Genomic DNA, 56,234 nt, shown 5'->3' with positions numbered 1-56,234 from the left:
AGCCACCGACCAGCGTGGCGGTGGCGCCCAGCAGGAACTTGTCGCCGGCCGAGAAGCCGTACACGGCCTCCGGCATGAACAGGACCATCACCGACCAGATGGACCAGATCGAGAAGCCGACGTGCTCGGCGAACACCGACCAGATCAGATTCCGTCGCGCGATGTACTTGTTCCCGGCTTCCCAGGCCAGCGTGTCCTCGGGATCCCAGTTGGTGATGCGATTCGACTTCAGCAGAGTGGGCATGGCGCAAAGTTAGAAAGCGATTATTGCGGAGGTGCTCCCCGCGGTGACCCGGCCGTGAAATTCCGCTCACCTGCTCACCCACGTGGATGTGAGCCTGTGCATTCTGGTGGTTACCAGACGTCCCCGTCGCGCCAGTCGCAGGTGATCTCTGCGCTGGTGTCGAGTTCCATGCCGGCGGGCAGCTCGACCGGCAACACGAACAGGGACTGGTCGTCCTCGGGTGTGCGGGTGACGCCGGCAGGCCGCAGCACCGAGGTCGGGCCCTGCCAGGGCACCCAACCGCGGGCGAGGTAGATGTCCCTGGCGGTCTCCGACGAGCTGAGCGCGCCGAGTTGGTAGGCGCCGCGCAGCACCTGCTCGACGGCGTCCATGACGGCGGTGGCCAGGCCTTGGCCGCGCCAATCCTCGCGCACCGCCACGGCTTCCACGTAGCCGCAGCGCAGGGCGGTGTCGCGGTAGATCAGGCGTCGCTGCACCACGGCGGCGTGCGCGATCAGGGCCCCGTGGTGGCAGATGAAGGCGTGCATGCCGCCGAGCGAGTGCTCCCAGTCGGCTGCTGTGAAATCGCCTTCGAAGGCCTCGATGACCATGCGTCGGGCGCCCTCGCGGGTCTCGTGGTCGAGATCGGAGGTGTGGACCAGGCGTGCGGTGTGCAGGATCCCGCCGCGGACGGACGGCGAGCTGACATCCTGGATAGGCACACCCATGTTCTACCAGCGCTGCGCGCCGGTGTCTCTACGTTGTCGGCCGTCCAGCGCACGGGCCGAGCTCCCCGGGGCCGCCGTTTTCCACACCTGGGTCGTTGATCGCCGGGATCGCAACCCTCATGTAGAAAACGACGACCGGAACGGTCCAGATGCCTAGCCTTCGAACGGTCGGCGGGGGTGCGCCCAGTGGAGCCGGACGGTCTGCCCGGGCCGGACCTGGCCCAGCTTGTCGATGTCTTCGTCGGTCACCACACCGATCACCGGGTAGCCGCCCGTGACGGGGTGATCCGGCCCGAGGATCACCGGAAAACCGTTGGGCGGTATCTGAATTGCTCCTCGGGTGGCACCTTCGCTGGGCAGCTGGCGGTCCGGCCAGCGGTAGTCCAGCGGCATGCCGACCAGACGCATCCCGACCCGGTCGCTGTGGGTGGTCACCAGCCAGTTGGTCCGGATCAGCACATCGGGGTCGACGAACCAGTCGTCGCGCGGGCCCGGCACCACGTTCAGTTCGAGCACGTCGTCGGAGATCGAGGCGACCGGGGCCTGGTCCGTCTCGGGCAGGTCCGCGGTGTGCTCGCCGATGGGCAGGATGTCGCCGGGTTGCAGGGGTGCCGGACCGATCGCCGACATCACGTCGTAGCTGCGCGAACCCAGGACGGGCTCGACGGCGATGCCGCCGCGTACCGCCAGGTAGCTGCGCAGTCCGGAGTGTGGAGCGCCCAGTGAGATCACCTCACCCTCGTGCACATGGTGAATGCTGTTGGTGCCGAACGGGATTCCGTTCACGGCCGGGTCCGTGTCGGCGCCGGTGACCGCGACGGAGATGTCTCCGCCGACCACCCGGGCGGAGAACCCGCCGAACATCACCTCGATGGTGGCGTGTTCACCCGGATTGGCCACCAGACGGTTGGCCAGCGTGTGGGACCGACGATCGGCGGCACCCGAGCGGGTGACGCCGAGGTGGGCCATCCCGGGGCGGCCGAGGTCCTCGACCAGGGCCAGCGGTCCGGTGCGCAGTACTTCCAATGTGGTCGTCATGGTGTGCTCCTCGCCGACTAGCCGATGGCCCGGAACTGCACCCACGTACCGGGGGTGAGCAGTGCGGGTTGGTCCCGATGCACGTCGAACAGCACCGCGTCGGTGCGCCCGATCAACTGCCAGCCGCCGGGCGACTGCCGTGGGTAGATGCCGCTGAACTCGCCGGCCAGCGCCACCGCACCGGTCGGAACGCTCGTGCGGGGCTCGGCCCGGCGTGGCACCTGCAGTCGCTCGTCGCCGCCGACGAGGTAGGCGAATCCGGGAGCGAAGCCCATGAATCCCACCTGCCACGGGGTGCCGGTGTGCGCCGCGATCACCTGCGCCGGGGTCAGCCCGGTCAGCGTCGCGACCTCGTGCAGGTCGGCGCCGTCGTAGACCACGTCGATGGTGACGTCCGCCTGGCCTGCGGGCCGGACGGGTGCCGTCCCGGGCTGCAGCTGCAACTTGCTCAGCCGTTGTCGGGTCGGAGCCTGGTAGCGGGGATCGGCCAGCTTGACCAGGATCGTGCGTGACGCCGGCACGATATCGACCACTCCTAGCAATTGGGCCGCCGTGAGCGTGGCGGTCCACGCCAAAACATCGGCTGTGCTGTCGAACTCGAGCAGCAGAGCCTGATCGCCATAGTCGCGGGCGGTACCTGGGGTCAGGCTGGGTCCCGCGTCCATCACCTCTGATGTCACACTCATGACCTGAAGCTACCCGCCGGTAGCTAAGAAAGCTCCGGCTCTATGAACCTTGCCAGAGGAGCCTTATCGAAGCCTCACACGGCGAGCTGGTAGGTGGGCTCGCGGCGCTTGATGCCGGCGATCACGCGGTAGGTGATCGGCAGCATGATCACCTCGATCGCAGTCTTGTAGATCCAGCCCAGCGCGGTGTAGGTGACGAAGTCGCCGAAGGTGCTGATGCCGATCGCGCTGGCCGCGATGGCGCAGAAGACCAGGGTGTCGCCGAGCTGACCGGCGAAGGTGGATCCGATCAGGCGGGCCCACAGGTGCTTCTCTTTGGTCCGTTCCTTGATGGCGACCACGACCCAGGCGTTGATGGTCTGCCCGACGATGAAACCGGCCAGGCCCGCCACGATCAACTGGGTGTAGGCGTGGACGATGTTCTCGAAGTGTTCCTGGTTGGTGTAGAAGTCCGCCGCGGGGAGGTAGATGGTGATCCAGAAGGCCAGTGCGGCAAGGATATTCATCGAGAATCCGAGGAAGATGGCGCGGCGGGCGGCCTTGAACCCGTACACCTCGGAGAGGACGTCGCCGATCACGTAGGTGAGCGGAAAGACGATGAAACCGCCGTCGGTGATGATCGACCAGTTGCCGATGATCGGCCCGAAGGCGACTCCCTTGGTGGCGGTGACATTGGAGACGATCACCAGGGCCGTGAATACCGCGACGAGCACCGGATAATAGGCCGAGCCGACGATGGCGGTGCCGCGGTGCTCGGAGTGTTCCTGGGTGCCTGTCACCCGGTCATCTTGTCAGGTCAGTGCCCGGTTGAGCAGCGGCGGCAGTTGGTCGGCCACTACCGGGTAGGACAGCGGCGAGGCGAAGGCGATGGCACCGGCCAGGTCTTTGGGGGTGAAAACGTGCCGGTTGCGCCTCGTTGCCTTGAGTTCGGCGATCGCCGGATCGGCCAGCAGGGCGTCGCGTTCCTGATCGCTCTCGGTGGTCCAGATCAAGACATCGGCGGCGTCGAGCACCGAGGCGAAATCTGAGCGGGGGATCAGTTCGGGTGTCGGCGGCACGGCGAAGCCCATCTGGGTGAGAAACTCGCTGCGCCACCCGGTCTGGGTCTGGACACTGTCGCGGAACAGGGTGCCGGCGAGCAACATCACCTTCTTGCCTGCGAACCGCGGGTTGTTGGTGGCCACCGTCTTGAACCTGTCGTCCACGCCGGCGATCAGCCCGGCCATCGCGTCGTTCTGGAACAGCGCCTGACCGATGAGGGTGGCCTGGTCGCGCCACGGTTCGAAGAACGCGTCGGGCCCGGACTGGGCGATCGTCGGGGCGATCTCGGAGAGCTTGGCGTATGTGTCGGCGTCGAGTCCGGCGTTGGTGGCCACGATCAGGTCCGGTTTGAGTGCCTTGATCTCGTCGACCTGGATTCCGTCGTTCAGGCCGAGCACGGTGGGCTGGGCGCCCCCGAGTTTCGGCTGCGCCCAGGGCCACACCGCATACGGCTCGCCGCCGAACCATTCGGTTGTCGCGACCGGGACCACACCGAGAGCCAGGAGGTCGTCCTGTTCGGTGAATCCTGCGCTGACCACCCGTTGTGGTGGTCCGGGGATGTTGGTGTCGCCGAAGAGGTGGCGGACGGTCACCGAACCGTCTTTCGCCACTTCGCCGGGCTTTTGCGTGCTACATGCGGCGACCAGGGTCATCGCAGCGGTGACCGTGAAAAACCCTCGCCGTGACCAGGTTGTCGGCACTTAGCCAGGGTAGCGGCTACCCCGTGCCGAAGCTGCCGAACAAACCGCCGAACAGGAGGGAGGCCAATCCGAGCGCCACCACGATGTTGACCACGGTGGCCGCGGCGAACAGCACGATGGGCCGCCAGCCGGCTTCCTTGAGGCCGCGCAGCGAGAACTCCAGCCCGATCGCCACGAAAGCGAAGATCAGGAACCAGGTCCGCAGGTCGTTGACCGTGGCGATGGCCGTTTTGCCGTCGGCTGCGAACTGTAGATACAGGGTGCCGATGACCGATGCGGCGATGAAGCCGAGCACGAATTTGGGGAAGCGGTCCCAGAATTCGCGCAGCGTCGGGCGTCCCACTGCTGGGTCAGGTGTGTCGGACTTGCGCTCGATTTTCAGGGCGAAGTAGGCGGTGAGGGCGATGGCCACGATGCCGATCAGCGCGTTCTGGGTGGTCTTGACGATGGTGGCGATCTGCAACGCCTGTTCGCCTGCGATCGTGCCCGCGGCGGCCACGGCCGCGGTGGTGTCGATGTTGCCGCCGATCCAGGCTCCGGCGACGGCGTCGGACAGTCCGAATACATCGGCGAGCCACGGCAGCAGAAAGATCGAGGGCAGCGCGAACACGATGACCAGCGATGCGGCGTAGGCCAGTTGTTCTTTGCGGGCCTGAACTGCGCCCGCCGCCGCGATGGCTGCGCTCACCCCGCAGATGGAGACCGCCGAGGCCAGCAACGCACGCAGTTTGTCGTCGAGGCCGAGTCGCCCGCCCAGCCACCAGGTGAACCCGAAGACGATCGAAATCAGCAGCAGGGCTTGGATGATCGCCGGTCCCGCTGCGGTGGCGAGCACCTTGAGGTTGATCGATGCGCCCAGCAGCACCAACCCGGTCTTGATGAAGAACTCGGTCCGGAAGCCCTGGGACAGGACGTCGCGCAACGCGAACCTGGCCAGAATCGCGTTGCCGATCAGTCCGAGAGCGATTGCATAGACCGGGAATTCGACGGATTTGGCGATCTTGGCTGCAGGAGTTCCGGCTGCCCAGTGGGGGACCTCGGTCTCCAGGAATCGGGTCGCCGCGCCCAGTACGACGACCACCAGCACACCCGCGACGGCGTAGCCGATCTTCGGCGAGCGCTGATCGGCGCGTTCTTCGGTGCTGGTCACGGGATCACGCTGCCGGGGATGGCGCCGACGAGCACGAGGGCAAGTAGGGTGAGGCCGACGATCACGGCCAGCCAGTCTTCGTTCACGCGCGTCAGGCTAGGTGGAGCCGAATCTGGCAGGGACCCTTGCAATCTATGCGAACGCAACCGGTTACGAACAAGGTGCGTTCTGGCAGGGAACCGGTTATTGTCGATCCCGCATATTGGGCGTCCTCGGGATTTATTCTCGGCTCACGGGGACCTACTGAGGAGTGGTCATGCGGAGCATGTGGCGTCCAGCGTTACTCGGACTGGCCGGTTTGACGGTACCGATCGCCATCGCCACCGCACCGCCCGCCGCCGCTGAGTGTGTCGATGCCGGCGGTTCCACGGTGTGTGCGCAGGGCAGCGTGCGCGGTGGGGGACCTACCCCGCCCAAGGCCGGGCCCTACTACCCGTACTACTGCGCCAACGACTGGTACTGCGGCGACTGGGGCCTGGACATCAATATCGATCCCGGGCCGCCCAACGGCGGTGGTGGCGGTGGTGGCTGGCGCCCCGACCGTCCCGGACGTCCGTGAGCCTCAGCTCAGTTATCCGAGTCGACTTAGGAGCCACGATGTTCTCCCGTGTGATCGCCGCCGGCGCAATCAGCCTGTCGCTCTTGGCCGTTGGTGCACCTGTCGCTGCGGCAGAAGAACCGAACTGCACCGCTGCCGACCTGGCCGGGGTGATGGCCGGGGTCCGCGCGTCCACCTCGGCGTATCTGTTCACCCATCCCGATGTCAACGCGTTCTTCACCAGCCTCAAGGGCCAGTCGAACGATCAGATGGCCGATTCGGTGCGGGTCTACCTTGAGGACAAGCCGCAGATCCGTGCCGAGCTGACGGGCATCCGGCAACCGGCGATCGATTTCCGCAACCGCTGCGGATAGCCGCGATCAGCGACGTCCGGTCGCTCAGGTGCGGGTCAGCCCGCGCAGCAGTACCGCCAGTCCGTACTCGAACGCATCATCGGCGCGTGCCGGCCTGGGTGCGCCGGTGGCCAGTGCGGCGGTCAGCTCCGGACCGACCGGCTCCCCCGACTCCCACGGTTTGTCGGGGGCGGTGAGGTCGAGCGCCGAGCCCAGCACGTAGTTGTCGACCAGGGTGATGGTCCGCAGCGTGTCGGTGGGACTGAACCCGGCGCGGGTCAAGGTGACGGCCAGTGCGTTGTACATCGTGAGGGCCTGGCTGCTGTTGACGGCGTGCGCGGTGAGCAGGGGAATCAGCCGCGGATAGCGGGCGAAGCTGTTGCGGTACGACCGCATGATGTCGGCCAGGATATCGGCCCATGGCCGGTCGGCGTCGACGTCGGGCAACTCGACTTCCGACATCGCCCGTTCGCGGAGCAGCTCGACGATCTGCTCACGGCCGGAAACGTGGTTGTACAGCGACGACGGGCTGACCTTGAGCCTGCGGGCCAGTTCCGGGATGGTGAATCCGCCCGTTGTATTGACGAGATCCATTGCTGCACTGGCGATCCGGTCCATTGACAGGATCGGTATCGATGGACGCCCCATGAACTGCTCCCCCTTGATTTCGTCCTACCGCTTTACAACTTGGTGGTCTGGGTCACAGAATAAACGAATTCCATTCGCTTTAGGAGTGACATGACCACGCTCACTGCGGCCGCCCGCGCACCGCTGTCGTGCGGTGCTGCCTCGTGGCGACTGCCTGTGTTGGCGGGGCCGGCATGCCGCTCCTGGCGCTCTGACCTCGATGAACTCGCCGCCGGAGGCGGTGCGACCACGGTGTTTCGACCCGAGAAATAGGACCAGTTTGTGACTTCGTTCTCCGTGCCCGAAAAGGCTGCGACGCTCTTTTACGGCGGTGCGATCTGGACACCCACCATGACCACCGATGCACTCCTCGTCGCCGACGGGGTGGTGCAGGCAGTGGGGGACGACGCTTTGGCATCGGCAGCCGATCAGAAGGTCGACCTGGAGGATGGCTTCCTGATGCCGTCGTTCGGTGACGGCCACGCACACCCGTTGTTCGGCGGTCTGGAGTCGGCAGGTCCTGCCGTCCGGCCCTGCCGATCGGTCGACGAGATCGTGTCGGCGGTAAAGGAATACGCGGATTTGCATCCTGAGCAGGAGTGGATCGTCGGCGCGTCGTACGACGGCAGTCTCGCCCCCGGGGGATTGTTCGACGCCCGGTGGCTGGATGCGGCGGTCCCGGATCGGCCCGTGGCGTTGCGGGCCTGGGACTATCACACCTTCTGGGTCAATTCGGTTGCCCTGCAACGCGCCGGCATCACCGCGGACACTCCCGAGCCGGTGCTCGGTGAGATCCCGCGGCGTGAGGACGGCTCACCGCTGGGCACGTTGCGCGAGTGGGGTGCCACCGACCTGGTCACCGCGGTCATGCCCGCCCTCGACGAGACCGTTCGGGTCGCGGCGTTGGGCACGGCCGCCGACTACTACCTGGCGCGCGGTGTGACGTGGGTTCAGGACGCCTGGGTCGAGCCGGCAGAGCTGGACACTTATCTCGCGGCCGTCCGGCAGGGCACCCTGCGGATGCGGTTCAACCTGGCGTTCTACGCCGACCCGCGCCACTTCGACACGCAGGTGACGCAATACGCCGCGGCCAGGGACCGGGTTGAGGCTGCGGGCTCACCGCTGTTGACCGCGCAGACCGTGAAGTTCTTCGCCGACGGCGTGGTCGAGAACGAGACGGGTGCGCTGCTGGAGCCGTACTGCTCGGGCCTGCACTCCCACGGCATGCAGTTGTGGGAGGGCAACGCACTGGCCGAGGCGGCCAGGAGGGTCGACGATCTGGGTCTGCAGATCCATATCCACGCCATCGGCGATGCCGCAGTCCGGCAGGCTCTGGATGCCATCGAATACGTTGCGCGCCATAACGGTCCGCGGGACCGGCGACCCGTGATCGCTCATGCGCAGCTGGTGGACGACGCCGATCTCGGCCGGTTCGCCGAGCTGGGAGTCATCCCGAACATGCAGCCGCTGTGGGCGCAGATGGATGCCCTGATGACCGTCTTGACGATTCCCCGGCTCGGAGCTCAGCGGGCAGATCGGCAGTATCGGATGCGCACGCTGGAGAGTTCCGGTGCGGCACTGGCGTTCGGATCGGACTGGCCGGTGTCTTCGGGTGCCCCACTGGACGGTATTGCCGTCGCGGTCTCGCGGTGCACACCCGAGGGAGAGCCGGCGGGCGGCTGGACCCCCGACGAGGTCCTTCCGATCGAGCATGCGTTGACGTCTTACACCACTGCAGTGGCCTATCAGGCTTTCGCGGAAGGGAATTGGGGCCGCATCGTTCCCGGTGCGAGCGCCGACCTGGTGTGGTTGGACCGTGACCCCAGGTATCTCCCACCATCGGAGCTTCCGGCGCTGACGGTGCGCGCCACCTATCTGCAAGGCGCGCAGGTCTATTCGGCCGCGGAATGAGAGGAACTGGCATGTCCGATGTGGCTGAAGTGACCGAGGGGCGGCTGCGCCGCGCCCTGGGGCTGCCGTCGCTGGTGCTATTCGGTCTGGTCTACATGGTGCCGCTGACGGTGTTCACCACGTACGGCATCGTCACCCAGACCACCGGTGGCAGGTTGTCGGTCGCCTATCTGGTGACGCTGGCGGCCATGGTTTTCACTGCCCGCTCGTACGCCATGATGGCAGTCGCCTACCCGGTGGCGGGGTCGGCATACACGTACACGCAGAAGACTTTCGGCGCCCCGGCCGGATTTCTCGCCGGATGGTCGCTGCTGCTGGATTACCTGTTCCTGCCGATGATCAACTACCTGGTGATCGGCATCTATCTGCACGCCGCGCTGCCCGCGATCCCGTCCTGGGTGTTCGTCGTACTGTCCATCGCGATCGTCACGGTGCTCAACGTCGTCGGCATCGTGTCGGTGGCCAGGGCGAACTTCGTCATCATCGCGGTGCAGGCGATCTTCATCGTGACGTTCTTGGTGCTGGCCACCTCAAAGGTGTTGAGCCTGGGCACGCTCGATCTGATGGCTCCGATCCACGGCGACGGGACCACGACCGGATTCAGCCCGGTGTTGGCCGGCGCGGCGATCCTGTGCCTGTCGTTCCTGGGATTCGACGCGGTGTCCACGTTGTCCGAGGAAGCCAAGGAGCCGAGACGATCTGTGCCGCAGGCGATCATGATCGCAACGGTGGCGTCTGGCGTGATCTTCGTCGTGCTGTCTTATCTCGGCCAACTGGTGTTCCCCTCCAACCAGTTCGCCGACGTCGAGTCCGGGTCCCTGGACCTGATGCTGACCGCGGGCGGGCAGTTCCTGCAGACCTTCTTCACCGCGGCCTACGTCGCCGGTGCGCTCGGATCCGCCATCACGTCGCAGGCTTCGGTGGCCCGGATCCTGTACGCGATGGGACGCGACGGCATCCTGCCGCGCCCGGTCTTCGGTTACGTCTTGCCGCGGTTCGCCACCCCTGTGTACGCGATCCTGGCGGTGTCGGTCGTATCGCTACTGGCGACCGTCATCTCCCTGGCCACGCTGGCCTCGCTGATCAGTTTTGGTGCGCTGGTGGCGTTCTCGGTGGTCAACCTGTCGGTCATCAAGCATTACTTCGTCGACCGTCACGAACGTCATGGCCTCCAGGTGATCAGCAAACTTGTCCTGCCACTGATCGGCTTCCTGCTGACCGTGTGGCTGTGGACCAGCCTGTCCGGGGTCACGCTGATCGTCGGGTTGTGCTGGCTGGCAGTGGGATTCGTATGGCTGGCCGGGGTCACTCGTGGATTCCAGCGGCCGACACCGGTGCTGGACATGAAGGAGTAACCCCGGCCGGGCGCAACGTGTCAGGCCACGCTGACGGTGACGTCGATGTTGCCGCGGGTCGCCTTCGAGTACGGGCAGACCTGGTGTGCGTCATCGGCGATCGCCTGGGCGGTCTCCCGATCGACGCCCGGGATGGTGACGTTGAGCCGGGCCCGCAGTGAGAACGCCCCGTCGGTGTTGAGCAGGTCTACCTCGGCGTCCACCGCGGTCTCGGCGGGCAGCTTCACGTTGTGCTTGCCCGCGGTCAGACCCATGGCACTGAGGAAGCACGCCGACCAGCCGGCTGCGAACAGTTGCTCGGGATTGGTGCCGGTGCCCTTGCCGCCCGGCGGGGTCAGCTGGATGTCGAGGTTGCCGTCGGAGCTGTAGGACTCGCCCTGGCGTCCGCCGGTGGTGTGGGTCTGTGCGGTGTAGAGGACGTTGTCGGTCTGGCTCGTGGTCACTGCGGTCTCCTTCGGGTGGATGGTCCGATGCAATTGGATGCGTTAAAGATGAACGCGGGATGCTCAGCATTCCATCCCATCCGATTGAATCGGGTCCGATATAATTTTGCCATGGCACCTGAGGCTCCGAAGCTCTCCGACTTCCTGTGCTTTGCCATCTACTCGGCCAACCTCGCCTACGGCAAGGCCTACAAGCCGATCCTTGATGCCAGGGGCATCACGTACACGCAGTACATCGCGATCGTCGCGCTCTCGGAGCAAGACCATCAGACCGTGGGTGGCCTGGGCGAAAAACTGTTCCTGGAGTCCAACACGTTGACGCCCATCCTCAAGAAGCTCGAAGCGCTGGGGTACGTCACGCGGCAACGTGATCCCGGCGACGAGCGTCAGGTGGTCGTCAGCCTCACCGACGCCGGCCGTGAACTCCGAGAGCAGGCGTTCGAGATGGATCTCGTGGCGGCAACCGGTCTGTCACTGGACGAACTCAAGATCATGCAGCGGGGGGTGTCCACGTTGCGGGACAACCTCCGGAACTACCTGCAATCTCCGGTTGATCCTGCGGCCAGGGCGTGAAAGTTCGAGTGGCTCACGCCCTGGACGCAGACTGAACGGCGCACCCCTCCGGCACGACCAAGACCGGCGTCGTGGCATGCGCGACAACGGCGCCGGCCACGCTGCCTTCCAGGTGTCCCAGCAGTCCACTGCGCCGGTGCGGGCCGACCACGATCAGGCTGGCGTTGTGTTCGTGGGCGGTCTCGACGATGCCCTTCCAGATCGGCGCGGCCTCGACGGCCAGGCCGCGGGCCCGGAAGCCGGCCCGGGTGGCCAGCGATGCCCCGTGTGCGGCCGTCTGAGCCGCCGCGTGGCGAACCTCGGTGGCCTGGTCTGCGTCGAAATGTGTCGCCTCGACGGGTGTGAATCCCACGTCGACGGGTTGCCACACGCACACCACCAGGGCGTCCCGCTCGGTCGGCAGCTCGGCTGCCGCCTGCTCGATGGCCGAGGCGGCGCGTGTCGATCCGTCGTAGGCGAACAGCACGGGCCCGGGCGACGCCGGAGCGGCGGTTTCGGGTCGCGCGACCGGACGGGCCAGGTCGGGCGTCACGGCCGGCGTGGTCAGCCCGGGACGCAGCCGAGCCAGCAGCGGCGGTGAGTACCAGGCCGGCGATTCACCGTCGAGGAACTGGTCGAGATCGGGCGTTTGCGGCCGGGCGCCGCTGAGCGCGTACACGGCCACCCCGAAGACGGCGCCGCCGACGGCCAGTCCGAATCCGATCCACAGGGCGTCGCCCGCGCCGGCCGTCAGACCGCCGGCCGCTCTGGCAGCGAAGTGCGCGAAGATCGGCGCGACCATGAAGGCGGCCACGGCTCGCAACAGTTCGATGATCGCGAACACTCGCTGCAGGCTGTTGGACTGTAGTGAGAAACCGGCGACGAACAGTGCGGGCGCCACCGTGGCGCCGAGCGCCAGCCCCGTCAGCGCCGAGGCCAGCAGTGCCAGCGGTTGATTGGCGGGAAGGGCGAACCGGAAGACCACGATGCCGGCCGCCAACAGCGCCATGCCGACCAGGGGCAGGTAGTGCATGGCCCGCCGGGAGATGACGAACCCGAAGACGAAGGCCATCACGATGGCGCCGCCGAGTTCGGGCAGGTACAGCAGGCCCACCTGCACCGGGCTGTACGTCTGCATGAAAACTTGGGCCGTGAGTGCCGTGGCCGCCACTGAGGCGGCCGCCGCGAACAACGCCAGACCGACGCCGGCGACGGGGATCGAACTGGTCAGCATGGTGCGGACGGTCAGCAATGGCCGGCGGGACCGGAACTGGTAGACGATGAGCCCCACGATCAGGGCCAGCCCGCCCAGCATCGGCACGATCGCCACCGGATCGGTGAATTCATGGCTGGTGAGTTGTGCGGCACCGATGAACGCCGCGGCGCAGCCGACCGACGCCAAGCCGATGGCCCGCAGGTCACGGGGAGCGTCGAGGTCGGCAGGCGGTGCGTCCTCGAACGTCAAGGCGGCCATGACGAGGGCGCCGACGGCGATCGCCGCGATGATCCAGAACAGTGGCCGCCACGCCAGGGCTTCGGCCTGGGCACCGCCGATGAACGGGCCGAGGGCGACGGCACCGAACACGCACATGTTCATGATCACGGCCGTATGCCGCAGCTTGTCCCTGGGGAAGCCGATGGTCAGCGGCGGCGCCGCGGCGATCAACAGCATGCTGGTGGCCAGACCTTGCAGGATGTGACCGCCGATGAACATCGCCCCGTTGACGGCCGATGCGGCGATCACTGACCCCACAACCAGGACGACCGCGTAGGCCAAAAGCATCCTGCGTTGGGGCAGGTGCTGGGCGAACTGAACGGCCAGCACCGTGCCGACCGCATAGGCGGCATTGCCGAGGCCGAAGCCGAGGCTCATGGTCTGGGCCGACAGGTTCAGCTGCTCGGAGATGATCGGCACCAGCGGATCGACCGCGGCCGAGAGCGCCAGGTAGGGAATCAGCGCCAAGGTGACCATGGTGGCCACCGCGGGATACCGGCCGGCGAGCGGACCCTGACGCATCAGCGCCGCCCGGCGAGGGTGGTAGGCAGTGCCTGGCGCTGCGGCGCCGCGTTCGGACAGTCAACTAACGAGTTCGATTGGCGCACGTGTCCGTTTAACCGCGCCCACCGGGGGTGTTATTCCGTTGGCGGCGAGTTGATTCCGGATTGTGAACCGACTCACGAAAATTTGCATAGCGTAACGATGTGTTGTAAGACCGCTGATTGTGTTGCGGTGGACACGCATTCAAGAAGTTCACAGCGAATTGACAGTGAACTCGATGGAGACGCAACGCGGCTTTCGCGAAAAGTGTTGTCAATCAATGTGACTGGACACCACGACAGCGCTACGGCTTGAGCTGAACCTTCAGGTCGTCGCCCGAGCGGGAGAACGCCCTGGCATACCCGTCTGCGGCATCGTCCAGCGACATCGTGGTGGTGAAGATCCCGTCGACGTCGAGCCGGCCGGACTGCAGCAGCGGGATCAGCTCCGGCCAGGTCTGCTGCACCGGGGCGGTGGTCAGCCGGATGGTCAGGCTGCGCAGCAGGCAGGCCAGTGCCGGCATCGGGTAGGGCTGCAGATCGTGCACGCCGACGATGGACACCGTGCCGCCGGCGCGGACGGCGTCGATGGCGTCGTTGATCGAGGCGTCCATGCCCACCGCGTCGATGACGGAGTCCACGCCGAGGCCACCGGTCGCCTCCCGGATTGCCTGCGCCGAGGGCGGGGCGAAGGTCGTCGCGCCCGAAGCTTCCGCGCGGTCACGCCTGGCTTCCACCGGGTCGACGGCGAAAACCTTTGCCGCACCGAGGGTGATGGCACTGCGCAGGGCGCACATGCCGACCGCACCCAAGCCGATCACCGCGACGGAGCCGCCGATCGGGATGTCGGCGCGTTTGGCCGCCGCCCAGCCCGTGGCCAGGTTGTCGGTCAGCAGCAGGGCCTGCTCGGTGCTGATGCCCTCCGGCATCTTCAGCAGCTGGAAGTCCGCGGCCGGCACCGCAAGCAGCTCGGCCTGGGCGCCGCCGAGGAATCCGGTGCCGAAGATCTGAGGTCCCTGTACGCAACGGATGGGGTCGTGGGTGGCGCAGCCGCCGCAGTGCCCGCAGCCGGCCACCGATGAGACGAGCACCCGGTCGCCGACGGCGAATCCGGCTACCTCCGGACCGATTTCGGCGATCGTGCCGACGGCCTCATGCCCGACGGACACCGGATCGGCGATCGGGTAATGGCCCTCCAGAAAGTGCAGGTCCGATCCGCAGATCGACGCGGCCTCGACCTTGACGATCGCCCCGTCGGGACCGGGCAGGACCGGGTCCGGCCGGGTCTCGACGTGGACCTTTCCGGCACTGTCGACGACGACTGCGCGCATGCTCAAGCCTCCTGCACTGTGAAGTCTGCCCATACGGGTTCGTTGATGGCAGAGCGGTATTCGCTCAATCGCCATGGGCTGACGGTGTGGATCTCACCGTCGGCGTTCTTGAAGTACGAGTGTTTGATCGAGGGCTGCGCCCACACGGTCTGACGGATCGCCTCCTGCGAGCGGCGGTGCCATTCCTTCGTCGGTTCGGGCAGCGGCTCCATGGTCCGCAGGCCCTCGGTGATGAGATGCTCCAGGCACTTGTTGATGTAGCGCATCTGCAGCTCCGAGTTGAGGATCAGGCTGCCGCCATGGGCGAGGTGCGTGCCGGGGCCGTAGGTCATGAAGAAGTTGGGGAAGCCGGGCACCGTGATGCCGCGGTAGGCATACGGACGCCGGCCCCAGACGTCGTGCAGGTCGACGCCGTCGCGCCCGGTGATGGTCATCGGGAACAATACGTCGGTGGCACGAAAACCCGTGGCGTACACAATGATGTCGACGTCGCAGGTCTGTCCGTCGGTCGTGACGATCCCGGTCGGGGTGATGCGCTCGATCGGGGTGCGGATCAGGTCGACGTTGTCGCGCTTGAGGGTGCCCAGCCAGCTGCCGTTGTCCTGCAGCGTGCGTTTACCGGTGGCCGGGTAGTCGGGCAGCGCCTTGGCCAGCAGCTCGGGATCGTCGCCGACCTGGGTGGTGATCCAGTCGGTGAACATGATGCGGGCGATGGCGTTGATCTCGCTGACCGCGTTGCCCTGATCGTCGTAGTCGGGGTCTACCCGGGCGGCGTCCAGGCCCTTGTCGGCCCCGGGCCACAGCAGCAGGAAGCGGTACCAGCGACCGTAATAGGGCAGGTGTTCCATCGCCCAGCGCACCCCGTCGGCGACGGGCTCGTGGTACATCGGGTTGGGGAACATCCACTGTGCGGTGCGCTGGAAGACGGTGAGGTGCTCGACTTTGTCGGCGATGGCCGGGGCGATCTGGAAGCCGCTGGCACCGGCCCCGATCAGGGCGACCCGCTTGCCGGTGACATCGACGTCGTGATCCCACGCCGCGGAGTGAAATGCCGGTCCCGCAAAGGTTTCCGCGCCGGGGAAGTCGGGGATCTGCGGCCGGTTGAGCTGGCCGACGGCGGTGATGACGGCATTGGCCCGCAGAGTCTCGGTGCCTGCGGCCGAGCGCACCGTGACGTTCCACATCTTGCCGTCCCACTCCGCCGAGACCACCTCGGTGTTCCACCGGATGTGGGGCCCCAGATTGTGGCGTTCGACCACGTCCTGGAAGTACTGGCGCAGCTCGGGTTGCTCGGCGAAGAAGTGGTCCCAGTGATTGCTGGGTTCGAAGCTGTAGCAGTAGAAGTGGTTGGCCACATCCACGCGGGCGCCGGGATAGCTGTTCTCCCACCAGGTTCCGCCCGGACCGGCGTTCTTCTCCACGATCGTGAAGTCGATGTCGGCCTGCTTGAGGCGCACCCCGGCCAGCACACCGGACTCCCCGCAGCCGATCACGACGACGCGGAAGCCGTCGGTGTCCTCCAGCGTGGTGGGCCGGCGCGGATCGACGCCCTCGAGGTCGAGTTCCTCGAGTACCAGCGGCAGGTTGTCGTCGTCGACCGTCTCGCAGGCCGCCCAGTCCAGCATCTCCCGGACCAGCTCGGCCGGCAGCGGGTCGGGAACCGGGCAGCCGCGGTCGCGGTAGTCGGCGATCACCGGCAGCGCGACCTCGCGCACCCGGGCCTTGTCCTCCTCGCTCATGAAGCCCTGGACCTCGTTGAGGAACAGTCCGGCCTGTTTGAACTCGCGGATGTAGCGCGCATCGCCGGTGATGTGCACGAGCGAGAGCAGCAGCGTCGGGATGCTGACCTGCTCCAATGCCGCCGCGATATCGGCGTCAGGCGTGGTGAACGGCTGGCCGACGTGGAAACTCCGGGTCACGCGGCGTTACGCTACTGCCCGTAGCGTTATGTGACAAGGGGTGGTTTTCGCCTTGTGTCGGTTGTATTTCTGGATGGCGGATTACATCGTGTAATGGCGGAACTTGGCGGATAGGCCCAACTAGATTGCAAAAGGATGATCGGAGAGGTTGGCAGCCTCCTGGCCGCCAGGCGTAACGACAACCCGCATCGGGTTCCTGGTTTGTCCCGACGTATGTGACGACATGCCGGGATTATTCCTCGATCGATGGCCCACCGGCTGGCACGCTTGCTCGGTGCACGTGCCCAGTGAGCCGACCCATCGCGAGGGTCGCGGACAGCTCTTAGGCCAGTCATTTGATGGATATGAGTCGAGGGACAACAAGCCGTCGAAAAGGACTGAATCGGCCAAAAACGAAGGTCGGATGTCACTTGCGGGGCTGGTGGTCATCGGAACAGTCGCCGGCACAGTTTTAGGGGGCGCCCTCTTCGGGTGGCTCGCGTGGCTTCTTAGCCGTCAACCCGCGCCGCTACGCGGAGACAGTGGATGGTGGACTTGGCTGTCGCATGCCGACGGAGCGGCGTTATTCGATGCTGCTCGCACGACCGCCACTATTGTGGCTGTAGTTGGTATCGGCGGAGCCGCGTTGGTCGCGTACCGGCGCCAAGACACTGCTGAGCGTGCCCATCGGGTCACAATTCAGGCGCAGCTCAATGCAACCGAGCAGTTGGCGCTTGATACGAAGAAATACGACTTGGATCGCAGTCGCCACCAACTCGAAGTTGACAGGCGGAAGGACGACCGTGAGAGAAATTTGCGTGAAAGTCTTTCTGTTGCAACGAATCAGCTCGGATCGCCTGACTATGGCGTGCGGACTGCTGGCGCATACGCTCTTGCATCACTCGCGGACGATTGGCATCGATTCGGCAATGACATTCAGCGGCAAGTGTGTGTGCACCTTCTGTGTGCTCAACTCCGAAGAGCCCGCTTAGGTAGTGTCATCCGCGCTGGGGAAGACCCACAGCAAGACCTCGAAGTCCGAAAGGCGATAGTCAATCTCATTCGCTCACATAGGCCTTTGCGCACCGATAGCCCAGATAGCTGGAGATCGTGTTCATTGGACTTATCTGGAGCCGATCTATCCGGCTTCAGCTTTTCCGAGACCGACTTGAGCTCAACGAGTTTCTATCGTGCAACCCTCCGTGGGACGGACTTGTTTCGGTGCGATTTGTCCCACGCGGTGATGATCAAGGCCGACTTGACGTCGGCTAATCTCTCCGAAGCTAATTTGACGGAAGCGCGGCTCCAGAACGCCCGCACCGACGCACAGACCGACGAGAAGCGACCTTCTCCGGCAGACTTCAAAGGTGCGAATCTCTATCGCGCTTCTCTCGCGAGTACGTTCTTGTCGAACGCAGCGTTTGACCGAGCTGACCTGCGAGAGACAGTTTTTCAAGCCGCTAGCCTCGAGCAGGCCAGCTTTGCGGGCGCGGACCTTACCGATGCATATTTAGATAGCGCGCACTTGTCCAGGGCGGACTTTAGCAACGCCAACCTTGGTGGGGCCGATTTTGTGCTCTCAGACGTCTCGGAGGCAACGTTCGCGGGCGCGAAACACAACACACGGACCAATTGGGCTGACGGTGCGATTCCCGCCGGTGTCGAGCCGCTTGACAAGCAAGGACCCATGTTCGGCTAGGGTCGCCCGTCCGCATTTGGATTGCGCGTCTGCGCAGCGGGAGGGTGCGGAATGGCGGCGCGGCCACCTAGCGCGGGATCACTGTGTCTTGTGCGCGGTCGGGCTCTGGGTCGACTCCCACTTGGACTCCAATGACCGCGTCACCCGCGTGCCCTTGGCCAACTCCCGCTGGAACGTCTCGCCGTCATCGGTTTCGAACGTGACGAGATAACCCGAATCCGTCCGCTCCTTGTGCACCACCTTGCAGACGGGTTCACCGGTACCGAGGGCGACAACGTCACCGGGTGCGACGTCATCGATGGGGCTGTCAGCGTTGGGTTGAGACATGCGTTGTCGATAGCCGCTTTGCGCGCGCGCCAAACGTTGGCGTGCCGAGTCTGCCGAGCGTGGTGCCCGGTGGCGAAGTGGGTTGGGGGCGCCGCCTACGACCGAGAAGAGGGCTTGGAGCACATCTCTTGACGGATGAGGCGGGCGGTGTCATTCTTTCTGAGAACGAGCGTTCGCAGAAATGGCTGGGGAGTGGTCGGTGCCCTCGTCGAGCGGCCCCGACGATTGCTTTCGTGGTGCGGTGGCTGGGATTTCACGCAGATGAGCGACGACGAAAGGTGGGGTGACGGTGGCGGATCGGACTGTGATTCGGACGACCGGTGGGATCCGACGCGGCCTACGCAAGCTGGTCGAATCTGAAGAGCTCGGCGAGTCGTTCGCTCTGGTGGCCGCGTCACACGCGCGCGAGGAGCGTCAGGAAGAAGCTTGGCGCACCATTCACGCCCTTGAGGCGCAGACCAACGAGGCCACTCGGAAGTTCCTCCAGCACAGCGGTGTTTGCGTGAAGCCGACCAACCGGCTCGCGGGCACTGCCGGCCGGTTCGCTGCGCCACCATCGGTGTACTGGCCGTGGCGCGTTCAGCTGCACTCGCTACGACTGGCGACGCGTCGCTATCTGCCGGTGTTCCAACGCCTTTCCGACGCGTTCTATGGCACGGCGCATCAGGACTTTTTTGAGTATGTGGTCGATCACGAGGTGGCCATCATCGGATTCATCGAGCGCGAATTGGCCGGCAAGCCTGCATCGCTCGATGCCATCCACCGGCTGCTCGATGCTGCGGTACCAACCGTTGATCCCGACTAGGGCAACCGGATTCAGACGTGTGGATGCACCGAAGGTGGTCGCCGCGCATCACGCGCGTATCCAGTCACCGTCGAATCGAGTGGAGGTTCCTGTGGTTCTCGGGGGGCCACGACTACAGATCGGTACGGCTGGAGGTCGACTGCCAAACCGGCTGGATACGCAGGGCTCCACAACAAAGGGATGGTGAATTGGCCGATGTGGTCAACGAGACCCGGGGGGATTGTCGTGGATCGAGCGATGGCGCAGGGATCTCTCTTGCGGAAGTACCTTGGTGATCGCCGGTTTTTGCTGATGTTGCCGCGGGCCGTCACACTGCAAGTGCTGCATCCTGGGATTGCCGCCGCGCTGGACGCCCACGCGCCAAACCAACTGTGGCACCACAAAAAGCGTGCAGTGACGCACATGATCGGCCTGGCTTACTCGGAGGCGGATCCGCGGCCGGTCATCCGGTTCGCGCACGAGCACATAACCGGGACCGATGAGACGGGACGTCGCTACCACGCGTTGCGGCCGGACCTGTTCTTCTTCCAACATGCCACATACGTGGAATCCCTTGTTACCGCGATCAACACCTTCGCAAAGCCACTAGAGCCGGCTGCATACGAGCAGCTGTACCGGGAGTGCTGTGAGTGGTACGAGCGCTACGGCATTTCCAGTCGCATGATGCCAACGACATGGGACGGTTTCACCGCTTACTTCGCCGAGGTATGCGCCAACGAACTGACAGTGACAGCCGAAGGCGCGCGGCTGCTCCCTTTGGCGCTGCGCCCGAACGCATGGATTCCTTCGCTGGTGCCAGATGCCGGGATCCGCGGTATCCAACATGCGCGGGCTCGTGAACTTCTCGGTATGGACCAAACCCCTTGGCAGAAAACAGCATTTGCGCTCTATGCCACCACGGTACGTACCTGCTGTGCCGCGAGCCCGCGTCTTGTCCGACTCATACCTGGCGCACGGCGTGTTCCAGGCTGACTTCAGAGATTGCATCCACGCTGGTCCAGCGGCACGTGTGCGCTGCGACCTCAACTTCCGTCGCAGCAGCGTCTGACCGACACAAGAAGGGCTGTGCAAATGGGCTTTTTGGGGATCCGATGGTTCGGGCTGGCGGCCCTGTGCTTTGCAGAGTTGCTGGTGTTTCTCGACAACACCATTGTGAACGTTGCTTTGCCGACGATCTCAACTGACTTGGGCGCCAGCACATCCGATCTGCAGCTGGTTGTGGACATGTACACGCTCGTGTTCGCCGGACTACTGCTCACCGGTGGTTATCTGGGCGACCGGTTCGGCCGCAAGACCATACTGATCATCGGAATCGCGGGTTTCGCGGCGGTGTCAGCCCTCGCCGCGATATCGGGGAGCCTGGGGCAACTGATCGCTGCCCGGGCCGGCCTTGGGCTGTTCGCCGCTCTGGTCTTCCCGGCCACACTTGCGATCGTGGTCATCATCTTCGACGACTTGAAAGAGCGCGCCATCGCGGTCGCGACCTGGGCCGCGGTCGCCGGAATCGCGGCTGCGATCGGTCCGGTAGTCGGCGGTTGGTTGCTCGACCACTACTCGTGGGGGTCGATCTTCTGGATCAACGTACCTGCCGGTGGCATAGCCCTGATCGGTGTCGCGGCTCTGGTTCCACAGAGTCGGAACACACATGTCGGATCCTTCGATCTCGGTGGCATGGTGCTGTCGATGATCGGTATCTCGATCTTTGTCTACAGCGTCATCGAAGCCCCCCACCATGGCTGGCTGGCACCGCGTACCGTCGGTGGGCTGGTGATCGGCGCAGCGGTGATCGCTGCGTACGTGTTGTGGGAGACCCGATTCTCATCGCCGCTGTTTGAGGTTCGGCTTTTTCGTGATCGCGGTTTCGCTGCCGCGGCGCTGCTGCTGACGTTCGGCATGTTCGCCCTCATGGGGTTCGTGTTTCTCATGACGCAGTACTTCCAGGGCATCAGAGAGTATTTGCCGTTTGAAACAGGCATCCGGACATTGCCGTTCGCGATAGCGATGGCGGTTTTCGCAGGGCCGGGGATGTGGTTGGGTGCGAAGATCGGAGCGGGTCGCACGGCGGCGATCGGATCGCTCGTGATGGCCGTGGCCTTCTGGCTCACCGTCCAATACAACGCGGCCACGCCATACTGGACCGTCATCGTTCCGGTCATGGTGACACTGGCTGCCGGGGTGACCCTCGTCTCGGGGCCCGCGACGTTCGTGGTGCTCAATGAGCTGTCGACCGGACAGGTCGGTGCCGGATCCGCCGTCAACGACACCAGCCGCGAACTCGGCGGAACGCTGGGTGTCGCAGTGCTTGGTTCAATTCTCGCGTCGGTGTACTCCGACAAGGTAACTACTGGTTTGGCCAACATTTCGTTGCCGCCCGAGGCGCGTGCCGCGGCGATGAACTCGATGTTGTCCGGGGTTCATGCGGCACGCTCGATTCCCGGCCCCTCCGGTGCTCAGCTCGGAGATATCGTGAAGGGGGCCTTCATTGATGGCTTCCACGTGACGTCCCTCGTTGCCGGTGGCGTCGCAGTAGTCGCCGCGATCGCAGGATGGATTGTGCTCAAACCCCCCGCACGCCCGCGGGAGACCGAAGACAGCGCAGTTCAGTCGCCGGTGATCCACTCCCGATAGAACGACGGCATGTCGGAAGCCCGCCCGGAGAACCGCGGTGGCCGCTTGTCGAGGAAGGCTCGCACTCCGTCGTGGCCGTCGCCGATGCTTGTGTAGAACATAGCCAGTGAGTCCACCCGGTGGGCGTCGACCGGGTGCGGTTCGGCTGCATTGCGGTAGAGCATCTGCCGCATGAGCGCGACCGAGACCGGTGAGCGGTCGCGGGTCCACGCGTCGGCCAGCGCCCGTGCCTCGGCGATGAGTGCGTCCGGTTCGTGGACGGCCTGCGCCAGCCCGATCTCGCGGGCAGCGTCCGCGGTGAGGATGTCGGAGCGGTACACCAGATCCAAAGCAGTTGGCATGCCGACGATTCGGGGAAGGAACCAGGTCGAACACGCTTCCGGGGTGATGCCGAGTTTTCCGAAGACCAGCCCGAAGCGGGCCTTCGTCGACATGAGCCGGGCGTCCATGGCCAGCGTCATCGTCGCGCCGATCCCGACCGCAGCCCCGTTGATGGCGGCGATCACCGGCTTGCGGCAGGCGTAGATGGCCAGCGTCACCCGGCCGCCGGTATCGCGGACCCGTCGCAGCTCGGGGTCATCGAGGTCGGCCATGTCGGCCAGGCTCGGCGACTTGGACTCGTCCAGGCCGAACACGTTGCCGTCGCTGGACAGGTCCATGCCGGCGCAGAAGGCGCGGCCCTCGCCGGTAACGATGACCGCACGCACCGCATCGTCGTCGTTGACCGCCACGAAGGTCCGCTCCAGCTCGTCGGCCATCTCGACGGTGAAGGCATTGAGGTTCTCCGGGCGGTCGAGGACGACGGTGAGAATCCCGTCGTCGAGCTCGTGCCGGATCGTCGTGAAGTCCACGGATGCTCCTCCTCGGGTCGGTTGGTACTCAGCTTGCCCAAGTCGGAATCCTCGGCAGCGGCAGCCCCCATGTTTCTCACCTGCGGTAGACCACCGCGCAACATCACCGCGGTCTAGGTTCTTAGCATGGACTTCGACGAGTACCGGGCGCACGACGCCACATCATTGGCGAAACTGGTTGCCGACAAGCAGGTTTCGGCGGCTGAGCTGCTCGCGACCGCCCAGGAGCGGGCGTCGACGGTAAACCCGAAGATCAACGCCATCGTGCGCGACGTCTCGGCCTCGCCGACCGACGATCTGACCGGCCCGTTCGCCGGGGTCCCGTTCCTGATCAAGGATCTTGCCCAGGACTACGCGGGTCTGCCCACCTCGGCCGGTTCACGTGCGCTGATGTCGCTGAACGCCGCCGAGCACGCCACCGTCGTCCAGCGCTGGATCGATGCGGGCCTGGTCATCTTCGGGAAAACCAACACGCCGGAGTTCGGCGCGAAGGGAATCACCGAGCCCGACGCGTGGGGCCCGACCCGTAATCCCTGGGATCTAGCGAGGTCGCCGGGTGGGAGCTCGGGAGGATCGGCGGCCGCCGTGGCCGCGGGCATCGTGCCGTGTGCCGGCGCCAATGACGGCGGTGGATCGATTCGCATCCCGGCGGCCAGTTGTGGACTGGTCGGACTCAAGCCGGGCCGCGGGCTCACACCGTCGGGTCCGGTGGTCGCCGAATCCATGCACGGCGCGGCCGTTCAAGGCGTCGTCTCCCGGACGGTGCGCGATACGGCAGGGATGCTCGATGTCCTCAGCGGTGGCGAACCCTGGGGGCCGTATGTGCCGGGGCTGCCCGCTGAGCCGTTCGCGTCATGTGTGGGGGCCGATCCCGGAAAACTGCGGATCGGGCTGCGGGTGCCGACGGCGATCAACCCGGCGCCCCACCCCGAGGCGTTCGCGGCGGTGGAGGCAACGGCGGCCGCACTGACCGAACTCGGTCACCACGTCGAGGAGTTACCTCAGGCGCCGTTCGACGACGCCGCGCTTGCCCGCGACTTCCTGCTCACCTGGTTCGTCTACAGCGCATGGGAGCTCGCCGAGGCCAAGCGGTTGACCGGCGCCGGCGATGACGCCTTCGAACGTGACACGCTCATCATGGCGGCGATCGGTCGCTCCACGAGCAGTGTCGACTATCTGGACGCGGTGCAGCGGCGCCACGACCACACACGTCGGCTCACGACCTTCTTCGAGTCGTACGACCTGCTGTTGACACCCAGCCTGGCAACCCTGCCGCCGAGGATCGGCGAGTTCGATCTGCCGGTGGTGCTGCAGCGTGCTGCTGACGCGCTGATCAAGACCCGCACCGCGAGCATGTTGCGGTTCACCAAGATCGTCGACGACATGGTGGACAAGAACCTGGGCTGGGTGCCCTACACGCAATTGGCGAATATCACTGGCCGCCCTGCGATCTCGCTTCCTGTGCACTGGACGGCGGAAGGGCTGCCGCTCGGCGTCCAGTTTGTCGCCCCGCTGGCCGGTGAATCACTGTTGCTCAAGCTGGGGGCCCAGCTTGAGCAGGCGATGCCGTGGGCCGGTCGCTACGCGCCGGTCTGACCGGGTGCGCCCACCTCGCTATTCGGTCAGCCGGCTCGGCGCGGCTTGCCGCCAGGAGTCGAGCAGGATGTCGCCGAGCTCTCGCCGATCCTCCAGTTCAGCCAACCGGACCCGCACCCAGGCCGAGGCAGCCTCGTGTTGGGGGACCCAGAATTTGTGCGGTTCGGCGGCGATCAACTCCTCACGGTCAAACCGGGGGCAGCGCACCGCGAATGAGGTTTCGTCGTCGGGGACGGTGACAAACATCTTGCCCGCCACGTCGAAGGTCGGATGGCCCCAGCGCTCCTTCTCGGCGGTCTCGGGGAAAGAGAGTGCGATGGAGCGCACATCGTCAGCGTCGAGCACGGGTATCGGACCTCCGATTGCGCGTGGGCATCCGCTCCGGGAGCCTACCGGGGGCCATGACGTGACAGACACTTCGGCGGGGGCAACCCGCTCTGGTGATCGACCGGAACTCAGTGCGAAGCTTTGTCTGCCGGTGTCGGCTCGGGGAAGAACACGTCGGTGACGTCGACGGACTTCTTCCGGACCAGCATCACCGACGCGGCGGCGATCAGGCTGGCGGCGGCAAGCGCGTACAGACCCCACGTGACGGCGCCGGTGGCTTGTTTGATCAGGCCGAAACCGAATGGTGCGACGAATCCACCCAGGTTGCCCAGGGAGTTGATGATCGCGATCGCGGGCGCCAAAACCATTGGGTGCATCGAGGATTGGGGGATGGACCAGAACAGCGGGCTGGCGCTCTTGAAGCCCATCGCCGCGATGCACAGGAACAGCAGTGCCAGTATCGGCGAGGTGATGGCGGCCAGGTAGGTGCCGACAGCGGCGGTGAGTAGGGCGAAAATCAGCAGCGGGCGACGTAGGTCAGGTCTACGGTCGCCGAGGCGCGAGGACAGGTACATCGCGATGACAGCGCTGATCCAGGGCAGGCTCGACAGCAGGCCGACGGTGATGTCGTTGAGGCCGTGGATGCGGCGGACGATCGAGGGCAGCCAGAAGGTGTTGGCGTAGATCGAAAGCTGGATGGCGAAGTAGATCCAGCAGAACAGCAGCAATTTGGGGTCCGCCAGCATCTTCCAGCGGTTGCCCTTGCCTTCGACGCCGGATGTCCTGGTCTTCTCGGCCTCCTCGACATCGATCGCGTCGATGAGAGCGTCCTGTTCGGCGCGGGTCAGCCACCTGGCGTCGCGGATTTTTGAGTTGAGCATGAAGTACGCGACCACACCGACGAATACCGAAAGCATCCCCTCGATCAGGAACAGCCACTGCCATCCGCGCAGACCGCCCTGGCCGTGCAATGAGAGGAGAGGGCCGGACAGCGGACCCGAGATCGCGGCGGCGATGGAGGATCCGGCGATGAACAGCGCCGTGGCCCGCCCGCGGTGGCTGTCGGGCAACCACTTGGCCATGTAGTAGATGACTGCCGGGAAGAAGCCGGCCTCGGCCATACCGAGCAGGAAGCGCAGGACGTAGAACATCTCGGCGCTTCGGACGAACATCATGGCGGCGGACACCAGTCCCCAGCTGATCATGATGCGAGCGAGCCAGATACGGGCGCCGAACTTCTCCATCAGGATGTTGCTCGGAAGTTCGAAAAGAGCGTAGGCGACGAAGAACACGCCTGCCCCGAAACCATAAGCGGCAGCACCGATGCCGACGTCTGCCTCGAGGTATTCCTGGGCGTACCCGATGTTCGCGCGGTTGAGCTGATTGCAGATCAGCATGATGATCAGCAGCGGGACGACGCGGCGGAAGAACTTCGACACCGCCGACTGCAAGTCGGCGGGCGCGGGCTGCGTGATCGACATTCCGCTCCTTTGGTCAGCCCACCGAGGCCCGGTGGTCGGGGATGCAACGGCGAGTGACCCGCCTCACAATGGAATGTAAGGCAGGGCATTGATGCACGTCCAAGACCAATCGGGCATGAGTTAATCCAGCCTCGGCATGAGTGCTGCTGTCGGCGTGTTCGGGTGTCCTGCCGGTGTCGTCATCTCCTCGGGAGATGGGATTGATCAAAAATGATCGTTGGACTTGATGGCCGGGAATTGGTCAGATTGGGGACATGACGTTCAGCGCGTCGTCAAATGAGTTTCTTTGTACCCCAGTCAATTCCGAAGGAGTATGACATGCCCGTCGTCCGCTTCCAGATGACTTCCGTGCTTGATCCCGCCGCCGTGATGGGCGTGCTCACCGACTTCGGGCCTACGCGTCCGCAGCAGTGGCCGACGATCGACGCGGACCATTTCCGGGTGCACTCGCTCGGAGATACCTGGGCCGAAGTGACCGAGGGAACCGCGGCGGCGTGGGAGCGCGTCCGCTACGACTGGGATGCTCAGCGTCGGCGCGTGACCGTGGCCACCCACGATTCGAAGGTTTTCGGTCCTGGTGGCGGCTGGACCTTCCAACTCACCCCGCAGGCAAGCGGCACCCGCGTCGACATCGAATTGATCCGCAACCCCAAAGGCCTCAAGCGCAAACTGCTCGCCGCTCTGTTGCCCGTCGTGGCCCCGGTGTCCTTGAAGAAGTCGTTCGCCGGACCGCTGCAGGCTAGGTGATCGACCAGAATTCGAGCAGGGTGCGGATGGTCGCCACCAGGGGCAGGGGCTGATCCAGCATGGGGTGGTGGCCGGCATCGGCCAGTTCGACGAACGGGCCGCGCAATTGCAGCATCGACCGAATCTGGTCGGCCATCGGAAGAGGTACCACTCCGCGTTCGCAACGCAAATACCCGACCCGGCAAGGGATTCGGGCGAAGGTGTTCTCCAGGATCTCTTCGTCGGCGGAAGTCTCGTCGAGCAGGTGGCCGCCGAAGATATCGGGGTCGAATTTCCACACCCAGCCCTCGTCGGTCTTGCGTATCGACTCGACCGCGATGTGGTGACCGATATAGGGCAGCGTCACGTCCTGCTTGGGAACCGCCCTGAATCGGGCCAGGATCTCTTCCTCGGATGGGTATCCCGCGGCGTCCCGCCGCCGGTTACGCAACCGGACTTCTTCGGGAGCGCGCTCGCGCAGCGGCGAATCGATGACCAGGATGCTGTCGATCTGCGAGCCGTACCGGGTGGCGGCCGACGCACCAACCCAGCCGCCCATGCTGTGACCCACGATGGTGGGCCGCGCCGAGGAACCCGAAGCCTCTGACGCCGCGAGAACCTCCCGGGCCCAGATCGACAGGGCGTACTCGGTGCGGGTTCCGCTGTCGCCGTGGCCGCTCAGATCAGGTGCGATGACCCGGTGGGTGCGGGCGAAGAACGGGGCGATGTGATCCCACCATCCGGAGTGGGCCCCGCCGCCGTGGACGAATGCGAGTGGAGGTTTGTCGGCGTCACCCCAGGTGCGCACGTGTATCGAGCAGCCGTCGACGTCGATGGTGGAGTGCTCTGGGGTCTGTTCCAGGGCGGAGGTGAACCATGCCGGGGCGTTCGCAAAGGGGTGCGGTGCGGGGCGCGGTTCACGGCGGAACATGGGACTCACCTGCTAAGTCTGTCGCATGCACGCAATCCGCTTCACACTTGCCTGACGAATTCTGACGGCGCCGCGCCGGCCCAAGACCGCGGTGTTCAGGACACTGCGAGGCTGACGCCCAGCGCGACCATCATCACCGCGATCACGCCGTCGAGGATGCGCCAGGTCATCGGGCTGGCGAACAGTCCGGCAAGCCGACGCGCACCCAGGCCCAGGCCGGTGAACCACACCGCGCTCGCGGCCACCGCGCCGGCACCGAACAGCCACCGCTGCTCCTGGTGCTCGTTGGCCAGCGAGCCGAGCAGCACCACGGTGTCCAGGTACACGTGCGGGTTCAGCCAGGTCAGCGCCAGGCAGGTGACCAGCACCTCGGCCAGCCGGGCGGGGGTGCGTTCGGACGGATTTGAGGGTCGAGGGCCGGAAGGCGCGGCGCGCGGCGAGGATTCCATAGCCGATCAGGAAGGCCGCGCCTCCGAACTTCGCCACTGTCATGGCGTCGGGATGGGCGGTGATGACGGCGCCGACGCCGGCGATGCCCGCGGCGATCAGGATCAGGTCGGAGACCGTGCACAGCGCGATCACCGCCACGATGTGCTCGCCACGGATGCCCTGACGCAACACGAAGGCGTTCTGCGCGCCGATCGCGGCGATCAGCGCCATGGTGGTGAGGAATCCGACGAGGACGGGTGAGGCCATGTGCCTGAGGCTATGGAAGCGCGACGATCAAGTAAAGCTAATGATTCTTCATATACATTAGCAACCCTTACTCGGGTGGCAACCATGGCTGGTCAGCATCGCGCTTGTGTCAGTTCTCAAACTTCGTGTCACGTTCTCATTCGACATATCACCCCGTTGTCACAAATGACAAGTTTTTGAGAATTCCTGGGCATGGTCCGACCTGGGCGCGGTCGATCCGATGGAGTGTCGGCTCGGTCGCCGGCGGATGCCTATGCCTGAAATACCGCTCGACACGCCGAAGTATGTCGCGGGCCTTGCATAGAATTGGAGATGCAGGTCACAAACCAAGGCTTGCATATGGAAACGCCGAGGCCCTCACTGGATCGGATTCCAGCGCGGACCTCGGGCATGTCTGGGCAGACACCCCGATCCTAAGCGACGCTCGGGGATGCGTCAGCATTCGCGAGCGTCGCTGCTGTGGATCCTCTCCTGTGGCCCCTCGGCACGATGGAGGTGAAGATGGCCACTGGTGCCAACGATAATTACTGGAGAGATGTGCGTCTACCAGGGGTTTTGAAGCATAAACTGCTCAAGCGCTACCTGCCGGTGTTCCTGATCCGCACCGCCTCGGTCGCACGCTGCGCCGCATACTTCGACGGATTCGCGGGGCGTGGCGTCTACGCCAACGGCGATCTGGGGTCTGCCGGCCAGATGCTCGAATTCGCGGTAGGGCAGAAGTTTGGGTCGGGCGTGCCGATCTCGCTGCATCTCTGCGAGAAGAAGCGCGAATCGTTCGAGGCCCTGGACGGGCTCTGCAACAAGTACCGGGCCAAGGGCATCGACGTCGACGCTCGGCGCGACGACGCGACGAACTACCTGCGCGACCGTCTGCCGCACTTTGCCGACCGTCCTGCATTCATCTTTCTGGACCCTTGCGGTGTCGGCATCCCCTTCGATGATCTCGTTGCGGCGGCCAACAGGGGTGGCGCAAAACCTTGGCCACCAACGGAAGTCATGATCAACTTCAGCTTGGAGGCCGTGCGCCGCATCGGTGGACACGTCACCTCTGCAACCCCGAGCGAAGCTACCATGAAGAATCTCGACGTCAGCTTGGGCGGCGACTGGTGGCGTGCGCACTTCGAACAGGGTGTCACGGACGAAGCCGTTGACGCCGTCGTGCGGGAATTCGCGCAGCGGCTCAACCAGGCGACCAAGATGGGGCTGGTCGTGGTCCCGGTGCGCCGGGCGCCGACCCACAAGCCGATCTACCACCTGATCTATGGGACTCGGCACCCAGCCGGCATCTGGAACTTCTCTCACGCGACAGCGAAGGCGATCGAAGACTGGTGGGCGGGAGTGAGTGCCCAACAGGAGAAGGATCAAGGCCCAGGTCTGTTCGGCGCGGCCCCCAACATTAAAGACGTTGAGAAAGCCGCGATTCCGGTCATCGCGGAGAATATCCGACAGCTGGTAACAGCGAAAGGCTGCATACGCCTTGGCGATCACCCTGTCCAGGTGTTTGGCAGCTACATCGGGCAGGTCCGCGAATCGGCCGCTCGCGCCGCGGTCAAACAGCTCTACAAGGAGGGGTTCACGTCCACGACCGGCGTCGGTGGCAAGACCGAGGACCTGAAAGTCGCGCCGATCTAGCCGACGGCCGTCGCGGGCATTTCGTCCCAAATTTGCCCGTCGAGTTCCCGGCCGAGCGCCTTCGGTGTACGTCCGCCCCACTGCTTGAAGAAGAAGGGCACACCGGCATCGCTGCACGCGTCGCGAATGCCGCGCACCCAGTTGACGTCCACGGGCCGATAGTTGGGACCGGACTCTCCGCCAGCGATGACCCAGTGGATGCCGTCGAGGTCGATGCCGTCCAGCGGTCCGATAAGCGGTTCGCACGAGAGGAATCGGACCGCGGCCGGCACTTCCCGGAGGTGGTCGACACGTGGCAGTGCGTCGACGTTCTCCACAGAAACGCCCATCCAGAGATTGCTTGGCCAGGCGAGCTTTTCGGCGATTCGCCGTAGGTGCAGGCTGCGTTTGGTGAGTACCTGGTAGGTGTGCTGTGGCGTGTCTCGGCAGACATCGAAGACGTCACGGATGAAGCTCAGCGGCACCCGGGCGTGGAACAAGTCCGACATCGAGTTGACGAACACGACGCGAGGTTGGCGCCAGCGCAGCGGTTCGTCCAGAGCTTGCGGATGAATCGTGACACCGAAGCCGGGGCCGGAGGTTCTTGGGTCACCGTCGTTCTGGTATTTCGCCGAACCCATGGCCTTGAGCCGCTTGGCCAAAGTCATGGCGTAGCAGTGGTCGCAGCCGGCCGAGATGCGATCGCAGCCGGTGACAGGGTTCCACGTGGCCTCGGTCCATTCGATTGCCGATCTATCAGCCATAGCCTTGCCACCCTCTCAGTTGTTCGAATGTGTGTTCGAACAACTACATGTTACGCACTCTCACTCGCATTTTGCACGAGTTGAGCTCCGGCGCCGCTGCGGACACGGGATGAAATGTGGCCACCTCCAGCTGGCCACTTCCTGGCGGTTCCTTTGTGGAAATGCTGTACAAGAGGGTGTAAACCGGCTCGTCGTGACGTATCAATCGTTCCGCTCGACGCGTCAGTGGGGCGGCTCTATGGCAACAGCTAGAAATGAGACAGCGGCTGTGCCGATCGGAAAAGTGACAAATGCGGTGGCCGTGGTCTCCGCGATCGACCGCCGCGTTGCGATTTCCGCACGAATCTGTCACGAATCCAGCACAACGCTTCCGTTCGGGTTAGTGATGTGCTGACGATCAAGCCGGGGGTTTGCCGATGGATGGTGACTCCGATGAAAACACTCTCCCGTGACTATATACATGCGTCGTACAAGACCTCGGATGGTTCGGAGGTCGTGGTTGATTGGGCCGAACTGGATCCAGATGCGGTGGTGCGGGGGAGCCCGTGGCGAACTTTCCCGTGGTATCTGGGTCAGCGCAATTACTCCGGACTGTATTGGTGTGCGACCGAGGGGGCCCATGTGGGCTATGAATCTCGACTGGAGCTGTCGCGTTTGATGGTGGCGGATTTCGATCCAGACGCGAAACATATTGCCAGCCAGCCGTTTCAACTCAAAGCGAGCATTGGTGGAGAGTCTTTGAAACGTGTTCCTGACTACCTGGTGTGCACCGATGCGGTGCCGCTGGTTATCGACGTTACGCGTCGAGTGAGCCTCACCAAGCCAGACAAGGTTCGCCTATTCGAGATGACTCGCAAAGTTGTTGAGGCTCGTGGTTGGCGCTATGAGGTGGCTACCGAGCAACCGCGCGTCGAATATATGAACATCCGATTCTTGTCGGGGTACCGGCGCCATTGGCAGTTCCGCGCTGAGGTGGTGGAAGGAATACGGCATGCCGCACAAGAGGTTACGGGTGCGACGATCGGCGACCTCGCCTCTAGCGTCAGCTTTCCCAAACCCATTGCCCTGCCTGCGCTTTTTCATCTGTTGTGGACTCATGAGCTGTCGGTGGACATCTCGCAAAAGCTCTCATCTTCAACGACTGTGACGGTGACACCGTGAACACGCATTCGTCACCGGCTCCGCACGGTCGAGCTGCGGTTCGCTTCGGCGTCGATTCCACGATCGAACTTGACGGCGAAACAGCGACCATCTTGCGATTCGTCCCGACCGAATCAGGCTCCAGCGTGCTGCTCAGCGATCGTGGCGGCGCACGCTGCTACTGGATGAGCGCTCGTGAACTCCTATCTTCAGGCCGTGCGCGAGTCATTTCGTCCGACAACGGACCTCTTCCCGATGATGACATAGAGGTCGCCGGGACTGTCTTGGCGAATCTCACCGAGCAGCAACGTTGCGAGGTCGCTGAGAAAGCCGGACATGTCCGAGAAGTGCTGACCGGGTACCGCTCCGGAACGGCTGAACTCAAACTCGCCAGAGAGCCACGGCCTGAATATGCACCCGAAAGAAGTATCGTCAACCGTCGATGCGCCAAGGCCGCAGAGCTGGGTGTCCACGAGCGCACGGTGCGCCGCTGGATGGATGACTACGGTGCGCACGGCGAAAGCGGTCTGGCCTCGGCCTGCCAAACCAACCCATTGGGTCGTACTGATGGTCGCTGGCTGGAGGTCGCCGAGGAGATCCTGACCGAATACCGTGACATGTCCCGGCCAAGCCGTACCGCCATCTTGCTTCAGATCGAAGCACGGTTGGACAGCCGGTTCGGGGCGGGAGTGGTTCCAATGCCGTCGCGTGCCACCGCATTTCGGCGTCTGGCTCAGCTGGACCGACTGATACCGACCTTTCACGGGAGCCGCAAGCGCAATCGTGAAGTGGCTGCTCGGCAGGATCGCGAGTACGGGAACCTGAATCCGACGCGCCCAGGCGAGTACCTCGTCATGGACACCCAGAGTCTCGATATCTTCGTCTTAGACCCCTTCACGCTGGAGCCTGTGAACGCCCAGCTGACCGTCTCGATCGATGCCTACTCACGGTGCATTCCTGGTATACGGGTAACGCCGACCACCAAATCTCTCGATGTGGCGATGGCGCTCTATCAGACGTTTCGTCCGAATCCTGCGCCTGCGCATTGGAAGTCCTATGCAGTGTGGCCTGAACTCGGGGTTCCGCGTGCAGTGTTTCCTGATGTCGACGGTCTGGCCGGGCGCCCGGGTGCTAGCAATCCAGCGATCGTTCCGGACACGGTCGTGATCGACCACGGCAAGCAATTCAAATGCCAGCACATCAATAGTGTGTGCCAACGGATGGCTATCTCCATCCAGCCGGCACGGCTGCGGACGGCCACCGACAAAGGCATAGTGGAACGGTTTTTCCTCAGTGTGCGATTGGGCCTGATCCAGTATCTGCCCGGATACAAGGGCCCGGATGTGTTTTCGCGAGGCCTCAACCCGGAGGCGGACGCCTTCTTGTTCCTCGACGAACTGGAAGCTCTGATACGGCAATGGATCGCAGAGGTCTACCATCACCACCCGCATGAGAGCCTGTTCGATCCGAACATGCCGGATCACCACTTTTCCCCCGCGCAAATGTTCGAACATGGGGTGGCACGGGCCGGCTACATCGAGGTCCCGCGGGATCCAGATCTTGCCTTCGAGTTTTTGCGGCCGGTCCGGCGGCAAATCCGTCATGACGGAGTGCAATACAGGAACCGCATGTACAACGGGCCCGCACTCAATGGGCTGCGCGGCCACGAAAGCCCCCACGGCGGGCCTGCGGACCGGAAATGGTTTATCTATGTCAATCCCGATGACATCACTCGCGTCTACTTCCGCCATCCCGAGACCCGCAAGTGGTGCACGCTGTTGTGGAAGGACGCACCGGCGCTGGACCTGCCGATGAACGAGGATGGCCTGAAATATGCTCGGCGTCTGGCCAAGGCCCGCGGTACGTCGACCGAGCCTGCAGCGGCGCTCAAAGCGATGCTGGCGCAATGGAATATGGATTTGGGACGCACGCTGCCCGAACGTCGAATCGCGCTGCGTCTGGCGCGAGAACGTGCCGCGTTGGTCACTGATCTGGTGACCAACGACGAGCAGCGAGCCAGGGACTTCATCGAACAGCTACGCGCAGCGGAATCTGCAGCCGTACCTCCACCGCTATCGCAGCCATCCGATGAGGACGTCGATGACGACCTCGATCTGCTCGATGATGAGGACGACATCGACGATGAAACCTACTACTCCGTCGCCTTCGAGGACTGATAACCATGAGCGCACCAGCGAAAGCCAATGTAGCACTGCATAATTCAACCAGGTCGCCGCGGCGGCGCCCCGGAGTGGGGACGCATTCATCACCTGTCATCGCGAAGAAAGTCACCCTCGACAACCTGACACTTTCTCGCAAGGAAGGATTCCGAGCGGTTGTCGAAAGCCCCCCACGCCAACAACCTCCGACACTGACGATGCGTGAACTGGATGGCCTCGATCCTGGGCAACGTGCGGCATACAACCGGCAACGCAGCATCTGGCACGCCAACTTTCGAACCATCAAAACCCCCCAACTTCTCGAACTGAACGAAGACGTCGCCGACATCGTCGCCAGCAACCAGCACAACGGCGATAAAGCCAAAGGCGCGATCGGTATTGAGGCACCCGCCGGTGTGGGAAAGACAAGCGCGCTGTTGGACTTCGCGGGCCAGTTTCACCGGGAAACCATCAATGAATTCGGCAGGTGCACCGAGGCCGGAGACGAGCGGTGGCCCGTCTGCCGGGTCGGCATGACCGGCAACACCGGACTACGGGACTTCAACCGGGCAATGCTCGCCTTCTACAACCATCCCGGTACTCGAAGCGGCACCGCCGCCGAATTCGCCTTCCGCGCCCTGGACTGCGTCCTGTCTTGCGAAACCAAACTCCTGATCGTCGACGATCTGCACTTCCTCAAGCAGCGCACGACCAGCGTGGAGATCAGCAACCAGTTCAAATACATCAGCAACGAGTTCCCGCTAACCATCATCTTCATCGGGATCGGCCTCAAACAGCGCGGCCTCTACAGCGACGGCGACTACGCAGACGGCATCCTCGGGCAAAGTGGTCGACGCATCACACCGCTGGTGATGCGAAGCTTCGACATCGACGAGCCAGAGCACCTCAAGGAATGGCAGCACCTCCTGATCACCCTAGAGAGGCGAATAGTGCTGGCCAACAAGGAAAGAGGAATGCTCACCAAGCATTGGGACTTGCTGTTTGAACGTACCTCGGGACGTATCGGACCGTTGACCACGCTCATCAACCGAGCGTGCCAACGGGCAGTGCGCACCGGCACCGAATACCTCGACGAGGAGGTGCTGCGGCGAGTACCCATGGACGCGGCCTCCGAACAGCAACGCCCTGACATGCAGGAAAAGGTCCGCAAGATACGCCGCAACCAACCATGATGTCGTCGACAGGATGCCCGTGACAGGAAATATGCAGGACAGCAACCGAAATCACGTATACGACACCTTGTCGCGAGGTGTTCCGGGATAGTCATGACGCTGCCGATCCGAGTGCAGCCGATCCCCGGGGAATCGTTGGTGTCCTGGCTAGCAGCGCACGCTACGCGAATGAAATGCTGGTGGGGTGAACTGCTCAGTGCTGTTCTGCCTGCCGGCGCAGAACTGGGACGCTATGGCCGCGACCTGCGGCTGGTTGCTCGCCTGAGCGATGATCATCGAGACGCGATCGCCGACGCTACACACACCGATGCCGCTGACGTTGCTGCGATGACCTTGGCTGGACGCTACGGGCAGCCGCTCATCACCATCGATCCCGACAGCGGCCGACCCGACACGCCATGGGGGAAAATCAGCCGGCAAAGGTTCTGCCCGCTGTGTCTGAAGTCCCACCCGGGTCGCGACCGGCTCGAATGGCTCCTGCCCTGGATCACCACCTGTCCGGAGCATCAGTGCTATCTCGCCGACGCGTGCACCCACAACGGACACCATCAATGTTTGAGCCCCACGTGGCTTCGCCTTCTGGCACTGCCACCAGCCGATCGATGTCGCGGGATCCTGCACACAGCGTCCGCGCCGGCCCGCTGTACGGCACGGTTGTCGAACGCGCCCGTGGTGCGGATACGCCGCGATGATCCCGTCCTGGCGGCACAGCAGACCCTCAGCGAATGGCTGTCGCACCCGCAGATCGACCGCGGACTCTATTCGGCCGCACCGGCCCGCCCAAACGAGTTCCTCCACGATGTGCTTCAACTTCGCGACCGGCTCCTGGACGGGGCAGAGGCAACCGATCTCCTCAACATGTGGGGGTATCGGGCAACTGAACGCCGGGTTATGCACTGGGACAACGCCCTCCGTGTACGGCAGGCCGGCCAAGACAACAGCATCAAATCCGCGCGCATCGTTGCCGCGCCGGCCGCCGTGGTTAGTGCGTGGGTGACCACCGCTATGGCGATTGTGACGAAACCATCGATCGCCGAGGCTGCCGCCGCGTTGCGCAATGCCGAGCACATGACGGAAAAATCTGCGCCTGAACGGAGCCGTCCCCAAACGGTTCGCTACAGCCCCGCACTGGCGGCCGCCGACACCATGTCGCGCAGCCGCTGCATCGACGTGTTCGCGGCAGTGAATGACAGTAGCCTCACGCAACATCCACAGCGCGGGCGAGAAGGCGACAGCGCCGGCGAGACGATGCTGCGTGCGATCCGTAGCGGGTTATGGACACCGTGGACTCTGGGGCTCAACACTGGGATGTTGAGTTGGACGATGCACTGTCAGACGTTGACACGGCTGCTGCTGGCAATGGAATCCACGATGGCGGGGCCAGACGCCAACCGCCGACTCAACATCCACCCAACCGCCAACAGCGTCATCAACAGCGTCGCCCGGCGCCTCTACGCGCACCCCCAGTGGACCGTGATCCGCCAGGCACTCGAGCGTCTGCACCGCTACCTGAGAGCGACACCGCCACCCATCGATTACCAACGCCGCCGAGAACTCGACTACCGCCACCTAATCAACGAACGACAGTGGGAACAGGTCACCGCAGTACTTGACATGCCAATCCGCCATCGGCCCGACGCGCCCAGCGCTGTACGCAATTGGCTTATCGAGCAACTGGGCGGGCCGGCACCCAGAAATGCCGCCGGCAAGTTGATGCCCCGCGACGGAGGTCAGGACTTTCTGCGGGCACACTTCAGCCGTGACCTGCTCGCCACACTCGACTCGATCGCGATCGACTTCCTACACGCCCGTGGAATCACCGATGAACCGCTGAGGTGGACACCTCCAACCATCCTGCTGAACGGCCTCGACCTACCCGGCGCAACGGCGAGCGCATCCCACATGGAACAGATCCACGATCTCATCGACCAGGGATACACCGTGTACGGCGCGAGCCGCGCACTTGATCTGCCGATTGAAGTAGTGCGCTTTGGCCTCGAACAACACCCTTGTCGCGACCACGCATCACCTGGCCCCAAACCGGTGCCCACGCCGGCTCTCGATTGGCTGCGGACAGTGCTGCCCGAGCCGAAACTGCGCGACCTCTATGACGATCAACACCTGGCCCGCAACACCATCGCTCGCCTCGTCGCCGCCGAGCATGGCCGGACTGTCGATCACCGCACCCTGGAAACCCTTATGCGCGAGTACGGCATCGAACAACGCACCATCGCGGGGCCGACAGCTGAATGGATTCAGCGCCAACACATCGCCTGCGGGCGCACATTCACCGACATGGCCGCAGAACTCGGCGTGCGCCCGCAGGCGATAGGAAAATGTGCCCGCAGCTTTGGCATCCCCACCCACCGGCACTCGTGGCACCATGCCCCAGACCAGCGCTCACTACAAGTACTTGCCGCACTTGCGATTGACCCAAAAACCTGCGGCCCGCGCCTGCCCAGCACGCACATGTGGAGGAACCTCCAGATCCTCGTCGAGACAAGCCGGCACTCCTCGTTCAGTGCAGCTGCCGTTGCGTTGGGCTGTGCGCCCTGCGCTGTCAGCGCACATATCAGGGCCCTCGAGAAAGCGTTCGGACATCGAGTGTGTGATCGTGCCACGAAGAAACGCCCACTAACGCTCACCGGCTTCGGACAACAGTTGGTCGCACTCACCACGGCCATCGAATTCGGCAGCGGGAGCTGAAAACCTCGCCTGACGGGTGGGCAACAACGCTGATATTGAACCCAGCGGCACGCCGGTCGGGATCCTGGCCGAACCCGATGGACCAGACACGTCTGAGCCCTCGATCCGAGGTACTGCTGCCAGTGTGACTGAGATGTGGGCAGCTATGTGCCGAAGACCGGTGCCTGCATCATCGAGGAGGTCGCCCGTGCGGTCTCGCCCGAGCGAGGCTCGACACCCACATAGATCGTCGGGTCAGCTTCGCCCGGCCACCGGTCCAGTGCTGTCACCATCGCTAAGAAGCTCACCCACCGGAACACTAAGCACGTCAGCGATGTCATAGAGCCGCTCCACGAGGATCCCGCGCCGTCCGTGTTCCATCTGAATCAGCTGATTGCGGGCAATGCCAGATTCGAGGGCCAGACTCTCCTGCGACAACCCCCGCTCCAGTCGCAGGGTCCGGATGCGGTGACCGATCAGTTCGCGGCGACGCTGCCACTGTTCGCCCCGATGCGGGTCGTTTTCCGGGGGACGTGTGGGCATCCCACTAGTAAGAAGCAGAGGTGCAAAGAAGTCTGCCCCGCAAGTAGTACATAAAAATATGTCTCGCTAGAGGTACACTCAGGAGGTGGGTTTCGGGAGTGGCTTTACCGAAGAGCCGGCCCAGGGGTGACCAACCGGCCGCGCAGGACCGCGGCATGACCGCCACGAGACGCCCCAAGTGCCCTCCCGAAACCCACCCTGACATGCACATTGGCGCAAAGGCGGTACCGCCTGCCAGGACACTGCCGCTGCATGTCGAACCGTTGCCAGGGGAGGCCCTGGATTCCTGGCTCGAAGCTCTCGCGCATCGCTACCAGGTGCCCTTCCGTGACGTGCTCCATCAATGCGGCATCACCTGCGCGCGACCCGGCGCATGGATACGCCTGCTCGACCGGGATGTCCTCGCGCGCATCGCGCAGGTCACCGACCTCGATCCCGAGGACGTCGACGCCATGGCGCTGCCTCGCCTCGACAGGGCACCGCCGGCCGGCGCGAATGGATGTCTCGCGCGGACACTGCCGTCGGGTCCCTGGGATTGGCGGTCAAACTCCCGGTATTGCCCCCACTGTCTCGACGACAGCGTAGGGCGATGGCAACTCGCCTGGCGCATCAACTGGACATTCGCGTGCCCGGCTCACCAATGTCTGTTGGTTGACGCATGCCCAGCGTGCCTTTGTGCGCAACGCACAAAACCGCATCCCATGACCCGCCTCCCGCACCCCGGTCAGTGCTGCGGTGTGCGCCGTCGAGATTCAAGCGGAGCGCCGCGCGCCTGCGGCGCCCAGCTGGCTTCAGCGCAACCGGTCGACCTCCGCGGTAGTCCGATGATTCTTCAGGCCCAGCACCAGGTGATGCACCTGCTCCTCGCCGAAGAACCGATCGCTCCACGCCGCGGTCAGGGGTCAGTCGCTGCGCTCGACACCCTGAGAGTCCTCCTCAGGTGGGTAGCACTGACAATTGACTACTCTCAATTGCAGCCCCAGGCTGTTTTAGCCTGCTGCGATTCGGAACATCTCAATTTCGCGGCACCCCACTCGGGCCGCACCGCCCAGAACACGGCCGCCGAAACCGCCGCAAGCGTCACCACCGCACTAACGATCCTTAACGCGCACAGCATAACTGAGGCCGCGCACACCTGGCGGGACCTCATGATCGCAGCCACCCACGGCCGCATCCGCCGATTGAGCGAAGCCGACCAAGGCACCCTCACTCCTTCTCTGCGACTGGCCTACCGCCGCGCATACGCTGACGCCAACGCCCACCACAAACTCCGCCGTTACTTCAGAACCTCCGGGGCCAAGCACCAGTCGCATCTCGCCGGGTCTGCTCATGACGATCGGTATCGCAACGCCGAACAATGTTGGGCCCGTTGATATCACACCCTTGTGCGTGTACAGGCTTGTCCGTGTCGGGGCGGCGAACTGTCCGGTGACGGCCAAATGCGGTTCTCGTCTCGATACCGAGGTGGTCGGTCGCGGTCTCAGTCGCGGCGGCAACAAACAGTCAGTCGACATGCAATTGTTCAGAGGCCATAGCGGTGGCAGAAAAGTCTGGTCCCTCAGAGGAAGGTTAGGAACCAGCGAACGGTGACACGTTCAACGGGAACCGATGAGCCTGAGAAGCTTTGGCCAATAGACGGCCCCGCCCGTTGCCGTGGTGCAGCGCTGTAGAACTGCAGCGGGGAGTGGAATGGAATTAGCTGGGATTGCTGTGTGGCGCACCTCATGTCGAGCATCCGCGTCAGTGCGGGCCCCGCTTCCCGCCGGAATGGTTGAAGGCCGATCCGCTATCCGTACCAGTCCAGCGCAGCCGCGCAGATGAGTACCGACTGGGTAGGACGTCCAGCACGCAACCAGTCCAAGGGGGAGACCAACTTGTCACGGACGAGCAAGTCAGGTTGGGGAGTGTGAAGGAATCCGTCAATGGACACGGGATGAAGATCCGCGGGCAACTCCTTGAGCACCACGTCGAGGCCGGGCGCTTGTCGAACCGGCCGCCCGTCGGCGACGACGAACTGCGCGGCCGGGAATCGCCATGTCCGCGCATGGTTGATTCCCCACAGCGCGCGGTGGCGCCGCCGGCGGTGCACGCTTGAGACGCTGACCGAGAGCCCACGGGCCACTTCCTTGGCTGTGAACGCCGAACCGACCAACTCTCGGATGCGGGCATCGACGCCGATTACGCCGATGCCGGCGTATTCCGGCAGATCGGCGATGTCGAGAAGTTCAGAATCGTCAGGGTTGAGCACTTGATGCACTACGTTCGTCTTCGCCGCATCTCCACTTGGTTGGGCCCGAGCGTCACCGCGCCGAATAGGGGTGCGGGGCCGCCAGAACGGCCAAGAATGACCATCGCATGATGCGCGGCCCGCTCATCATCCTCAAGCAACGGACACTTCTGAAAAGCCGCTGTCGAACCCGCACCAGCTAATCTACTCCTAGCAGGGATAGTGGCGTTCAGTCACTTCCCTGGCGGGCCGTCACGGCCGCATTTCTCTGTGCTGGATCTGGACCGCCGCAATAACGGGAGTCATCCGTGCCGCTGCTGACCAGGTCGAACGGTCGCGCCCGTCGTCGCGAGCTGGTGCATCGAACGGTCTGCCAGTAGTACATTAAACGGAGCGGATGTGTGCCCACTCGGCGACGTCGGAGCGGTCACACAAGCAACGGCCACCGATTTGCAGTTCCCGTTTAGGTTCCTCGCGAATCGATGCGCCGGGAATCGAATAATGCTATGAATCAACGCAGTTCAGACGACGAAGCTCGCGGAGGCAAGGCCTCCGGGGCGTTTCGACGCATGAATGACCGCATCGACGAACTCGTCGACAACCCCCTCATCGCTGAGGACGTCCGTCAGTACGCAGCACAGAGGGCAAACCGGTCGGCGACAGACTGTGGCAGTGCGGTGCTGGCAAGGCTCCTAGCAGATCCCGAGCGTGCCGCACGTATTGCCGCGATCGTTGACTCGATGTACGGCAACGACTCCGACCTGCCGCTCAACAACGGTCCAATCACTAAAGAAGAACGCGAACAGATGCTCGGATACGATCCCGACACAGGAGTGTAAAAGCACGCTCGCTAGCCACAGCGATTACGGGCACACGCCAGGCCGAACTGGGCCAATAGAAAGCGACGCAGCACGTGTGATCGAGCCGCCGCAACTCACGGTTCCGAGGTGTTGGCATGGCGTATTCCATGGTAATCGGGGCCCACCGCTCCAACCTCAAGCGTTACGGTCTTACCGACGAGGATCTCGACACGGACAGCGATCGGTTCGTCAAAACCGTCGGAGTGTATGGATCGGTCGACACCATCGCTGAACGCATTTGCGGCGCATCTGGAGGCGAGCGCCGATCACGTCCTGCTTTCCCCTTCGGCACACTCGCCGCGGCCGTCGACCAACTCGAAAAGCTCCAGCCCGCCCTGGCCGCCCGCACCCAGAAATCATCAGCGACAGGCGCCTAGTGGGCATCTTGTCGCGACACCGTGTGAGCCTTCCCCGCTGTGCTCGTTGATTGACGGAGACCGCAATGCCCGGGGCCGTCAATCGTGACCACCACACATCAGCAAGGGGGCCAAGGAGTGCTTTTCGCGGCTCGAGAGCAGGTAGCGACGTCGTGATAACTCGGCCGAGCAGTACTTGTCGCCGGCTCGGCAGCCGATGGAATAGAGGTCCGAAGTCGTCGTCTTTGCGGTGAATCGTCGACGGGGGCAAGGCCGCAACTCGCCGTGATGCATAGCACCGCGCATCCAGCTCGCGAAACACCCTCGGCGAGGTCACATCCCGCCGATCAGTTCGAGAGCCTGATCAGCCCACGACTCGGCGAACGCCACATTCTCGGGGTGAATCGCGATCCACTGGGCGTGCGCGACGCAGCGTCGTCGAAGGTCCTCAACGTCTTCACACGCGTAACACTCAGCCATCACCGGATGATAAGGCCGACCGTTGATTCCAACCGTGAACCGGTCAAGATCTGCCGGCAAGGTCCGGCGCCAAAAGAACCTGCTTGCCAACGCAACGATCTCTTGTGATCAAAGTTGCCGACAGGTTAAGCTCTGGCACCCATTGACGATGACGTCAATATCAAGATCAGAGGTTGCCGTGACGATTCGAATGTTGGTTGTTGCCCTTGCGGTCGCCGGTGCTGCGGTTGGACTCGCGCCACTGGCCACCGCAGCGCCGTACAAGAACTGCAGCCAGGCAAAGGCGAACGGCGACTACAACATTCCCGAGAGCAGTGACAAGTACGGCCCGTGGCTGGACCGCGATGGTGACGGGATCGGCTGCGAGGGTTGATCGGGCGGCTGGTCGGAATGGCGCTGCTGGCTGGTTCAGCAGTAACGCTGGCCCCATCTGCGAGTTCCGATCCAGCCGCATTCTCGGCGGGGGATGAGACGTTCTATCGCCTGCTCACCGAGGGGGCGAAGAAGACCCTGGGCTGACGATCACGAACTTTCCGTTGATCCGAGCCCAGGGTCTTCTATCGTGTCAGCGCCAAGACGACGGCATGGACGGGTTGGACACCGTCCACCTGCTTCAGGCAGAAGGGCCGTACTCGTTCAATGTCGCCAACTCGATAGTGTCGGCTGCTGCAGTTGCGTACTGCCGCGACAATCTCGGTTTCTAGGCCGGCTCGGAGGGCGCGTCAGCTGGTGAGATCGACAACAGGCGCGCTGGCCGCGTTTGTCTTGACTGACTCGATGCCGTTGAGGGCGCTTGTCTTTGACTTGTAGCCCTCGCTGGCCGCGATGGTCTCGCCGTTGCCTGCTTTGAGCCGAAACCGGTATTCGCCCGCTTTGTCCTTGTACAGCTCGAACTTCCCTGCCACAGCATTCCTCTCCGTCGGATAACAAGATCAGAGTGGAACCTAGCAAGGCTCCGGCTGGGGTGAAGAGTGTTTTGTGGCTCAGCCGAGGCGGGCGGCGAAAGGATGCCTCACGGACAGGCGAAAGCCGCGCGCTCCTTTCGGCAGACCGGGTCGGGTTGCCGACGCTCAAGGTGGCGCCATCGGTACCGAGCTCTGGCACGGTCTGATCGAGGAGAACTGGAAAGGCCTGGGTTTCACACACGATCCGTCCCGCAGGGGTCATCTACGTCATCAAATGACGGTCCGATGGCTGATCGCCTGACGCGGCGGTTACGTGGTGCGCGCTATCCGGCCGCCGTTGAGGTGCGGGCGCGGATGGTAACGATGTGTCTGTTCACCGGTAAAGGCAGCACTGACCATCGTGAGCATTGAACGCCATGGAAGCTGCAAAGCGACCGACTTTTAGCGACCGAGGTCGACGCCGATTTGGCCAGCTACCGAGCCTTGCCGTTCCAGAAGACTTCGACGCACCTCTGCCAGACGCCGAAGGGGCTGAATGGGAACGTGACCCGGCTGAGTCGCCCGACGAGTAACTTTATGCCAATTTTGTTGGCTATTCCGTGGCCGTGTTCGTAGCGCCGGTCGGAGTTGTGTTGGACGCTGACGTCGCCGAGGGTGATCGGACTGGGAACGACGGCGTTTTGCCGCGGGATGGGGCAGAAACGTCGTAGCGTCACGTCGTGCGGTTGGGGATTGGCGGTGGCGCGTTTGGCGTCAGGGGTGGTATTTCGACTCGCGGGGTCGGGGTCGGGGTTGGACCGTTCTCGGCAGGGACGTCCTGGCGCAGCGGGGGTTCGGGTAGCGGGGGACTGGTTGGGTGGCTGGTGCTGGCCGCGGTGTTCTTTGTCGTTGTCGCGTGGCCATACCTGCTGGGCACCTACATCGCGGTCCAATGCGGTGCATGGAACCCGTCGACCGAGCGGTTCGTGGTGGGCTGGCTGTTCGAAGTCGTCTACATCGCAGCATTGGTCGCATTGGTTGTGCTCGCACGGGCTAGTCATGGGCGGCGTGCGGCCATGGAAGCTCACCAATTGGCCGTCTTGAGAGCGTCCGGTGCGGTGTATGAAACCCAATCTGGCCGGTCGGTGATTTATCGGCACGGCACCTGCACCGTGAACCATCGCTCGGCTGAGACCGCGGCACGCTGTACACGATCCACGCACGAGACGCTGCCGCAGATAGCTGATGTCCAATCAGCACCAGAGGCCGTCGCCACGCTTGAACGTGATGCCATCGGAGTTGCGATTCGCTGGTCTGCGGGTGTTCTCGTCGTCGGGTTGGCAGTCGGGCTCGCTGTGCTCGTCGCGGACCCCATCCACTCAGCGGCCGGCGACGCTCGATCGAAACCCTGTCCCAGCCTGGCAACCGTTGGTGCGAGCCAGCACGTCGTGAGCATGCCCGACCTGGTTGGCCAAAACGCCGGTGGCGTCGAGGCACAACTCAAGCGCCTGGGGCTCAACAACGTCGAGTTATCGTCGGCTAACCCGGAATACAAGTCCGTGTGGGTGGCATCAAACTGGACGGTGGTCAGCACCGACCCGGCACCGGGATGCGATATCGGCGCCGTCCAACAGGTAGTCATCTACGTCACCAAGTAGCCGCACCATGGCTGACACCTGCAGCCGCCCACGGGCTAAGCCTCGATCCACCGATGAATTGCCTGTGTAGGTGGGTGTCGATATAAGGAAAGTGCCCCTTGAGCTGGGAGGATTGGTGTTCTCTACGCATCAATCAGGCCAGTTAAGAAAGGCACTTCCAGTGCAAGTGTCCCACGGGTTCGCTGCGTCGTCGGCGGTCTTCGATGAGGATCATCTCGTGTCGTGCGCCGGACTGGTGCCGGTGATGACACTGGCTGAGCAGACCGGCCTGCCGAATCTGTTGGCTGACAAGATCTTCATCCCCGCGCCGAAGATCAAATCCGGGTCAGCGAATCCGGCACCGAAGCTGGCCACGGTGATCGCCGGGATGTGCGCCGGCGCCGACAGCATTGATGACCTCAACATCGTCCGGGCCGGGGGCATGAAAACACTCTTCGGCGATGTGTACGCACCATCAACCATCGGAACCCTGTTGCGGGAGTTCACCTTCGGACACGCACGCCAACTCGAATCAGTCCTGCGCGAACACTTGGCCGCCCTCTGCCGGCGCGTTGAGTTGCTACCCGGATCCGACAGCGGTGTGTTCATCGACATCGACTCCCTGCTACGACCGGTCTACGGCCATGCCAAACAAGGCGCCTCCTACGGACACACCAAAATCGCTGGCAAGCAGGTCCTGCGCAAAGGACTCTCGCCGTTGGCGACCACGATCAGCACCCCCGGTGCGGCGCCGGTGATCGCCGGGATGCGGCTGCGGGCCGGCAAGACCGGCTCCGGTAAAGGAGCCGGTCGAATGGTCGCCCAGGCCATCACCACGGCCCGAGCGGCCGGGGTCACCGGCCAGATCCTGGTCCGCGGCGATTCGTCCTACGGCACCCGCGCCGTCGTCGGCGCCTGCCGACGCCATGGTGCGCAATTCTCGGTGGTCATGGGCCGCAACAGCGCGATCAACCGGGCCATCAACGCCATCGACGACGCGGCGTGGACACCGGTGAAATACCCGGGCGCGGTGCGTGATCCCGACACCGGAGAGTGGATCTCTGATGCCGAAGTCGCCGAAATCAGCTACACCGCATTCGCGGCCACCACAGACCGCTTCACCGCCCGACTGGTGGTACGTCGGGTCAAAGATGCGCGCTTCCGCGACGCCCTGTTCCCGGTCTGGCGGTATCACCCGTTCTTCACCAACACCGACCTACCAACCGCCGACGCCGACATCACCCACCGTCAACACGCGATCATCGAAACTGTCTTCGCCGACCTGATCGCCGGCCCCTTGGCCCACATGCCCTCCGGGCAATTCGGCGCCAACTCCGCGTGGGTGCTCTGCGGGGCCATCGCCCACAATCTGCTGCGCGCCGCCGGTGTGCTTGCCGGTGGAGCGCACGCAGTGGCCCGGGGAGCCACCTTGCGACGCACGATCATCACCGTCCCGGCACGGCTGGCCCGACCGCAACGCCGACCCATCCTGCACCTACCCAGCCACTGGCCCTGGACCGAGCACTGGCTCACCCTGTGGCGCAACACCATCGGCTACAGCCCACCCGCTACCGCAACCGTCTAACCGTCGCCGAACAGGCCCCACCGAAGCACACAGGAAAAGCTGGGCAGACCAGCGGCTACATCCTGCCCACCCCACAAACCGCCGTCAGAATCACCGTCGAACCACACCACTCAAGTCAGTCCACGGATTGAGGCTAAGTGCTGCGAGCTATCCGGTCGCCGCTGACATTGCAGGGCTTCAAGACTGAATGTTTTCAAGCATTGCGGTGGCGACGCGTTCGGCATCAGGTTCCGCCCATCGCGGATCCTGGGAAAACCAGCCGACGGATCGAATGCCGTTGAAACCTTGGGGGCCTCGCATGTGCGAGCCCCAACAACCACGTTCTCTCCCGGACGACGAGCGCCTGCTGACAGGCATCCGGACCGTTCAATCCGTCGTTCTTGGCCATCGCCACGGTGATGAGATCACCTTGGCGCTCAACGCTTCCCACTGCGTAATCGGCACCGTTCTCGTAGCCGAGAATCGCCTGGACTTGACCGGGTGCGCAGGAATTCCACTGCGCCAGTGACTTTTCTAGAAACGCGCGAGCTTCCTCGGTGCTGGGGAAGACGGCCGCGGTCTGCTGGACTAGGTGAGGGCCGTCCGCACCGCCATACAGACTCCCGAAGCTTTGAGTCTTGAGCGCAGGCGAACCCGCAGCGTTATAGACCGCGTGTTCGCCGGTGTACACCACCCCGACGCACGATTGGGGAGTGACCTGGCATGCGTGATCGCCAGTGCCATACGACGAAGCGTCGATCGCCAACGCATTTGGCCAATGGCGGAGACGCAGCCCGTGCCTCGCTGGACAAACTGAGTGCCTACACGCTCGAGTGCGGACGAGATCGAAGGCGTCAAGTCGACACTGCACCGCATCTACGAGGACGCCCGTGCCGAGGGATTCACATCGATCCCGCCACCTGCGAGGTGACTGCCACCGATCAATCGAAGGTTGGCGATCCGCTGTATGCGCTGCAACAGGCGGATCTCGAAGTACGAATCAAGGATCTGCTCGTCGCAGCAGATGACGCCGACAATGGGTTGGCGAAGGCCATCACGGATGCGGGTGAGCATTCCGCCGGCACCGATCCGCCCGACGTCCGTGATGCCCTCTCCAAGCCGGTCCCTGATGATCCAAACCAGTTCCGTGACTTCTGGGACGCTCTGACACCGGAAGAACGTGACGCGCTGTATCAGCGGGACCCCACCATCGCCAATCACAACGGCATGCCGGCCGTCGACCGGGCCGTAATTGGTTGTGGTGTCGCCGGCGCGCTCGGGGTGCGTAGTTCGACGCCGACGTGGTAGCGCTGGCGATGCCCCCATGCATTTTGGTGATGTTGCTGGTGCTGACGTAATCGGCTGAGAGTGTGATGGTAGTCGCCGAGCGCAACAGCGGTGCGGTGCTACGTCATCCGCGCAATGTTGCACAGACGACCACCCCGCTGGTCTGGTTGCGCGCCTGACGTCGGCGCGCGGTCGTTCCTATCCGGGCTACTTCCGCGCGGCTCCACTGTCATCACACAAATATACTTTGACGTATATTTGTGTTGCTCGTCAAGGCGCAACATCGTGAACGACGCCTTGCCAGGGGGCGACGGAGAAATCCCAAGATCGGAGTTCATTTATGAAGCTGGGCGCTGAAGAGCAAGCTTTCGTTGAGACAGTGCGCGAATTCGTCGACAAGCTGGTCAAACCCGTAGCGCGTGAACTCGAACACGCAAACACCTACCCCGAAGATCTGATCGAGAAGATGAAGGACATCGGCATCTTCGGTCTGTGCATCCCCGAGCCATACGGGTATGGCGCGGTTTCGATGCCCTGCTACGTGCAGGTCGCCGAGGAGCTTGCGCGAGGGTGGATGAGTCTTGCCGGTGCGATGGGCGGGCACTCTGTGGTCTCCAAACTCATCCTGCTGTTTGGCAGCGAGGAGCAGAAGCGGGCGTATCTGCCGCGGATGGCCACCGGTGAATTGCGGGCGACCATGGCGCTCACCGAGCCCGGCGGTGGTTCCGATCTGCAGGGTATGCGTACTGTGGCTCGCCGCGAGGGCGATCGTTATGTCATCAACGGCAGCAAGACTTGGATATCCAACGCGCGCCGCTCGGATCTTGTTGCGTTGCTGTGCAAAACGGACCCTGCCGCACGCCCTGCGCATACAGGTGTGTCGATCCTGCTGGTCGAAAAGCTTCCAGGATTCACCATCTCCAAGGACCTTCCCAAACTCGGCTACAAGGGGGTCGAGGCGTGCGAGTTGACCTTCGCCGACTGCCGTGTGCCTTCGACTGCCCTGTTGGGTGACACCGAGGGCAAAGGGTTCGCCCAGATGATGAAGGGGCTGGAGGTGGGCCGGCTCCAGGTTGCCGCGCGCGCGACGGGCGTGGCACGGGCGGCGTTCGACGATGCTCTGCAGTACGCCCAAGACCGGGAGAGCTTCGGCAAACCCATCTGGGAGCATCAAGCGATCGGCAACATGCTCGCCGACATGGGCACTCGCCTGTACGCGGCGAGGTCCCTATTGCTCACCGCCGCTGAAAAGTTCGACTCCGGCGAACGATGCGACATGGAAGCCGGGATGGCCAAGCTGTTCGCCTCGGAGATCGCCATGCAGATCACGCTTGACGCCCTGCGTGTACACGGTGGGTATGGCTACTCAACCGAATACGACGTCGAACGGTACTTCCGCGACGCCCCGCTGATGATTGTGGGCGAGGGTACCAACGAGATCCAGAAGGGTGTCATCGCCAAGCAACTCGTGAAGCGCGGCGGTATCGGCATTTGAGTGGCGGGGGATGAATTAGCTGCCTACATCGGTACTGGGCTCAGTTAGCTAGCCGCACCGCTCGACTGACCCTCCTGAGGGCACACGCGCTGCCGTGAGATCGCAGGCAAGGCTGCGCAGTGTCCGTGTCAGATAGTCCTGCAGCATTGCCGCCTGGTCTGGCCGCTCGTTGGTGGTGATCAATAATGCGTACAGGCCGAGCAGGAAGAACGCGGCGCTGTCCGTCGGGTTCACGGTCGATCGATTTCTCCTCTGGTGCGGGCTTCGTGAATCTCGCGGGAGACGAGCGTGATCAACGGATGCTCACCATGGCCAGCGTCCTGGCCGGATCGGGTCGGTGAGAAATGCAGAGCAAGAAAGTCTTTGAACAGCAGAGGCCCGAGGCGTTCCTTCATGTCGAGCACTAGCCCGATGGCTCCTCGAAGCGCGCCCGCCAGGTCATGACCGTTCTGTTGCTGGTCGGTCATGAACTGCTTGGCCATGCGCTGCTCTTCGCGACGTTCCAGTTCATGCAGCACGTGTTTTTGGTCGGGAAATGGAAAAAGAAGGTCCCCTGAGCGACGCCGGCCGCAGAGACGATGGCCCGGACATCGGCCATACCGGCCCGCGCGAACTCGATGGCCGCCGCACCCAGTAGACGCTCACGTGTTTGCAGCCCCCTGAGCTCGCGTGCTTTGGGGCCAACCTTGGTTTGCGCCATCTGCTCCCGCCAATCTCCAAACCTTTACTGAATCGTTTCGATGACAAAGTTCATTGACATAACTCAGTGAACGTACTACAACTACGTGTGATGACCGACACAGATGCACGCCAAAGCAGGCGTGAAGTGCAGCGTTTGGAGACGCGTCAGCGGATACTCGACGCTGCCATCGCTGAGTTCAAACGAACCGGAATGGCCGATGCCGATGTCCGCGACATTGTGGCTGCGGCCGGGGTGGCCATCGGAACGTTCTACTTCCACTTCCCGACCAAGGAGCACGTCCTCGAGGAGGTCGAAGGCAACCTGGTAGTCCGGCTCGATTCCGAACTGGAGCGCTTCCTGAGAACTGACCGGGATCTGTGGGCGGTGCTCAGTGAAATCGTCCGGCTGGTCGTTGCCTCGGAAACGCGGATGGGGACAAAGCTCTTCAGAGACGTTCTGGCCATGCATTTCTCGGTGAGCCGGCCACCGGGATACACCCAGCCGGTGGAACATCCGCTGGTCTCACGACTCAGCAGGCAGATCGAGCGCGCTCAGGCGAATGGACACGTGCACCACGACGTTGAGGCGATGCAGAGTGCGCTGTTTTTCCTCTTGGGCCTGTACTCACTGCTGGTCACCAGCCACCAGCCCAAGGCTGCTCGGGCGCAATTGCTGGAGACGTTTGTTCTTAGCACTCGTCGCGGGCTGGAGGCTCGATGACATCGAAGTTCACCAACACTGCGAAAGGACGGTTCGACTATGTGGCAGGACATTCTGAGGCTCGCGATTGGTTGGGGCGGCGCCGCCGGCCTGTGTGTCTTCTGGTACTGGATAATGGACAAAATCGGAACCTTCTAGGCACCCTTGCCGGACCTGCGGCCTCGGCGGTGACGACATGACAGGTGCCGGGGTCGTTAGCTCACCGATGACGGTCGAACGGTCGTCTGGACTGGTCGCGGTCAGCCTTTCCCAGGGCCGCCGCCACGGAGTTCGGTTGGTCTCTGGAGAACACGCACACTTCGGCATCAATGCGAGTCGGAGTCTGGTCGAAGTGCCCTTCCCGGCTCCACAGCAGGACTGGACGGCCCGGACGATGACCTGCGGTGTGGCACTGCAATGTGCGCCCTCCAAGGATATCGTCGCCAACTGCGCACTACCGCAACTCAATCCACGCGAAACCAAGGCATTGACACTTACCGAAGGGGCCGTCGCCCTCGGATGGGTGGCGGAGCAGTGGCCCGGCCTGTTCGGGGAATGCCGTCGCCACCTACCCGAACTCGAACCGATCGCAGGCGGCACTCAGGCCGAGGAGATCATCGACCGCGCTCGAAATCTCGCCGAATCCCGTACTGAGCTCGTCGACTATCCACTGCTCGGCAAGCTCACACCATCCACCCCCGCGGCGCGCGGTCTGGCAGCTGCTGCCATCCGGATACGGGGCCGGTTGCCCTGGGGATCGAAGAAGACTCATCTGCGGATCGGCTACTCCGTACCCGTGGCCGGTGAGGGCGGGGTTCGCAACCCGAATCTGCCGTCACCGAGCCGTCCCGAGGATGACGAAGAACTCGACATCCGCGCCGACGAGCGCTACGGCATTCCCTACCCGGAGTGGAACGCCTGGACCGAACGCTTCCTGCCCGAGTATGTCGCGGTGCTGGAACGAAAGGTGCCGGCCAAGTCGCACGCCCAACGTCCCGTCCCGGTGGAGGTCCGACGCTTCTTCCAGGAGCAGACACATCGGGTGTACCGGAACGGCCTTGACGACGGCTGCGACCTGGACGTCGACCGCTACGTCGACCATTACATCGACACGCTCACTGGCCACGCATCCGAGGCGCGGGTATTCCGCGACCTGTTACCGGGATACCGGGACGTGACAACGGCGCTGCTGCTCGACGGCAGCTCGTCACTCGGCGTGGGGCAGGGTCAGATGTTTCGCCTGGAACTCGCCTGCGCGGATGCCCTCTCGCGGGCGATGAAGTCCGCCCGTGAGCGTCATGGGGTCTTCGTCTTCAGTGGTAACACCCGACACCGCGTAGAAGTGCAGTGCCTCAAGGACTTCGACGAACCACGACTTGTGGTCCCCAGCGGGATGGGTCTGACCACCGGTGGCTACACCCGGCTGGGAGCGCCGATACGCCATCTCGTCAGCCGACTGCTACGCCAGCCGTCCGAACGCCGGCTGCTGATCGTCATCGGCGATGGGCTGATCTCGGACGAAGGCTACGAGGGGCGCTATGCCTGGGCTGATGTGGCCCATGCGGTCGAAGAGGCCGAAGAGGCCGGCATTTCGATCTATTACATCGGCGTCGGCCCGACGCGGGTAGACCCTCTCCCAGAGGTCTTCGGGTCTCGAAAGTCGCGCCGCATCAGGCGGATTGACGAACTTCCCGATGTTCTTGCTCGAGTTCACCGCGAACTGGTCGCAGCTTAGTTCCCCCCCCGAATCGAAAGACGCCATGGCCTCAGACAGGTATCAGCCCAACAGCAACGAAGTTGCCCTGTTCGCCCAGGCTTACCTGCAGAAGCTGCCGGTTATGCTGACCGGCCCGACGGGCTGCGGCAAGACCCGTTTCGTCGAGCACATGGGCGCCCAGTTCGGGCGTCCGGTGATCACCATCAGCTGCCACGATGATCTGACCAGCTCCGATCTGGTTGGGCGGTTCCTCGTCACCGGCGGTGACGTGACCTGGACCGACGGTCCGCTTACGCGCGCGGTGAAGGAAGGGGTAATCTGCTATCTCGACGAGGTTGTCGAAGCGCGCCACGACTCACTGGCGATCCTGCATTCGCTGACCGACCACCGCCGGACCCTGTTTCTCGACCGGGCCGGTGAAGTCCTCGCCGCGCCAGACGAATTCATGCTGGTCTGCTCGTACAACCCGGCCTATCGCAGCTCCCTCAAAGAACTCAAGCCCTCGTTCCGGCAGCGCTTCGTCACCATCGCAATGGACTACTTGCCGCCCGGACGCGAGGTGGCCGTGCTAGTTGCCGAATCCGGTGTCGGGCAGGCAACCGCGCAGCGACTCGTACGCTGCGCCACCAGCATTCGCACCGCCGATGATGCCTACCACTTCGAACCCCCCTCGACCAGGGTCCTGGTCAACGCCGCCCAGCTGATAGCCGGCGGCGCCGACGAATTCGAAGCCGCCGAAGTGTGCGTGCTCGCGCCACTGAGTCGCGACGGCGATATCGCCGCGGGACTCCGCGAGACCGCGGCTGCGAGCCTGCTCGCAGCCGGAACATCCGCAGATCGCTAATCAGAAGGGAGCGGGCAAGCAATGAACGAGAGAGACCGGCAGAAGAAAAGAGCGCTCATCGTGTTCCAGATCTTCATCTACGGCTATCTGCTCATCCACATCGGCATCCAACTACACATGTCATTTACCCGCGGCTATTGGGGATAGCACATGAACCTTCCGATACTGAACCGTAAAACCGACAAGAGCGCGGCGCCCAAGCCGGCCGGCAGCAGGCTGGCTGGCGGCTACGACGACCACATGGAGCAGAGTCGCCTGGCCCAGCGCAGCGCTGACAAATGGCTCATCGCCGGCGTGCTGCTCATGGGCACCAACGCCGCCGGCATCTTCGGGTTCCCGTTGTTCCTCTGGGGACTCAAGAAGATGCGGATCGCCACCAAGGCCGGCCTGTCGGTCCGGCCAATCATGGTGACGCTGATCGGCTACTGCATCATCCTCGACGCCGGTCTGAACACCCAGGGCTGGATCCGAGTAATTGTCAATACCTGTGGATTGGTGTTTTTCAGGCGACCTCCGTTCCGGTCGGGGTGGCCGGGTTGTCGGCCGGTTCGGGTGGGGTGATGTCGACGGGTCGTTCGAGCAGTTTGCCTTTGTGGAACACCGCTCCGGCCCGGACCAGGGCGACCAGGTGCGGGGCGTTCACCGCCCGCCAGCGGGCTTGTGCGGCGTCAATGAGCTTGTAGGCCATGGCGATACCCGCCGCGCGGGAACCCGGCCCCTTGGTGACCTTGGTGCGCAACCGGACCGTGGCGAAGGTCGACTCGATCGGATTGGTGGTGCGCAGATGTACCCAGTGCTCGGCGGGATAGTGGTAGAACTCCAGCAGCACATCGAGGTCGTCAACGATCTTGGCCACGGCCTTGGGGAACTTGGCGCCGTAGTCCAGTTCGAAGGCTTTGACCGCGACCTGCGCGTGGTCGATGTCCTCGGCGCCCGCGATTTCCCGCATCGCCGCGATCGCCCCCGGATGCGCCGACTTCGGTAGTGCGGCAAGGACATTGGCCTGCTTGTGAAACCAGCACCGCTGCTCACGGGTATCGGGGAACACCTCACGGACCGCTTTCCAGAACCCCAGAGCACCGTCCCCGACCGCGAGCACCGGGGCGCGCATGCCACGGCGCCGGCAGTCCCGCAGCAGATCCGCCCACGAGTCCGCTGATTCGCGGTACCCGTCGGTCAGCGCGACCAGTTCCTTGCGGCCGTCGGCGCGCACCCCCAGCATCACCAGCAGGCACAGTTTGTCCTGCTCCAGGCGGACCTTGAGATGGATGCCGTCCACCCACAGGTACACATAATCGGTGCCCGACAGGTCCCGGCGGCCGAACGCGGCGGCCTCGTCCTGCCACTGCGCGGTCAGTCGGGTGATCGCCGGAGCCGAGAGCCCCGCCCCCGAGCCGAGGAACTGCTCCAACGCCGGACCGAAGTCGCTGCTGGACAGGCCATGCAGGTACAGCAACGGCAGCACCTCGGCCATCTGCGGGGACTTACGCGCCCACGCCGGCAGTATCTTCGACGAGAATCGTTGCCGCTCACCGGTTTCCGGATCGACCCGTTTGTCGTTGACCCGCGGCGCCTTCACCTCGATCGCCCCAGCGCCGGTGAGCACCTCCCGGACGTTGTGGTGGCCGTTGCGGACCACCAGCCGGTGCCCATTCTCGTCGACCTGATCGACGAACTGGTCGACATAGGCGGCGACCTCGGCCTGCAAAGCGGCGGCCAGCATCTGCCGGGCACCGTCGCGGACAATCTCATCCAACAACGACCGACCGGCACCGCTGCGGGTGTCGTTGGCCTGCGCGACATCGTGAACTACGGTGAGCACGGGCGTGCCTTCCCAACCAGCGCGCCAACGCCGGTCTTGATCAGAAACGAACTGGACTTGTGATCATCCCCGGGAAGGCGCGCCCACATTCACGCCGCCCTACCAAGGCTCATCCACAGGTTCTGATCATTGCTCCTGGATCCTGGACATGGTCGGCAACCACACCCTGGTCTACCGGGTGCTCTACACCGGCTGGGGCAACCTCTTCGACATGGGCTACTTCTGGCATTACAACCAGCTGTGGATCGGCGGATCAGGCGCCCCAGGCGAAAAAGGCTGGGAATTCGCCCTGATCCTCATCGTCTTTCCCATGCGCATCGCCGCGGGCATCGCGTTCCTGCAGATGAAGCGCTGGGGGTACCAGTGGCTGATCGTCACGTGCTGGTTCGGCGTGGTGATCTGGGTGGGTTACGTCATGAACATGACCGTCTACGCCGACCTTCGGTACACCGGCACCGCACTGCCGGTCATCGGATGGTGGCTCTACGACATCGTCTACATAACACCGTTCCTGGCGATCCCATACCTACACACCGTCAACCGCGAAATCTTCTCGGAATAAGGGGAATTCAATGCCAACACCAACTCCTGACACCGACGAGTCCGCGGCCGCCGGAGCCGAAGACAAGACACTGCCGTTGGGTACCACCAAAGAGTGGTCCAACATGCACAAGTGGTTGCAGCGCGGCATCCTCATCTGCCTTACCGCCCTGGTCATCGAGGGCGCATTCACTCTGCCGTTCATCATGATCTACTACGGCTATCCCACCTTGGGGTTCCGCGACATCTGCAGCGAGCTGATGAAAGTGCGCTACAACGACGACACCCTGGAGTGCAAGCACCCCTACGACTTCCCGGGCCCCCCGTTCGGCGGCCCGCCCGAAGCTGCCGGAATCAACACTGCGC

At 63.8% G+C, this 56,234-nt stretch carries 56 protein-coding genes and 3 pseudogenes (2 of these 59 cut by a window edge); 32 read left to right on the top strand and 27 right to left on the bottom strand.

Annotated features, from left to right (window positions below; all coding sequences use genetic code 11):
- The 7 genes from ACNQR1_RS00590 to ACNQR1_RS00560 all read right to left on the bottom strand — a co-directional run.
- Positions 1–244: the 5' end (the start) of a nitrate/nitrite transporter gene (locus ACNQR1_RS00590; RefSeq protein WP_418043227.1), read on the bottom strand. Its footprint begins 1,172 nt before the window's first position; 244 of the gene's 1,416 nt are visible here — the first part of the coding sequence; the start codon lies at positions 242–244; its stop codon lies off the left edge, out of view.
- A 110-nt stretch (positions 245–354) separates the two neighbouring features.
- Positions 355–945 carry an aminoglycoside N-acetyltransferase AAC(2')-Ib gene (gene aac(2')-Ib / locus ACNQR1_RS00585; RefSeq protein ID WP_418043226.1) on the bottom strand — a complete coding sequence of 197 codons (591 nt, stop codon included), beginning with the start codon at positions 943–945 and terminating at the stop codon, positions 355–357.
- A 159-nt stretch (positions 946–1,104) separates the two neighbouring features.
- Positions 1,105–1,989 (bottom strand): 5-oxoprolinase/urea amidolyase family protein, encoded by an 885-nt coding sequence (locus tag ACNQR1_RS00580; RefSeq protein ID WP_418043225.1) that lies wholly within the window; start codon positions 1,987–1,989, stop codon positions 1,105–1,107.
- 17 nt (positions 1,990–2,006) lie between these two features.
- The gene (locus ACNQR1_RS00575) at positions 2,007–2,675 is read right to left on the bottom strand and encodes a 5-oxoprolinase subunit B family protein (RefSeq protein ID WP_418043224.1); all 669 of its coding nucleotides are present in this window, start codon (positions 2,673–2,675) and stop codon (positions 2,007–2,009) included.
- Positions 2,676–2,749: 74 nt separating this feature from the next.
- Positions 2,750–3,454 (bottom strand): queuosine precursor transporter, encoded by a 705-nt coding sequence (locus tag ACNQR1_RS00570; RefSeq protein ID WP_418043223.1) that lies wholly within the window; start codon positions 3,452–3,454, stop codon positions 2,750–2,752.
- Positions 3,455–3,466: 12 nt separating this feature from the next.
- On the bottom strand, positions 3,467–4,417 hold the full coding sequence (locus ACNQR1_RS00565; RefSeq protein ID WP_418043222.1) for an ABC transporter substrate-binding protein: 951 nt from the start codon (positions 4,415–4,417) through the stop codon (positions 3,467–3,469).
- Positions 4,418–4,433: 16 nt separating this feature from the next.
- Positions 4,434–5,567 (bottom strand): YeiH family protein, encoded by a 1,134-nt coding sequence (locus tag ACNQR1_RS00560; RefSeq protein WP_418043221.1) that lies wholly within the window; start codon positions 5,565–5,567, stop codon positions 4,434–4,436.
- 265 nt (positions 5,568–5,832) lie between these two features.
- On the opposite strand from ACNQR1_RS00560, the gene ACNQR1_RS00555 reads away from it, so the two are divergent.
- Both ACNQR1_RS00555 and ACNQR1_RS00550 read left to right on the top strand, forming a co-directional pair.
- Positions 5,833–6,126, top strand: a complete 294-nt coding sequence (locus ACNQR1_RS00555) for a hypothetical protein (protein WP_418050221.1) — start codon at positions 5,833–5,835, stop codon at positions 6,124–6,126.
- Between the two features lie 38 nt (positions 6,127–6,164).
- Positions 6,165–6,479, top strand: a complete 315-nt coding sequence (locus ACNQR1_RS00550; protein WP_418043220.1) for a heme-binding protein — start codon at positions 6,165–6,167, stop codon at positions 6,477–6,479.
- A 24-nt stretch (positions 6,480–6,503) separates the two neighbouring features.
- Here the strand turns inward: ACNQR1_RS00550 and ACNQR1_RS00545 are convergent, their stop codons facing one another.
- Entirely contained in the window at positions 6,504–7,106 is a 603-nt protein-coding gene (locus ACNQR1_RS00545; RefSeq protein ID WP_418043219.1) for a TetR/AcrR family transcriptional regulator C-terminal domain-containing protein, read from the bottom strand.
- 90 nt (positions 7,107–7,196) lie between these two features.
- On the opposite strand from ACNQR1_RS00545, the gene ACNQR1_RS00540 reads away from it, so the two are divergent.
- The 3 genes from ACNQR1_RS00540 to ACNQR1_RS00530 all read left to right on the top strand — a co-directional run bounded on the left by ACNQR1_RS00540 (position 7,197) and on the right by ACNQR1_RS00530 (position 10,351).
- A complete protein-coding gene (locus ACNQR1_RS00540; protein ID WP_418043218.1) occupies positions 7,197–7,358 on the top strand; it encodes a hypothetical protein in 162 nt (53 codons plus the stop codon).
- A 78-nt stretch (positions 7,359–7,436) separates the two neighbouring features.
- A complete protein-coding gene (locus ACNQR1_RS00535) occupies positions 7,437–8,996 on the top strand; it encodes an amidohydrolase (RefSeq protein ID WP_418050220.1) in 1,560 nt (519 codons plus the stop codon).
- Between the two features lie 11 nt (positions 8,997–9,007).
- The gene (locus ACNQR1_RS00530; protein WP_418043217.1) at positions 9,008–10,351 is read left to right on the top strand and encodes an APC family permease; all 1,344 of its coding nucleotides are present in this window, start codon (positions 9,008–9,010) and stop codon (positions 10,349–10,351) included.
- Positions 10,352–10,371: 20 nt separating this feature from the next.
- Here ACNQR1_RS00530 and ACNQR1_RS00525 read toward each other — a convergent pair whose 3' ends face one another.
- Positions 10,372–10,794, bottom strand: a complete 423-nt coding sequence (locus ACNQR1_RS00525) for an organic hydroperoxide resistance protein (RefSeq protein ID WP_418043216.1) — start codon at positions 10,792–10,794, stop codon at positions 10,372–10,374.
- A 111-nt stretch (positions 10,795–10,905) separates the two neighbouring features.
- On the opposite strand from ACNQR1_RS00525, the gene ACNQR1_RS00520 reads away from it, so the two are divergent.
- Positions 10,906–11,367, top strand: a complete 462-nt coding sequence (locus tag ACNQR1_RS00520) for a MarR family winged helix-turn-helix transcriptional regulator (RefSeq protein WP_418043215.1) — start codon at positions 10,906–10,908, stop codon at positions 11,365–11,367.
- Positions 11,368–11,380: 13 nt separating this feature from the next.
- Here ACNQR1_RS00520 and ACNQR1_RS00515 read toward each other — a convergent pair whose 3' ends face one another.
- The 3 genes from ACNQR1_RS00515 to ACNQR1_RS00505 form a co-directional block, all read right to left on the bottom strand.
- On the bottom strand, positions 11,381–13,363 hold the full coding sequence (locus ACNQR1_RS00515; RefSeq protein ID WP_418043214.1) for an MFS transporter: 1,983 nt from the start codon (positions 13,361–13,363) through the stop codon (positions 11,381–11,383).
- A gap of 325 nt (positions 13,364–13,688) precedes the next feature.
- Complete coding sequence (locus tag ACNQR1_RS00510) at positions 13,689–14,714, bottom strand: alcohol dehydrogenase catalytic domain-containing protein (protein WP_418043213.1); 1,026 nt, start codon at positions 14,712–14,714, stop codon at positions 13,689–13,691.
- Between the two features lie 2 nt (positions 14,715–14,716).
- Positions 14,717–16,633, bottom strand: coding sequence for a flavin-containing monooxygenase (locus ACNQR1_RS00505; protein ID WP_418043212.1), 1,917 nt, complete (start codon positions 16,631–16,633; stop codon positions 14,717–14,719).
- A gap of 403 nt (positions 16,634–17,036) precedes the next feature.
- Between ACNQR1_RS00505 and ACNQR1_RS00500 the strand changes: the two genes are divergently transcribed.
- Positions 17,037–18,311 carry a pentapeptide repeat-containing protein gene (locus tag ACNQR1_RS00500; protein ID WP_418043211.1) on the top strand — a complete coding sequence of 425 codons (1,275 nt, stop codon included), beginning with the start codon at positions 17,037–17,039 and terminating at the stop codon, positions 18,309–18,311.
- 78 nt (positions 18,312–18,389) lie between these two features.
- Here the strand turns inward: ACNQR1_RS00500 and ACNQR1_RS00495 are convergent, their stop codons facing one another.
- On the bottom strand, positions 18,390–18,638 hold the full coding sequence (locus ACNQR1_RS00495; protein ID WP_418043210.1) for a hypothetical protein: 249 nt from the start codon (positions 18,636–18,638) through the stop codon (positions 18,390–18,392).
- Positions 18,639–18,927: 289 nt separating this feature from the next.
- Here ACNQR1_RS00495 and ACNQR1_RS00490 point away from each other — a divergent pair, with 289 nt between their 5' ends.
- The 3 genes from ACNQR1_RS00490 to ACNQR1_RS00480 all read left to right on the top strand — a co-directional run bounded on the left by ACNQR1_RS00490 (position 18,928) and on the right by ACNQR1_RS00480 (position 22,071).
- Positions 18,928–19,443 carry a hypothetical protein gene (locus ACNQR1_RS00490; protein ID WP_418043209.1) on the top strand — a complete coding sequence of 172 codons (516 nt, stop codon included), beginning with the start codon at positions 18,928–18,930 and terminating at the stop codon, positions 19,441–19,443.
- A gap of 237 nt (positions 19,444–19,680) precedes the next feature.
- A complete protein-coding gene (locus ACNQR1_RS00485) occupies positions 19,681–20,415 on the top strand; it encodes an oxygenase MpaB family protein (protein ID WP_418043208.1) in 735 nt (244 codons plus the stop codon).
- A 99-nt stretch (positions 20,416–20,514) separates the two neighbouring features.
- Positions 20,515–22,071, top strand: a complete 1,557-nt coding sequence (locus ACNQR1_RS00480; RefSeq protein WP_418043207.1) for an MFS transporter — start codon at positions 20,515–20,517, stop codon at positions 22,069–22,071.
- Here ACNQR1_RS00480 and ACNQR1_RS00475 read toward each other — a convergent pair.
- Entirely contained in the window at positions 22,044–22,922 is an 879-nt protein-coding gene (locus ACNQR1_RS00475; protein WP_418043206.1) for a crotonase/enoyl-CoA hydratase family protein, read from the bottom strand. The two genes, ACNQR1_RS00480 and ACNQR1_RS00475, sit on opposite strands and share 28 nt — an antisense overlap.
- 126 nt (positions 22,923–23,048) lie before the next feature.
- Here ACNQR1_RS00475 and ACNQR1_RS00470 point away from each other — a divergent pair, with 126 nt between their 5' ends.
- Positions 23,049–24,518 carry an amidase gene (locus ACNQR1_RS00470; protein WP_418043205.1) on the top strand — a complete coding sequence of 490 codons (1,470 nt, stop codon included), beginning with the start codon at positions 23,049–23,051 and terminating at the stop codon, positions 24,516–24,518.
- Positions 24,519–24,536: 18 nt separating this feature from the next.
- Here ACNQR1_RS00470 and ACNQR1_RS00465 read toward each other — a convergent pair whose 3' ends face one another.
- Positions 24,537–24,863: an MmcQ/YjbR family DNA-binding protein gene (locus ACNQR1_RS00465; protein ID WP_418043204.1), complete on the bottom strand. Its 327-nt coding sequence runs from the start codon at positions 24,861–24,863 to the stop codon at positions 24,537–24,539.
- 110 nt (positions 24,864–24,973) lie between these two features.
- Complete coding sequence (locus tag ACNQR1_RS00460) at positions 24,974–26,326, bottom strand: MFS transporter (protein WP_418043203.1); 1,353 nt, start codon at positions 26,324–26,326, stop codon at positions 24,974–24,976.
- A 318-nt stretch (positions 26,327–26,644) separates the two neighbouring features.
- Between ACNQR1_RS00460 and ACNQR1_RS00455 the strand changes: the two genes are divergently transcribed.
- Entirely contained in the window at positions 26,645–27,073 is a 429-nt protein-coding gene (locus ACNQR1_RS00455; RefSeq protein WP_418043202.1) for a hypothetical protein, read from the top strand.
- Here the strand turns inward: ACNQR1_RS00455 and ACNQR1_RS00450 are convergent.
- The gene (locus ACNQR1_RS00450) at positions 27,066–27,983 is read right to left on the bottom strand and encodes an alpha/beta fold hydrolase (protein ID WP_418050219.1); all 918 of its coding nucleotides are present in this window, start codon (positions 27,981–27,983) and stop codon (positions 27,066–27,068) included. The genes ACNQR1_RS00455 and ACNQR1_RS00450 overlap by 8 nt on opposite strands.
- A 95-nt stretch (positions 27,984–28,078) precedes the next feature.
- A pseudogene (gene lysE, locus ACNQR1_RS00445) lies at positions 28,079–28,679 on the bottom strand (L-lysine exporter).
- A 501-nt stretch (positions 28,680–29,180) separates the two neighbouring features.
- Here lysE and tcmP point away from each other — a divergent pair.
- Complete coding sequence (tcmP, locus tag ACNQR1_RS00440) at positions 29,181–30,311, top strand: three-Cys-motif partner protein TcmP (protein WP_418043201.1); 1,131 nt, start codon at positions 29,181–29,183, stop codon at positions 30,309–30,311.
- On the opposite strand, the gene ACNQR1_RS00435 is transcribed toward tcmP, so the two are convergent.
- Complete coding sequence (locus tag ACNQR1_RS00435) at positions 30,308–31,054, bottom strand: DUF5131 family protein (RefSeq protein ID WP_418043200.1); 747 nt, start codon at positions 31,052–31,054, stop codon at positions 30,308–30,310. The genes tcmP and ACNQR1_RS00435 overlap by 4 nt on opposite strands.
- 432 nt (positions 31,055–31,486) lie before the next feature.
- Between ACNQR1_RS00435 and ACNQR1_RS00430 the strand changes: the two genes are divergently transcribed.
- From ACNQR1_RS00430 to ACNQR1_RS00415, 4 genes are all read left to right on the top strand, one after another.
- A complete protein-coding gene (locus ACNQR1_RS00430; RefSeq protein WP_418043199.1) occupies positions 31,487–32,215 on the top strand; it encodes a TnsA-like heteromeric transposase endonuclease subunit in 729 nt (242 codons plus the stop codon).
- Positions 32,212–34,371 (top strand): Mu transposase C-terminal domain-containing protein, encoded by a 2,160-nt coding sequence (locus tag ACNQR1_RS00425; RefSeq protein ID WP_418043198.1) that lies wholly within the window; start codon positions 32,212–32,214, stop codon positions 34,369–34,371. Before ACNQR1_RS00430 ends, ACNQR1_RS00425 begins: the two co-directional genes overlap by 4 nt.
- Before the next feature lie 5 nt (positions 34,372–34,376).
- Positions 34,377–35,546 carry an AAA family ATPase gene (locus ACNQR1_RS00420; RefSeq protein WP_418043197.1) on the top strand — a complete coding sequence of 390 codons (1,170 nt, stop codon included), beginning with the start codon at positions 34,377–34,379 and terminating at the stop codon, positions 35,544–35,546.
- Between the two features lie 93 nt (positions 35,547–35,639).
- Positions 35,640–38,252, top strand: coding sequence for a TniQ family protein (locus tag ACNQR1_RS00415; RefSeq protein ID WP_418043196.1), 2,613 nt, complete (start codon positions 35,640–35,642; stop codon positions 38,250–38,252).
- Between the two features lie 143 nt (positions 38,253–38,395).
- Here the strand turns inward: ACNQR1_RS00415 and ACNQR1_RS00410 are convergent, their stop codons facing one another.
- Positions 38,396–38,539 (bottom strand): hypothetical protein, encoded by a 144-nt coding sequence (locus ACNQR1_RS00410; RefSeq protein WP_418050632.1) that lies wholly within the window; start codon positions 38,537–38,539, stop codon positions 38,396–38,398.
- Complete coding sequence (locus ACNQR1_RS00405; RefSeq protein WP_418043195.1) at positions 38,487–38,774, bottom strand: helix-turn-helix domain-containing protein; 288 nt, start codon at positions 38,772–38,774, stop codon at positions 38,487–38,489. The genes ACNQR1_RS00410 and ACNQR1_RS00405 overlap by 53 nt, the downstream gene beginning before the upstream one ends.
- 155 nt (positions 38,775–38,929) lie before the next feature.
- Between ACNQR1_RS00405 and ACNQR1_RS00400 the strand changes: the two genes are divergently transcribed.
- Positions 38,930–40,147 carry a TniQ family protein gene (locus ACNQR1_RS00400; RefSeq protein ID WP_418043194.1) on the top strand — a complete coding sequence of 406 codons (1,218 nt, stop codon included), beginning with the start codon at positions 38,930–38,932 and terminating at the stop codon, positions 40,145–40,147.
- A gap of 413 nt (positions 40,148–40,560) precedes the next feature.
- Here the strand turns inward: ACNQR1_RS00400 and ACNQR1_RS00395 are convergent, their stop codons facing one another.
- Positions 40,561–41,031: a hypothetical protein gene (locus tag ACNQR1_RS00395; RefSeq protein WP_418043193.1), complete on the bottom strand. Its 471-nt coding sequence runs from the start codon at positions 41,029–41,031 to the stop codon at positions 40,561–40,563.
- A 476-nt stretch (positions 41,032–41,507) separates the two neighbouring features.
- Here ACNQR1_RS00395 and ACNQR1_RS00390 point away from each other — a divergent pair, with 476 nt between their 5' ends.
- Together ACNQR1_RS00390 and ACNQR1_RS00385 are read left to right on the top strand one after the other, a co-directional pair.
- Positions 41,508–41,840, top strand: a complete 333-nt coding sequence (locus tag ACNQR1_RS00390) for a hypothetical protein (RefSeq protein WP_418043192.1) — start codon at positions 41,508–41,510, stop codon at positions 41,838–41,840.
- A 116-nt stretch (positions 41,841–41,956) separates the two neighbouring features.
- Positions 41,957–42,238: a hypothetical protein gene (locus tag ACNQR1_RS00385; RefSeq protein WP_418043191.1), complete on the top strand. Its 282-nt coding sequence runs from the start codon at positions 41,957–41,959 to the stop codon at positions 42,236–42,238.
- Between the two features lie 312 nt (positions 42,239–42,550).
- Here ACNQR1_RS00385 and ACNQR1_RS00380 read toward each other — a convergent pair whose 3' ends face one another.
- Entirely contained in the window at positions 42,551–42,697 is a 147-nt protein-coding gene (locus ACNQR1_RS00380; protein ID WP_418043190.1) for a hypothetical protein, read from the bottom strand.
- Between the two features lie 178 nt (positions 42,698–42,875).
- Between ACNQR1_RS00380 and ACNQR1_RS00375 the strand changes: the two genes are divergently transcribed.
- Positions 42,876–43,070: an excalibur calcium-binding domain-containing protein gene (locus ACNQR1_RS00375; RefSeq protein ID WP_345974327.1), complete on the top strand. Its 195-nt coding sequence runs from the start codon at positions 42,876–42,878 to the stop codon at positions 43,068–43,070.
- A gap of 349 nt (positions 43,071–43,419) precedes the next feature.
- On the opposite strand, the gene ACNQR1_RS00370 is transcribed toward ACNQR1_RS00375, so the two are convergent.
- Positions 43,420–43,602 (bottom strand): YegP family protein, encoded by a 183-nt coding sequence (locus ACNQR1_RS00370; RefSeq protein WP_418043189.1) that lies wholly within the window; start codon positions 43,600–43,602, stop codon positions 43,420–43,422.
- Positions 43,603–44,465: 863 nt separating this feature from the next.
- On the opposite strand from ACNQR1_RS00370, the gene ACNQR1_RS00365 reads away from it, so the two are divergent.
- Together ACNQR1_RS00365 and ACNQR1_RS00360 are read left to right on the top strand one after the other, a co-directional pair.
- Entirely contained in the window at positions 44,466–45,239 is a 774-nt protein-coding gene (locus ACNQR1_RS00365) for a PASTA domain-containing protein (RefSeq protein WP_418043188.1), read from the top strand.
- A gap of 160 nt (positions 45,240–45,399) precedes the next feature.
- Positions 45,400–46,803: an IS1380 family transposase gene (locus ACNQR1_RS00360; protein ID WP_011768002.1), complete on the top strand. Its 1,404-nt coding sequence runs from the start codon at positions 45,400–45,402 to the stop codon at positions 46,801–46,803.
- Positions 46,804–47,026: 223 nt separating this feature from the next.
- Here the strand turns inward: ACNQR1_RS00360 and ACNQR1_RS00355 are convergent, their stop codons facing one another.
- Positions 47,027–47,476 (bottom strand): sensor domain-containing protein, encoded by a 450-nt coding sequence (locus ACNQR1_RS00355; RefSeq protein ID WP_418043187.1) that lies wholly within the window; start codon positions 47,474–47,476, stop codon positions 47,027–47,029.
- A 233-nt stretch (positions 47,477–47,709) separates the two neighbouring features.
- Here ACNQR1_RS00355 and ACNQR1_RS00350 point away from each other — a divergent pair, with 233 nt between their 5' ends.
- Both ACNQR1_RS00350 and ACNQR1_RS00345 read left to right on the top strand, forming a co-directional pair.
- Complete coding sequence (locus ACNQR1_RS00350; protein WP_418043186.1) at positions 47,710–48,090, top strand: hypothetical protein; 381 nt, start codon at positions 47,710–47,712, stop codon at positions 48,088–48,090.
- A gap of 319 nt (positions 48,091–48,409) precedes the next feature.
- Positions 48,410–49,564, top strand: coding sequence for an acyl-CoA dehydrogenase family protein (locus ACNQR1_RS00345; RefSeq protein WP_418043185.1), 1,155 nt, complete (start codon positions 48,410–48,412; stop codon positions 49,562–49,564).
- 48 nt (positions 49,565–49,612) lie between these two features.
- Here ACNQR1_RS00345 and ACNQR1_RS00340 read toward each other — a convergent pair.
- Positions 49,613–50,264: pseudogene (locus ACNQR1_RS00340) on the bottom strand (TetR family transcriptional regulator).
- Between the two features lie 66 nt (positions 50,265–50,330).
- Here ACNQR1_RS00340 and ACNQR1_RS00335 point away from each other — a divergent pair.
- The 5 genes from ACNQR1_RS00335 to ACNQR1_RS00315 all read left to right on the top strand — a co-directional run bounded on the left by ACNQR1_RS00335 (position 50,331) and on the right by ACNQR1_RS00315 (position 54,067).
- Positions 50,331–50,966, top strand: a complete 636-nt coding sequence (locus tag ACNQR1_RS00335) for a TetR/AcrR family transcriptional regulator (RefSeq protein WP_418043184.1) — start codon at positions 50,331–50,333, stop codon at positions 50,964–50,966.
- A 175-nt stretch (positions 50,967–51,141) separates the two neighbouring features.
- Positions 51,142–52,680: a nitric oxide reductase activation protein NorD gene (locus tag ACNQR1_RS00330; protein ID WP_418043183.1), complete on the top strand. Its 1,539-nt coding sequence runs from the start codon at positions 51,142–51,144 to the stop codon at positions 52,678–52,680.
- 25 nt (positions 52,681–52,705) lie between these two features.
- A complete protein-coding gene (locus ACNQR1_RS00325; RefSeq protein ID WP_418050218.1) occupies positions 52,706–53,506 on the top strand; it encodes a CbbQ/NirQ/NorQ/GpvN family protein in 801 nt (266 codons plus the stop codon).
- 21 nt (positions 53,507–53,527) lie between these two features.
- Positions 53,528–53,653 (top strand): hypothetical protein, encoded by a 126-nt coding sequence (locus ACNQR1_RS00320; protein WP_418043182.1) that lies wholly within the window; start codon positions 53,528–53,530, stop codon positions 53,651–53,653.
- A gap of 3 nt (positions 53,654–53,656) precedes the next feature.
- On the top strand, positions 53,657–54,067 hold the full coding sequence (locus ACNQR1_RS00315) for a hypothetical protein (protein ID WP_418043181.1): 411 nt from the start codon (positions 53,657–53,659) through the stop codon (positions 54,065–54,067).
- On the opposite strand, the gene ACNQR1_RS00310 is transcribed toward ACNQR1_RS00315, so the two are convergent.
- Positions 54,009–55,328 (bottom strand): IS256 family transposase, encoded by a 1,320-nt coding sequence (locus ACNQR1_RS00310; protein ID WP_016894482.1) that lies wholly within the window; start codon positions 55,326–55,328, stop codon positions 54,009–54,011. The two genes, ACNQR1_RS00315 and ACNQR1_RS00310, sit on opposite strands and share 59 nt — an antisense overlap.
- A 136-nt stretch (positions 55,329–55,464) precedes the next feature.
- Here ACNQR1_RS00310 and ACNQR1_RS00305 point away from each other — a divergent pair.
- Positions 55,465–55,890, top strand: a pseudogene (locus tag ACNQR1_RS00305) (hypothetical protein); the annotation flags it as partial.
- Between the two features lie 10 nt (positions 55,891–55,900).
- Positions 55,901–56,234 carry the 5' portion of a hypothetical protein gene (locus tag ACNQR1_RS00300; RefSeq protein ID WP_418043180.1) on the top strand. The gene runs 128 nt beyond the window's last position, so only the first 334 of its 462 coding nucleotides appear in the window; it begins with the start codon at positions 55,901–55,903; its stop codon lies beyond the right edge, outside the window.

The sequence above is a fragment of the Mycobacterium sp. 48b genome, from assembly GCF_048282725.1.
Lineage (GTDB): Bacteria > Actinomycetota > Actinomycetes > Mycobacteriales > Mycobacteriaceae > Mycobacterium.
The sequence above is the reverse complement of the archived record's forward strand: the minus strand, read 5'-3'. Positions and strand labels throughout refer to the sequence as shown.

What these genes read in the sequence shown, in the direction of transcription:
- ACNQR1_RS00580 (WP_418043225.1), bottom strand. Translation starts at nt 1,989, where the DNA reads ATGACGACCACATTGGAAGTACTGCGCACCGGACCGCTGGCCCTGGTC.
- ACNQR1_RS00575 (WP_418043224.1), bottom strand. Translation starts at nt 2,675, where the DNA reads ATGAGTGTGACATCAGAGGTGATGGACGCGGGACCCAGCCTGACCCCA.
- ACNQR1_RS00555 (WP_418050221.1), top strand. Translation starts at nt 5,833, where the DNA reads ATGTGGCGTCCAGCGTTACTCGGACTGGCCGGTTTGACGGTACCGATC.
- ACNQR1_RS00550 (WP_418043220.1), top strand. Translation starts at nt 6,165, where the DNA reads ATGTTCTCCCGTGTGATCGCCGCCGGCGCAATCAGCCTGTCGCTCTTG.
- ACNQR1_RS00545 (WP_418043219.1), bottom strand. Translation starts at nt 7,106, where the DNA reads ATGGGGCGTCCATCGATACCGATCCTGTCAATGGACCGGATCGCCAGT.
- ACNQR1_RS00540 (WP_418043218.1), top strand. Translation starts at nt 7,197, where the DNA reads ATGACCACGCTCACTGCGGCCGCCCGCGCACCGCTGTCGTGCGGTGCT.
- ACNQR1_RS00535 (WP_418050220.1), top strand. Translation starts at nt 7,437, where the DNA reads ATGACCACCGATGCACTCCTCGTCGCCGACGGGGTGGTGCAGGCAGTG.
- ACNQR1_RS00530 (WP_418043217.1), top strand. Translation starts at nt 9,008, where the DNA reads ATGTCCGATGTGGCTGAAGTGACCGAGGGGCGGCTGCGCCGCGCCCTG.
- ACNQR1_RS00520 (WP_418043215.1), top strand. Translation starts at nt 10,906, where the DNA reads ATGGCACCTGAGGCTCCGAAGCTCTCCGACTTCCTGTGCTTTGCCATC.
- ACNQR1_RS00515 (WP_418043214.1), bottom strand. Translation starts at nt 13,363, where the DNA reads ATGCGTCAGGGTCCGCTCGCCGGCCGGTATCCCGCGGTGGCCACCATG.
- ACNQR1_RS00510 (WP_418043213.1), bottom strand. Translation starts at nt 14,714, where the DNA reads ATGCGCGCAGTCGTCGTCGACAGTGCCGGAAAGGTCCACGTCGAGACC.
- ACNQR1_RS00500 (WP_418043211.1), top strand. Translation starts at nt 17,037, where the DNA reads ATGTCACTTGCGGGGCTGGTGGTCATCGGAACAGTCGCCGGCACAGTT.
- ACNQR1_RS00495 (WP_418043210.1), bottom strand. Translation starts at nt 18,638, where the DNA reads ATGTCTCAACCCAACGCTGACAGCCCCATCGATGACGTCGCACCCGGT.
- ACNQR1_RS00485 (WP_418043208.1), top strand. Translation starts at nt 19,681, where the DNA reads ATGGCGCAGGGATCTCTCTTGCGGAAGTACCTTGGTGATCGCCGGTTT.
- ACNQR1_RS00480 (WP_418043207.1), top strand. Translation starts at nt 20,515, where the DNA reads ATGGGCTTTTTGGGGATCCGATGGTTCGGGCTGGCGGCCCTGTGCTTT.
- ACNQR1_RS00470 (WP_418043205.1), top strand. Translation starts at nt 23,049, where the DNA reads ATGGACTTCGACGAGTACCGGGCGCACGACGCCACATCATTGGCGAAA.
- ACNQR1_RS00460 (WP_418043203.1), bottom strand. Translation starts at nt 26,326, where the DNA reads ATGTCGATCACGCAGCCCGCGCCCGCCGACTTGCAGTCGGCGGTGTCG.
- ACNQR1_RS00455 (WP_418043202.1), top strand. Translation starts at nt 26,645, where the DNA reads ATGCCCGTCGTCCGCTTCCAGATGACTTCCGTGCTTGATCCCGCCGCC.
- ACNQR1_RS00450 (WP_418050219.1), bottom strand. Translation starts at nt 27,983, where the DNA reads ATGTTCCGCCGTGAACCGCGCCCCGCACCGCACCCCTTTGCGAACGCC.
- tcmP (WP_418043201.1), top strand. Translation starts at nt 29,181, where the DNA reads ATGGCCACTGGTGCCAACGATAATTACTGGAGAGATGTGCGTCTACCA.
- ACNQR1_RS00435 (WP_418043200.1), bottom strand. Translation starts at nt 31,054, where the DNA reads ATGGCTGATAGATCGGCAATCGAATGGACCGAGGCCACGTGGAACCCT.
- ACNQR1_RS00430 (WP_418043199.1), top strand. Translation starts at nt 31,487, where the DNA reads ATGAAAACACTCTCCCGTGACTATATACATGCGTCGTACAAGACCTCG.
- ACNQR1_RS00420 (WP_418043197.1), top strand. Translation starts at nt 34,377, where the DNA reads ATGAGCGCACCAGCGAAAGCCAATGTAGCACTGCATAATTCAACCAGG.
- ACNQR1_RS00415 (WP_418043196.1), top strand. Translation starts at nt 35,640, where the DNA reads ATGACGCTGCCGATCCGAGTGCAGCCGATCCCCGGGGAATCGTTGGTG.
- ACNQR1_RS00405 (WP_418043195.1), bottom strand. Translation starts at nt 38,774, where the DNA reads ATGCCCACACGTCCCCCGGAAAACGACCCGCATCGGGGCGAACAGTGG.
- ACNQR1_RS00400 (WP_418043194.1), top strand. Translation starts at nt 38,930, where the DNA reads ATGACCGCCACGAGACGCCCCAAGTGCCCTCCCGAAACCCACCCTGAC.
- ACNQR1_RS00390 (WP_418043192.1), top strand. Translation starts at nt 41,508, where the DNA reads ATGAATCAACGCAGTTCAGACGACGAAGCTCGCGGAGGCAAGGCCTCC.
- ACNQR1_RS00385 (WP_418043191.1), top strand. Translation starts at nt 41,957, where the DNA reads ATGGCGTATTCCATGGTAATCGGGGCCCACCGCTCCAACCTCAAGCGT.
- ACNQR1_RS00380 (WP_418043190.1), bottom strand. Translation starts at nt 42,697, where the DNA reads ATGGCTGAGTGTTACGCGTGTGAAGACGTTGAGGACCTTCGACGACGC.
- ACNQR1_RS00345 (WP_418043185.1), top strand. Translation starts at nt 48,410, where the DNA reads ATGAAGCTGGGCGCTGAAGAGCAAGCTTTCGTTGAGACAGTGCGCGAA.
- ACNQR1_RS00330 (WP_418043183.1), top strand. Translation starts at nt 51,142, where the DNA reads ATGACAGGTGCCGGGGTCGTTAGCTCACCGATGACGGTCGAACGGTCG.
- ACNQR1_RS00325 (WP_418050218.1), top strand. Translation starts at nt 52,706, where the DNA reads ATGGCCTCAGACAGGTATCAGCCCAACAGCAACGAAGTTGCCCTGTTC.
- ACNQR1_RS00320 (WP_418043182.1), top strand. Translation starts at nt 53,528, where the DNA reads ATGAACGAGAGAGACCGGCAGAAGAAAAGAGCGCTCATCGTGTTCCAG.
- ACNQR1_RS00315 (WP_418043181.1), top strand. Translation starts at nt 53,657, where the DNA reads ATGAACCTTCCGATACTGAACCGTAAAACCGACAAGAGCGCGGCGCCC.